This is a genomic window from Latilactobacillus sakei subsp. sakei DSM 20017 = JCM 1157 (genome assembly GCF_002370355.1).
GTDB classification, from domain to species: domain Bacteria; phylum Bacillota; class Bacilli; order Lactobacillales; family Lactobacillaceae; genus Latilactobacillus; species Latilactobacillus sakei.
Genome location: NZ_AP017929.1, coordinates 749,728 through 807,398, shown reverse-complemented (window position 1 = coordinate 807,398; position 57,671 = coordinate 749,728). Strand labels below are relative to the sequence as shown.

The following is a 57,671-nucleotide window of genomic DNA, read 5'->3' as shown; positions in this document are numbered from 1 at the left end:
TTCTTTATCATTTGTATCTTTTTGTTCAACGATTTTTTCAACGATGCCAATATCGTTACGAATAATCCGGCCGTAGCCAGTTGGATCTGGTGCTGTGGCCGTCAAAATAGTTGCTTTAGCGCCCTTGTCATGATGGTAAGCAAATAGCTTTTCAAAAGTGCCAGCTGTTAATAATGGTGTATCACCACTGACCACAATTGTAATACCATCTTGGTCTTTCAATAAATCTTCAGCTTGTAAAACAGCGTGGCCTGTTCCTAGTTGTTCTGCTTGTAGGGCATATTGTGAACGATCACCTAAATAATCTTTCACCTTTTCTGCGCCATGTCCCACAATTGTGACAACTGTTGCAGGTGCTGTTTTTTCGACTTCGGTTAACACGTGGTCCACCATTGGTCGACCGCAAACTTCGTGCAATACCTTGTATAATTTTGACTTCATGCGAGTACCTTTACCCGCTGCTAAAATAATTGCATTTTTATTGACCATCTTAAGCTCCTAATATTCGTGATTACTGGTCTATTTTAGCTTAATCAAGCGATTACCGCAAGCTATCCCTATTTGAAATTGCTCTATGATTCCCGTATAATGATGTTAATTCAGACCGATTGGAGCATTAAAATGAAAAAAAACCTTCACGTCTTTGGTTAACTCTCGGTGGCCTGTTAATCTTATTATTAGTGGTGCTTGGTATTAATTGGTCTACCTCACATCACCAACCGGCTAAACCAACTGCGAGTGTTACTCATTCACAAACAGCACACGTGAAACAAACAACTAAAAAGCAAACTTCTAAAAAAACGCTTGATTGGCACGCCCCTTCTGAAAAGAAACCCTATCCAGATGTTAAGAAATACGCACATTTTTGGATTGATGTTTCAATCAAGAAGCACCGCGTCTACTTAATGGACGATGAAAAGCGGCTCTATACCATGCGTGCTTCAACCGGCACGAGCGATTCTCCTACACCTAAAGGTACTTTCCATATTCAAGAAGAACACGGTGAAGCCTTCTTTAATGGCAATTCTGGTGAAGGGGCTAAATACTGGCGGTCATTTTTAGATCACGGTGTCTACCTTTTCCACAGTGTCCCAACCGATAAAGCAGGGAATTTTCTCCCCGATGAAGCGCAAAAATTAGGCGAAACATCCAATTCTCACGGCTGTATTCGGCTATCGGTCGCTGATGCGAAGTGGTTTTATCAAGCAATCCCAGTCAATACCAAAGTCGTCATTCACTAATGGGCGACTTTTTTTGTAGAAAGAGGCGTTTTGATGTCAGTTACGATTCAAAAAAAGATTGCCACAGCGTTTAAGGCGCTTATGGTTGATACCCCATTTAAGCAAATTAGCGTGACGCTCATTATGACCACGGCTGGCATTCGCCGCCAAACCTTTTATGATTATTTTCCTGATAAATATGCCTTGCTAACTTGGATTTACGATCAAGAAATCGGCGAATACGTTGCTGATCACCTGACTTACCCTCACTGGACCATTATTTTAGAACAACTACTGACTTATTTTGAAGACAACCGCACGTTCTATCAAAATGCGATTACAATTAATGGTCAAAACTCATTTGAAACCCACTTTAACCATCATCTACGGCAACTCGTTCAAATTATTATCAACGATTTGACGCAGCTACACCATTTAACGTTATCCCCAACTTATCAACAATTTCTACTTGATTACCTCTCAGGTGCGATTGTTGCCTATACCGCCAGTTGGTTACGCACAGATCAGCCACAATCAATCCAACAAGTTAGTGCCGCCTTACAAATCACACTAACCGATACCATCAATGGCCTCTTATTACGTACTGGCCACCTCGATACAAAAAAAGAGTATGAAGTCGGCTAATAGCCGTTTCATACTCTTTTTAGTTTAAGAAAGTTGTTCTGCATTCTTCGTTAAATAGTTACCAGCGCTAACACTGAGCGCCTTGTTTTCAATATCCACTTTATCAACCTTCAAAATTGATGTGTAATCTTCAACCATGCGATTACCTTCAAAGACAGATTCAGCAAATACGGAAATGCCAACCATTTCAGAATCGAATTCTTCAATTAAGCTCTTCATCCCGTTGACTGTGCCGCCGCCTTTCATGAAGTCATCGACAATTAGGACTTTTGAGTTTTCTGGTAAACTTCGTTTTGAAAGTTCCATCTTTTCGATTCGTGCTGATGAACCAGAAACGTAGTTCACGCTAACCGTTGAGCCTTCAGTAATCTTAGAGTCCCGACGCACGATAACAAATGGGACGTTTAAGAACATCGCAACGCTTTGGGCGATTGGAATCCCTTTTGTAGCCACTGTCATCACCGCTGTCACTTCTTTGCCAACGTATTGGTTAGCAATTAACCGACCAACTTGGCGAAGAACTTCTGGACGACCTAATAAATCTGATAAATAGACATAGCCCCCTGGCAACAGACGATCGTTTTCAGAAAGACGTTCGGCCATTTCAGCGATAAATCCTTCTGCTTCAGCTTGTTTAATCATTGGCATGTAACGAACACCACCAGCAGCGCCGGGAACTGTTTCTAAAATCCCCGTCCCGCGATTGAAAAAGGTCCGTTTGACGATTGATAAATCTTCACTGATAGATGATTTAGCTGATTCGTAACGATTTGAAAAGAACGTCAATGGAATTAATGTATGTGGTCTTTCCAACAAGTACCGGGTCATATCAATTAAGCGATCACTTCTTCTAACTTTCATTATACTTACTCCCTTTAAAATAATAATTTCTTCCGATAAAACTATCCGCTTTCCAATTATATAGATTTTATTCGCTAAATCCTAGTCTTTTTTTAGAAAAGTTCATTATTGTTCGTTTTTTTATCATTTGTCTTTTTAACCGCTTACCACCAATAGTATTAAAAAAATCGCCCACCACTAGCTATAGGGGGACGAATTGTCTTTAATGATTTTTATTTTTTTAATGGTTGTACTAGATAAACTTCACGACAAAATCCGGACATACTGTTATAAATGCGTTGCGCGCGTGAGTACTGGCGACAAATGCCAAAAACAGTTGGACCACTACCGCTCATCTGCGCTTTTTCCGCACCAAATGCGGTTAAGCGTTGCATTAAATAATCAATTTGCGGATAGCGTTGATTGGTAATCGGCGTTAAGACATTAGCCATTGCGGCTGTCATTTGCTGTGCATCTTGTTGCTGGATCCCCGCTAAGAGTCGATCGGTTTGGGGCCGATCAGTAATCTGATCGCAATTCAAGGCGTGTAAGATGCGCGGTGTTGAGACACTTACTTCAGGTTTAACAACGACCATCCAAAAGTTAGGTAAATCCCCCAACGGTTGGATTTGATCGCCTTTACCCGTTACTAGTGCGGTCTCACTATAAACACAATATGGCACGTCTGAATCAATTGATAAACCGATATGCGCGAGCTCCGCTTTGGTGAGGCCTAAGTGCCACAGTTGATTTAAACCGCGTAAAACTGCAGCGGCATCCGAACTGCCACCACCTAACCCGGCTGCCACGGGAATATGTTTATCGATTTCAATAATCGCACCCGTTTTAATATCAAAACGATGCCGTAATAATTGCGCCGCCTGATACGCTAAGTTCCGTTTGTCCTCCGGTAAATATCCCTTAGAGGTTCTAACCTCAATTTGAGGTGAGTCTTGCAATGTGATTTGGACATAATCCGCCAGATCGATTGACGTCATTATCATCTGCCATTCGAATTCCCCATCAGTATGCTGATAAAGTGCATCTAAACTTAAATTAATCTTCGCAGGTGCCTTTTCAATCAATTGCATATCGTCTCACCATCCACCAACATTCAATTGTTTCATTATACTCATTTATGAACTAAAAACCAAGAGTGCTGTACTAAGCGGGGATACTTCTGAAGCTTAGTGAAATCAGACGAATAAGCGACAAAGTCGATTGTTTGGCTGACAATACTAACTGGAAGAAGTTGCTTAGTACGGCACGTTTCAATTCAAGAGTGCTGTACCACAGAGCCTTCACATAAAAAAGGTCAAGCCTCTCAACTTGACCCACTCTTTTAATTTTCTTCCGCCATGACTTTTTGTCTGAACTCATTCATTAAAAATAACATCTGTTTGGCATTTTCTTTGCCAAAGGCCATCATCCACGATGAAAAACGTTCCTGAACCTTCGGTAATAACTCACTCACTGTTTGTTGACCACTTGGTGTCAGATTTAAAATTAACCGTCTGCGATCACTTGGGTCAGTTGATTGCGAAATATAGTCCAACTTCAAAAGGACCCGAATTTGACGTGAAATCACCCCTCGTGTTACACCACGCTTCTTAGCAATATCAATTAAACTAACCGAGCTATCTTCCGCAATCTCCTTCATAATCAGAAATTGTTCGAAAGATAGCTTGTAAGCCTTAGTTGGTTGCGACACGAGGTCTTCAACATACTTAATGGCAGACATATAAATCTCAACATACTCATCCAATAATTGACTATCTTCCACAATTATTCCCACCCTTGTTCACTTTATTTAACTGTAACATAAATCCGCATAATTGACTATTGACACTATTGACAATCGACAAGTAACGGCTGTTCATAAATTAGTATATGCCATATACAATATCGTGATACGCGCCAAATGTCAACAACAAAAAAGGGCCTCAGACAATCATCCATGTCTCAGTCCCTGCTCGTATTCTTATTCTAAAAACTAAAGTACAATTGGTTCTTCATCAAATTCAATCGCAATCGATTTAGTTAACAAATCAGCATAGCTATATGAAACACGTTCGAACGCATTTTCATCTTGATCCAAATCAACTACAAAAACGGCAGGAAAGGTTTCTCTTAAGATTCCTTTTCGCTTTGTTACTTTCTTGCGCCCAGCTTGAGCGACAACCATTAACTTGTCTCCGATATGCCCATCGAGACCGTTCTTAATATTGGCAAGTGTGGTTGGCATATGCTTCACCTCTTCGAGCAATAGTATAGCATATAAACTGAAAAATTGCAATTATACCATTGTCATCTAGATTTGGCAATTACTTATCCCCTTTTTTTAGCAAAAACTGGTTGTTCGTTCAAGCAATCACTCAATTGTGCGAATTGTTGAATACTCAACTGTTCCGCACGGGTACTTGGGGCAATGTCAGCTTGATCCAATGCAGCGACTAAACCAGCTTTGACTTCTTCTTGTTTTCCAAATTGGTTTTGTAAATTATTCCAGAGTGTTTTACGACGTTGCGCAAAAGCACCGCGAACTAATTGATCAAATAATTGTTGGTTTTGAACAGTGACCAAGGGTTCTTGACGTCCCACAAATTCAACAATCGCTGAATCGACGTTGGGTTGGGGCACAAAGGCTGTCTTAGGAACAATGAAGGCTAATTTAACTTCAGAGTGCAATTGAACAGCGATACTCAATGAACCATAAGCTTTTGAACCAGGGGCAGCATCGATTCGTTCTGCGACTTCTTTTTGCATCATCAAGACCATGCGATCGATTGGTAAACCGGCTTCCAATAAATGTAACATGATTGGTGTTGTGATGTAATAAGGTAAGTTAGCGACAATTTTAAGGTTGTGTTGGCCATCAAAATGCTTGGCAATCAAGGTTGGCAAGTCAGCTTCCAAGATATCTTGGTTTAAAACCGTCACATTATGATAATGATTTAACGTATCCTTTAAAACTGGAATTAAGCGATCATCAATTTCAAAACTCAAAACTTGATGGGCTTTTCTAGCAATTTGCTCCGTTAAAGAACCAATCCCGGGGCCAATTTCGATAACATCATCATCTTTAGTAATCTCACCCGCTTCAACGATTTGTTTTAAAATCGTAATGTTGGTTAAGAAGTTTTGACCTAAACTCTTTTTAAATTTAAAACCGTACCGTTTAAGGATTTTTCTCGTACGCTCTGGGTTTGCAATGTCTTCCATGTTAGTCTCCTAATTCTTCGTTAATTTGTCTTAGTGCTGCGCCAAATTCGGCTTGGCTCACCTGGAACATTTTAAGGCGCTTATACAGTTGTTTACTATTTGTGTAACCAATATGCAAGACTTCCCCTAAACGTTCACGACGGGCCTTGGCAGACGGACCAGCAATCAAGCCGGCCACCAATAAATCAGACTGACTAATTTGTTCGACTGCATCTTCATCTTGCGTCAATAGATTTTCGAGTGCTTGTTTAATCGCCGCGGGTTTAGCATGTTCAATCCCTAAGCTACCACCCATTTTTTCTGGTTTAGCTTCTGAACGGGGTAAAAAGGCATGTTCAACACCCGGCACATTTTGTGAAATAATCTTACGGATTTTTTCACCATGAAAATCGGGATCGGTGAAGACAATCACGCCGCGTTTTTCTTGGGCTAACGCAATTTTTTCAACAATTTCATCATTAATTGCGGAACCGCGGGTTTCAATTGTATCGACATCCGGGAATACTTCTCTTAATCGTTTGGTATCATCGCGGCCTTCAACAACGATGACTTCTTGAATCGTTTTTTTCATATTGCTCCTAACTTAAAAATACGGTGCGCATTTGCATACGTCGCTGCCGCAATTTCTTCTGGTGCGACCTCTCTCAACTTGGCAATTGCTTCAACCACATAGCGCGTATAGCCTGGTTGATTTTGCTTACCACGATAAGGCGTGGGTGTTAAATAAGGTGCATCTGTTTCGACTAACATCACATCTAACGGGCATAGTTTGGCTGCTTCATGTACCTCATGGGCATTCTTGAAACTAACTACCCCACTAAATGAGATTTGCATACCAAGATCCATAAACCGTTTCAGCCATTCAGAATCGCCGTTAAAACTGTGGATAATGCCACCACAATCACGGACATCTGTTTCTTTTAAAATCTTGTAGGTATCTTCCAAAGCATCCCGCGTATGCACTGAAATTGGCATATGGAGGGACTTGGCGATTTCAATTTGGCGTTCAAAAACAGTTCGTTGCACGTCTCTTGGTGACGTGTCCCAGTGATAGTCCAAGCCGATTTCGCCTAGCGCAACTACTTCTGGTAATTGTAATTGTTCAATTAATTGTGCTTCTTGGACCTTCGTATAATCCTTTGCTGATTCTGGATGCCAGCCAATAATAGCCGATAACGCTTTGTATTGTTGTGCTAAACGTAGCGCACCGTCATTTAAGACCGTATCAGAACCCACAATTGCCATCTCCGTAACCCCCAGGTCAGCGGCCTGTTGGATAAAGTCGGCTTCTTGACCAGCATATGGCGTATCGTTTAAATGCGTATGTGAATCAAATATCTGCATTTTAATCTCCTTTTAGGATGCTAATTTTTACAGCCAAAACGTGCTTTTTCAGGCATATTGTTGCGGTTAGCTACGTCTCGCAAACAATCGACTGCGTCGTTTATTCACGCGACTAGGCTAATCTACCACAATATAACCGCCTGAAACGCACTCTTGATTTAAACGTGCTTTTTGAAACTGCTTTCTGCGCCTTGCCAAATCAGTCAAATCACCGACTCTGTCGGTAATTCACCTGATTAAGCAAGTACTCAAAAGCAACCCGTTAATGACGCACTCTTATTTTAAACGTGCTTTTTGAAACTGACTTCTGCGCTTAGCGTCACTCGTCAAACAACTGCTTACAGCAGTTATTCGCCGAGCTATGCTAATGCTCAAAATCAAACCGTTTCAAACGCACTCTAAACGTGCTCTGTAACCCATATCCTTCCGGTTAACCCTGAGCGCCAAACAATCGCCATGCGATTATTCGTCCCTCTGTGTTAATCCTCAGGATATAACCAGGGTTACGACGCACTCTTTTCCATAACAAAGGGCTAAAAGACCTACAGCGTGTAAATGTCTTTTAGCCCTTTTGACGTTTCTGTTATTTTAAATTAACCAATTTGTGAACCATTCACTAAGTTGCTAGGCACAACTACCAATTCAACATCTGAACCGTGTTCTGCTGAAAGCAACATGCCTTGGCTTAATTCGCCACGTAATTTACGTGGTTTTAAGTTAGTAACGGCTAAGACTTTCTTGCCGACTAATTTTTCAAAATCTGGGTAGAATTCTGCAATCCCTGAGATGATTTGGCGATCACCTTGATCACCGGCATCTAGTCGGAATTTCAAGAGTTTATCAGCGCCTTCCACCTTAGAAACAGCTTTGATTTCAGCAACCCGAATTTCTGATTGATCGAAATCTTCAAATTTAATCGCATCTTTTTCACTGACTAATTCAGTGGCCTTAGGATCAAAGTCTGCGACTTCTTCTGCAGCAGCTTGTTTAGCTTTCACTTTTTCGTTCACCAAACCAGCTTTTTGAGCAGCCATCATTTGTTCCTTGATATAAGCCACTTCTTCGTCTAAATCAAGACGAGGGAAGATTGGTGTGCCTTTAGCGATTACTTTAACAGCTTCTGGGAAGTTACCGTAAACCATTTCGCGTTGTGCTTCTTGATCAAAATCAAGGCCTAATTGCGCGAACATTTCACGTGGGGCATGTGTCATGACTGGTTGTAATAAGAGCGCCACAATCCGTAAGCTTTCTGCTAAGTGTGCTAAGACGCTATCAAGTTCAGCCTTGCGACTGTCATCTTTGGCTAAAACCCATGGTTCTGTTTCGTCGATATATTTATTAGCACGACTGATTAATTGCCAGATTGTATCAAGCGCATCTGAGAATTTCAATTGATCCATTAAAGTTGAATATTGGGCAATTGTTTGCGTTGCCGTTGCTTGTAAGTCAGCATCAAAAGCTGTGACGTCAGCTTGATAACTTGGCACGTGACCATCATCGTATTTGTTGATCATTGCGACTGTCCGGTTTAAGAGGTTCCCTAAATCATTGGCTAGGTCGTAATTGATCCGGCTGACGAAATCTTCTGGTGTGAAGACGCCATCGTTACCAAATGGAATGGCACGCATTAAGTAATAACGAAGCGCATCTAAGCCGTAACGTTCAACTAACATTTCAGGGTAAACAACGTTCCCCTTAGATTTAGACATCTTACCGTCTTTCATCAATAACCAACCGTGACCAAAGATTTGTTTTGGTAATGGCAAATCAAGGGCCATCAAGAAGATTGGCCAGTAAATCGCATGGAAACGCACGATTTCTTTACCCACCAAGTGAACATCAGCTGGCCAGTATTTGTTGAATAATTGATCGTCATCTGAACCATAACCAAGGGCTGTGATGTAGTTTGATAAAGCATCTAACCAAACGTAAACAACGTGTTTGGGATTACCTGTGACATGAATTCCCCAATCAAATGAGATCCGTGAAACTGATAAGTCTTCCAAACCAGGTTTGATGAAGTTGTTGATCATTTCGTTTTTACGTGATGATGGTTCGATAAAATCAGCGTGTTCTTCATAGTATGCTAATAAACGATCGGCATACTTGCTCATCTTGAACTTATAAGTTTCTTCGGCAACGCGTTGGACTTCGTGACCTGAAGGGGCCTTACCACCGATGACCTTACCGTTTTCGTCTTTATAGACTTCCGTTAATTGTGATTCCGTGAAGTATTCTTCATCAGAAACAGAATACCAACCTTCGTATTGGCCAAGATAGATATCACCTTGTTCAACTAACCGATCAAAAATCTTTTGAACGGCTTTCACATGGTAATCGTCTGTTGTGCGGATAAATTTATCGTTTGAAATTTCAAGCGTCTTCCATAATGCTTGAATTTCTTCAGCCATCCCGTCCACGTAAGCTTGTGGGGCTAGATTTTTTTCAGCTGCTTTTTGTTCGAGTTTCAAACCATGTTCGTCAGTCCCTGTTAAGAAGAAGACATCAAAACCCATCAAGCGTTTGTAACGTGCAATCACGTCCGCTGCGATGGTCGTGTATGAGTTCCCGATTGTTAATTTACCAGAAGGATAATAGATGGGGGTTGTTACGTAAAAAGTTGGTTTCTTGTCTGCCATTTGATTCGCTCCTTAATTAAAAAAACGAGAATAAAAAGTTATTCTCGACCTTTTTTAATAATCCATATAAGTACTCAAAGTATAGCATAAAATCAAGCCCGCGACAAAAAGTGTTCTGCTTTTAAAGCACTAAAATAACGACGTTTGTTCCGGGCCTTTAGGTGCTAAATTTTCAAACGTAATCCCTAATATTTGTTGTAAGGATAAGGCGTTATCAGCGGCATCCCCACCGGAATTATTATTGAAGATAATAGCGATTTTCTTAGCCTGCTTGGTTAGCTGTTGAACCGTTGCGGCAAACTGCTGCAATTCATCTGCGTTATAGCGATAAAGGGTCCGTTGTTTGCGCCACATTGCGCCAGGATTCTGCCAACCGGCCATATTGCGTCCATGCAACCGGAGCATCGCAAAATCTGGATTCGTCACAACCGGTTCAAACGGGACACTATTGGTGGGCGTCTGCGCTTCGTCAGCAATTACATGTGTCATGTTTAACTGTTTTAAAAAAGCAAACATATTCTTCTTGTAAGCTTCATCGTACCAAGTGCCATTACGGAACTCGACCGCAATCGGCACATCGGGCAACCACGTGCGAATGCGTCTCAAATACTGCACATTTTCCTGATTCAATTGAAAAAACGGCGGGAACTGAAATAGGACCGCCGTTAATTGCCCCGCATCTAAGAGCGGTTGAATCGATTGTTTGTAACGAACAAACAATTCCTTTTCCGTACTAGTGAAGTCCGTGTAATCTTCCTGTTTGGTCATCGCCTTATGAGCTTTGACGATAAATTGAAATTGGTGCGGCACTTGCTGCAGCCACTTAGCGCTAACGGTTGGTGCTTGTAGCGCATAATAAAAACTATCGACCTCGACAATTGGTAAGAATTGCGCGTAATCGTTCAACGTCAACTGCTTTTTCTCCGGCATTAGGGACTGGTGCTCACTCCAAGTCGTTAAACCGATCGTGATCATTTAACCACCACCTAATAGCGTTTAAATTGTTGTACAAGTTGTTTTTCTTGTTCCGTCAAATCTTTTAAAGTCTCGATTAACTGTTGACCGACCTGCTTATAGTTAGTTTGAATTCGCGTTAAGCAAAATTCAATCACTAATAAAAGGACCATCAATTCAATCGCTCGGCCTTCTGTAAAGTTAACGCCCAATAAGTTCACTTGGCTGTCGGCCGTAAAGACTTTAATAATAATATAGAGTGAAAATAACTCTTCAATGACCCTAAAGATTCTGAGGCCTTGTAATTTACGTTTCAATACTTGGAGCACCATCAAAGTTTGTTCTTTCGTCATCATTTAATTCCCCTCCTCAATCGGAAATGCTTCATAGGCAATTAATTGTTCCCCGTGAAAATCGGTGTAGTAACGTTTAACATTTTTGGCGAGCACTTCTGGTAAAATCACTTTCAAATCGGCAACAATACCGTAGTTCTCTTCAGATAAAACCCATTGCTCATCGAATAGTTGTAAGATGCCTTCGCGCGTGCCAACCGGATAGAGCGGTAACTGCACCGATTCCTTAATCTCCGCCAAAAAGACATCAATCCCGGCGATAAACTCACCGTCAATATGCCAGTCCAACCACCCCGTATTATACAAGGTATATTGATTCTGATTGAGACCCGTCTCTTCAAAAATCTCGCGTCGCATACCCATTTCGGCAGTTTCGTCACCCTCGTTCTTGCCGCCAATCCCATTCCAAAGGCCAGCATAGGGCTTTTTAAGTCGGTTTAATAATAGTAATGTACCGCGGTAACGAATCACGGCTAAATTATAGCGTCGTTTAGTCACTGGTTAACATCCTCGTCTTTTTATAATTACCTATATTCTAGCATACTTACCCACTAAAAAATGACGTCAGGTTCCCCTAAACGTCATTTTGGCATTAGGCTTCTGCTTGTTCTTTAAGAGCCTTCATTTTTTTAACTTGATACTGCTTAGCGATTAAAATCATCGTTTGATATAAATCAACAATGTACGGTTCAAACTTCGGTTCTTCAACCGCAGCCAATCGTTGGTCCATTACCGCTTTTTCGCGTTGAATGTTGGTCAAACCGATTTGATTGTCAAATTTGATTTGGGCAATTTCATCAACCACTGCCATCCGTTGTTCAAATAGGGCAGCAAGTTGTTGATCAAGCGCATCAATTTTTTGATATTGTTCTTCTAACATCTTCATTCTCCTCAATTAACGTAGTGAATAAGGCATTTCAATTTCATTTAAGAAATCACGGACTGATAAATCATATAAGCGTTGGAAATATTCGGGTGTTGCTTCTTTATCAGAAACACTCAAGACAAACGCATTTTGTTGATCACTCTTACCAATGCCAACATAGGCCATTTGTTGCGTTTTATTAGCTAACAAGTGGTCTGAATGAAGAATATCATAAACTTGGCGCACATCTAAACGCAATTGGCGTTCGCTCAAAACCGGTGTTAGCGTCAATAATTGTTGTAAGTTAGTGGCCGCAAAACCAAGCGTCTCTAACACGCGGTCAAATGCAACCCACAAGTTAATCACAGCTCGGCGTAATGTGAACGGTGAATCGATTGTTTTCCGTTGTAAAACTTGGTATAAAATTTGGGCTTGTGGATAAGCCACTGGATAATCAGTTGTCCACTGGTTATCCAACTGTTGATTACCGCCATCGAAAAAGACAAGTGCATCCAATAGCGTTAAGACGCGGTAAATCACCCATTGATTTTCTGGATCATCTTTTTCAGGTGTCATATTATCGCGGAAACCTTCTAGATAGGCTTGTTTGGTTTCGGTATCGACAAAACCATGGGCCACTTGTTCTTGTTGAATAATCGTATGCACTGCCGCGTTGTACAATGTCATCCCAGTGGCCATTAATTGTTCATCTAACTGGGCATTTTCAGTCGTCACATCTTCCAACACTTGTGGAAAACCGGTCGATAACAATAATAAATGGAGCAATTCGTGTGATAGTGAATAATCCACAGCTGTCGCATCTGTTAATAAGATTGCCAAACTGCCATCGTCATTCATCACGCGTTGTGCCTGGTCGTGTTTTAACATCCCAGAAGCTTCTTGTGCAACCCGAATCTTAATCGGTTGTGGATAATTAGCCTGTACTTGTGCAACTAAACTTTGAATCTCTGGTGAAAAGTCATTTTCTGTCATGATTACGCTCCCTTAACAACATCTATTCTTATCATAATAAGCTAAATCACGCTAAATTACCAACGGTTCAAACCAGATTAAAGCGCTTTAATTTGGTATACTGTAGGTAACCAAACTAAAAGGATGTGTTGACCATGACAGAACCAGAACACCGCAAAGTGATTTTATATCTCGCGCAAAGTTTAGACGGCTTTATTGCTGAAAAAGATGGCAGTACCGCTTGGCTATCCGCACTTAATTCATCAGAATCCGATGCCGCTATTCAAAGCTTTTACCAAGGTGTCGATACCATTATTATGGGCCGTAAAACTTATGAACAATGTATCAAACTGGCTGGGACCTATCCTTATCAGGAAAAACAAAGTTATGTTTTTTCTAAAACACTCCACGATACCGCCGACCGCACCAATGTGGTCACCGGTAATGTGCCAGAATTCGTCCGCCAATTAAAAGCACAAGATGGTGGCAATATTTGGTTAGTTGGTGGCGCTGAAACGTTCACAATGCTCTTAAAAGCACAACTAGTGGATGAACTAATCATCACTATCGCTCCCGTTTTACTAGGCGACGGTATTTCCCTCATCAGCACCCACTTAACGGACATGCCATTAGAATTAAGTAAAACCCGCCAACTAGGCCAATTCGTAGAACTAACCTATAAAATTAATTATTAAAACGAAGTGCGTTCAAAGTAGACACATGCTGAGGATTAGCTTAGTCTATCAAATAAGTGACCCTGTCACTTATTTGATAGACGGTGCTAAACGCAAGCATGTACATTGAAAAGCACGTTACAATCTGAGTGCGTTCAATGCGGTTATGTTCTGAGCATTAGCATAGATAGGCGAATGACCGATGCAATCGGTTGTTTGACTAGCGGTGCTAAGCACAGGAACATGCATTGAAAAGCACGTTATAAATCTAAGTGCGTTCAAAGGTGGTCAACCTTCGAGCACTAGCTTAACAAGACGGATAATTGCTGAAAGTAATTATTTGGCTTGTGGTTGCTAGGCACAGAAGGTTACCTTTGAAAAGCACGTTACAATCTGAGTGCGTTCAAGTACTAACTTAACCGCCATACGTCCAAGACAATTTGTCTTGGGCGTTTTTTATTTGGCCACTCTCCTCATGTTAATCAGTGTCATTGACAATTACCAAATTGAGAGAACCCAATGTTTTCAATTCCATTACAGAACGTTTACTGAAAACGAGCTGGAGATTTACAAAGTTTCCCTATACTGAATTTGTACTTCAATATTGCAACGACATAAGGAGGCTTTTTCACATGACGGATATTCAATGCGTCATTTTTGATTGGGCAGGGACTATAATCGATTTTGGCAGTTTAGATCCAGTATTAGCATTTCAAAGTGCGTTTAACGCTGCCGGCATCCAAATCGATACCGACAGAATTAGACAGGATATGGGCATCGAAAAACATGAACACATTGCCAAACTCGCTAAAATGCCAGAGGTACAACGTGCTTGGTTTGCAAAATACAAACGCGGGATAACCGATGCCGATCAATTGCAACTCTTTAACTATTTTGAACAATTCTTGCTCAATCGCTTGAGTACAGAAACAACACTGACCCCTGCAGTTCTTCAAGTCCAAACTTATTTAAAAGCACATCATATCCACATCGCGACAACGACCGGCTACACCAAAGCAATGCTCGCAATCGCCGCTAAGCAAGCAGGACTACTTGGTTATCATCCCGAACTGATGGTTTCAAAAGAAGACGTCGCTGCTGGTCGGCCAGCACCCGATATGATTAACCACATCATGACTGCGTTCAATATCACCGACCCGCAAACAGTCGTTAAAGTCGGTGACACCGTTATTGATATGCAAGAAGGCAAAAATGCCGGCGTCTTAACCGTTGGCCTTATCGAAAGTAGTAGCCTCCTCGGATTAAACAAAGCGGAACTCATTGATCTCCCTCAAAAAATACGGCTTGCTAAATTTGCAGAAATTACTAAAACCCTTAAGGAAGCTGGCGCTGACTATGTCATTCATAATCTCAGCGAACTACCGGCCATTCTTGCAAAATACCAAACACCACAAAAGGAGCACGCCTAATCATGAACCAACCGTATTTACTTTTAACCCCTGGCCCCCTCAGCACATCAGCCGCTGTCAAAGAAGCTATGCAAGTCGACCTTAGCACCTGGGATCAAGACTACCTCGCCATCACCGAAGATATCCGTCAACAATTGGTTGCACTCGCCCAAGCCAAGTTAGACACCTACACCGCCGTCTTATTACAAGGCAGTGGCAGCTACGGCGTCGAAGCGGTGCTTAACACGGTGTGATTGCCATCAACGGGGCTTATGGTAAACGAATGGCCGATGAAATAAGCTATAAAAAAAGAACCCCACAAATGTGGAGTTCTTTTAGAAATAAAGGAAATTATTTCAAGTTAACGACAGCGCCAACTTCTTCTAATTTAGCTTTCATTTCTTCTGCTTCGTCTTTAGAAACGTCTTCTTTAAGAGCTGAAGGAGCGTTATCAACTAAGCCCTTAGCATCTTTCAAGCCTAAGCCTGTGATTTCACGAACGGCTTTGATAACTTTAACCTTTTCTTGGCCGATTTCTGATAATTCAACAGTAAAGCTGTCTTTTTCAGCTGCTGCGTCTGCGCCAGCTGCACCTGCTGCTGCTACTGGAGCTGCTGCAGAAACACCGAATTCTTCTTCGATTGCTTTAACTAAGTCGTTTAATTCTAAGATTGATGATTCTTTTAATTGATCAACAATTGCATTTACGTCTAATGCCATTTTTGTTTCCTCCATTTTATGGGTAATATTTTTTTGATAACACTTTTAACTACACAATTTTAAATTATGCAGCTGGTTCGTCTTTACTGTCGGCAACTGCTTTAACAGCATATGCGACATTGCGGACTGGTGCTTGTAATACAGAAAGTAACATTGATAATAAACCGTCGCGACTTGGTAATGTAGCCAAGGCGTTGATTTCATCAAGTGTTGCCACTTTACCTTCGATCATACCACCTTTGATTTCAAGTGCATCAGCACTCTTAGCAAAGTTAGCGATGATCTTAGCTGGTGCAACAACATCTTCGTTAGAAAATGCAACTGCAGTAGGGCCAGAGAATGTTTCATCTAAACCTTCGTAACCAGCTTTGTCTGCTGCACGACGCAAGTAAGTGTTTTTAACAACTTCCATTTGTACGCCAGCTTCACGTAATTGTTTACGTAATTCAGTAACTTGTTCTACTGTTAAGCCACGGTAATCCATAACTACGATAGAAACAGCGTTATTAAATTTTTCAACAACTGTGTCAACAATTTGTGCTTTTTTTGCAATGATTGTTTCGCTCAATTGATTCACCTCCATTAGATTTGTAAAACTTGTGGTCAAGAGTCTCTTATAAAATAAAAAACTCCATGTCCACCAAGACATAGAGAGGGATTTCAACGTATCTTCCTCGGCAGGATATTAAGCCTATTGGCACCTGAGTCTTCGGTAGCATAAATAACCAACTACAAATATAGCATGTAAAAAGCATGCCGTCAATGCTAATTTAACTATAAATATTTATTATAGCAGCATTACCTTATGCTTATTTTATTTTTCTGAAAATAGCGTATAAAATATAGTTATTCAAGAAAATTAAGATAGTAGAGGTGTTTCTTTTTGAACAATATTTTAGTTATCAATGCTGGTAGTTCATCCCTAAAGTGGCAACTATTTCAACAAACCGATTTAAGCTTAGTGGCTAGCGGTTTGATGGAACGGATGAATACCCCCGAAGCGCGCTTTACTTTTAAATTTAACGGCCAAAAAGAACAGGTCGCAATCGCTAATCTAACCTATGAAGATGGCGTTATTCGTTTATTGAAACAATTACAAGACAATGCCATTATCGACTCGCCTAGCGACATTGTCGCAGTTGGTCACCGAGTGGTTGCCGGCGCAACAACGTTTGAAAAATCAACGTTAATCACCGCTGATAATTTGGCAACCCTCAAGGCACTCGATAAATACGCACCATTACACAATCCTGTTCAAGTGGATTGCATTGAAACCTTAACGCATATCTTACCAAATTCAGTGCCCGAAGTCGCTGTCTTCGATAGTCAATTCTATCTAGATATGCCAGATGCAACCAGTTTTTATGGACTTCCTTATGAAGATAGCCAAAAATACCAAATCCGTAAATACGGCGAACACGGTATTAGTCACGGCTATATCTTACAAGAAACAGCTGACTTTTTAAACCAACCAGTCGCAGATTTAAAATTGATCACCCTACATCTTGGTGGTGGTTCTTCAATCACAGCTAGCCAAAATGGCAAACCAGTCGATACATCAATGGGCTTCACCCCACTTGAAGGTCTTCCAATGGGCACTCGTGCTGGTTCGTTAGATGCTGCTATTGTTCCCTTCTTAATGAATGAATTAAATAAGAGTGCCGACGAAATCATCACGCTCTTAAATACAGAATCAGGAATTCTCGGCGTTTCAGGTATTTCTGCTGATATGCGTGATATCCAATCATCATTGGCGACTAATCCTCGTGCCGAATTAGCTTATGATATGTTCATCACTTCTGCTGCTAAATTTATCGGTAGCTACTACGTTGAACTTGGCGGTGCCAATGTCATTACTTTCACAGCCGGAATTGGTGAAAATGATGCTAAAATGCGCGCTGATGTCTGCGACCGCTTAGCCGTTTTAGGCGTTAAGATTGATCCAGAACGGAATGAACAAGGCCATGGTGCGCGTCAAATTAGTACCGACGATTCAGCTATCAAGGTCTTGATGATTCCTACTAATGAAGAATTAGCGATTGCCAAACAAGTTCAAGCACTCGTTTAAATTTAATCGATAAGCATTTAAGGTTTTACACCTTAAATGCTTATTTTTGTACCTAAATAATTCGCTTTTGTATTAATAAACGAACTTTAATTGTATTATTTTTATGATTTTTCGTATTTAGTCTTAAAAAATAAGACCTTTTGGTGTACAATAAGGCAATAGTTCTTATTTCAAATAAATTAAGAGGTGCATTATGGACAAGAGAGTTGATTCTATATCAGAAACACGAACGAATTGGGTAGAACGTCAATTCAAAATTAAGGAAAGTGGTTCAACCCTTAAGACTGAAATCATCGCCGGGATTACAACTTTCATCGCGATGTCATACATCCTATTCGTAAACCCTACAATTTTAGGAGATGCTGGTTTAGATAAAGGCGCCGTCTTTGTCGCCACAGCACTTACCGGTATCGTCGGTTGTTTAGCAATGGCCCTCATTGCCAACTACCCAATCGCAGTTGCCCCCGGACTTGGTAGTAACGCCTTTTTCGCCTACTCTGTTGTTTTAGGCATGGGCATTCCTTGGCAGACAGCTTTAGCCGGTGTTTTTGTTGCTTCCTTACTCTTCATGCTTGTCACTGTTTTAAAAGTTCGTGAAGTGGTGATTAATGCCATTCCCGCCAATCTCAAATCTGCGATGGCTGTTGGTATTGGGTTATTCATCGCTTTTACCGGTTTAAAACAAGGCGGTCTAGTGGTTGCCAGCGCCAAATCTTTCGTTACCATCACTAACTGGTCTAATCCGCATGTTTGGTTAACCGTCTTCGGTCTGATCTTAACAGTCGCTTTACTCGCTCGTAAAATTCCTGGCGCCCTCTTCATTGGGTTAGCCGCTACTGCCATCATGGGTGTCGTTACCGGTTTAATCGCAATGCCAACCGGTGTTGTTTCTTCAATTCCTAGCCTCGCACCAACTTTCGGTGTGTCTCTCATTCATCTTAAGGATGTTTTCTCAGTTCAAATGGCGGTCGTTGTTCTCGTCTTTTTCTTCAGCGTGTTCTTCGACACAACTGGGACCGTGATCGGTTTAGCCCAACAAGCCGGCTTCATCAAAGATAACAAAATGCCTAAAGAAGTCGGTAAAGCCCTCTTCGCAGATTCAACCTCAATGATTGCCGGTTCCGTCTTTGGCTCAACGCCAACTGCTTGTTATATTGAATCTTCAACCGGGATCGCCGTTGGTGGCCGTACCGGTTTTACCGCAGTCGTTGTCGCCATCATGTTCGCTCTTAGTTTATTCTTTTCACCTTTATTAGCAGTTGTAACATCTGAAGTAACTGCTCCCATTTTAATTATCGTTGGCTCCTTCATGATTAAATCAATCGCCAACATTGATTGGTCTGAATTTGAAACAGCATTCCCTGCTTTTATGATCATCCTTTGTGTCCCATTAACCTACAATATCTCATACGGCTTGGCTTTTGGTTTAATCTCATACCCCATCACAATGATTGCGGCTGGTAAGGGTAAAAAAGTGCATCCGATTATGTACGTTGCTGCCCTCTTATTCTTAGTCTTACTCTTTACAATGCACGAATTACCCGGTAAATAAAAAGGAGTTTTTAATATGGATAAATCAACTTTAAAGCAACTCATCGATCAAGCTGCCGGTCGCAAACCAGCCGACACAATCATCAAAAATGCTAAAATTGTCGATGTCTATAACGCCCGGATCATCGAAGGCACTCTCGCTATCGCCGATGGCCGTTTTCTGGGAATTGACGCAGCTTATACAGCCGACAATGTTATTGACGCACACGGTCAATACGTCGTACCCGGTTTGATTGATCCTCATATTCACATCGAATCAGCTAACGTATCACCCGCCGTTTTCGGCTCACTCGTGACACCGCATGGGACGACCACCATTCTCGCCGATCCCCACGAAATCGTCAACGTCGCCGGTATGCGCGGTCTTGAATACATGGTTGCTTCTGCCAAAAATACAGCACTCGACATCAAGTATACGATGCCGTCCTGTGTGCCTGCTGCAAATCCAACCCTCGAAACATCTGGTGCTGTCATTACCGCAGATGAGATTAAACAATCTTACGACCAAGGACTAACTTATGGCCTTGCCGAATTCATGAATTATCCCGGCGTCGTCAATGCCGACGATGGCGTTTTAGATGAATTATTAGTTTCACTTAACGCACATAAAATGATTGATGGCCATTCACCCGCATTACACGGTCAAGGTCTCAATGCTTATGCAGCCGCAGGAGTTCACAACGATCACGAATGCACACAAGTTGATGAAATGCTCGATCGTATCAGTCGTGGTATGTACGTTTACCTCCGTTACGGGACAGTTTCTAAGAATATGCCAACGCTTTTAAAAGGCGTTACGCCTCAAAACGCACGCTTCTGTTGCCTCTGTGGTGACGATTTACAATCTGTTACCCTTCGCGAAACTGGCCACTTGGACGAAAGCATTCGTGTCGCCGTTCAAAACGGAATTGATCCGCTAACCGCCATTCAGATGGCCACCATCAACACAGCTCAATGTACCGGCCTCAGCGATCGTGGTGGTATTGCGCCTGGTCTCAAAGCTGATTTCTTATTGGTCGACGACCTCGAACACTTCAGCGTTAACCAAACCTTTATTGATGGTCAAAAGATTGCTGCAAACGGCGCTTACTTATTAACAACTGATGATTCCGTCGCCGGCTTTTATGATCTTCTAGAAACCGTTCATCTCGACAATTTTTCAGCTGATCAATTAAATCTCAATCTCATCAGCGACAAAGCCCACGTGATTGGCTTACAAAGCATTAGTCGCACTCAAAACCTTGTCTTGCCTGTTACACACGATGCAGATGGTGATTTTCACTACAATCCTAGCGAAGATATCGTTAAAGTTGCCGTGATTGAACGACATCATTTAACCGGCAATGTCGGGGTTGGCCTTTTAAGCGGCTTTGGCCTTCAAAATGGCGCGATTGCTACCAGCATCGGCCATGACAGCCATAACTTAGTCGTTGTCGGCACTAACGACGCGGATATGGTCATGGCCATCGATGCGCTCAAAGCTTGCCAAGGTGGCGGTGTTGCCGTTCAAAATAGTCAGGTAATCGCAACCCTTCCATTTGTAATTGGTGGTTTAATGAGTACTGAATCAATTGATTCACTCATCGCCCATCAAAAAGCATTTAATACCATTTGTCATGAACAACTCAACGTCACTGCCCAATTTGATCCGATTATGAAACTCGGCGCAATGCCACTCGATGTGATTCCAAACTTACGAATTACTGATAAAGGCTTAGTCGATGTGACTAAATTTGAAATTATTGATATCAATGCCTAATCAACGGCACAAAAAAAGCGTTCATCCGAAAGGATGAGCGCTTTTTGCATTACCAACTTAGAAGCTAGCAATATCAACTTTGACACCAGGGCCAAATGTTGAGCTAACTGATAAACTTGTAATGTATTGACCTTTAGCTGAAGCAGGACGAGCTTTGATGATCACGTCTTGCATAGCTTTAAAGTTTTCTACTAATTTAGCAGCATCGAATGATACCTTACCGATTGGTGCGTGAACGATACCAGCTTTATCAACACGGTATGCTACTTGACCAGCTTTAATGTCGTTAACTGCTTTAGTAACGTCCATTGTAACTGTACCAGTCTTAGGATTAGGCATTAAGCCTTTAGGTCCCAAGACACGGCCTAAACGACCTACTTGAGCCATCATTGGTGGTGTAGCAACGGCAACGTCAAAGTCTAACCAGCCGCCTTGGATCTTTTCAACTAAATCTTCTGCACCGACTACGTCAGCACCAGCAGCTTCAGCTTGTTTTGCTTGTTCGCCTTGAGCGAAAACAATAACGCGTTGTGTCTTACCTGTACCATTTGGTAGTACGACAGCACCACGAATTTGTTGATCAGCTTGTTTAGGATCAACGTTTAAACGATATGCAACTTCAAGAGATGCATCGAATTTTGCAAAATCAACTTTCTTTACTAAGTCGATTGCTTCTTCAACAGTGTATGCTTTAGCAGCATCCACTTGTTTTGCAGCTTCTAAATAATTTTTACCTTTTTTAGCCATTAGGGTTTTCCTCCTTGCAATTGTGGTGAACGGTTTTTGACCTCCCACTTGATTTTTCAACTTTCATTGAAAATCCGACTGAAAGTGTCAAGCATGAATTAACCTTCGACAGTGAATCCCATGCTTCTTGCAGTACCTTCAACCATGCGCATAGCAGCTTCAACGTCTGCAGCGTTTAGGTCTTGCATTTTAGTTTCAGCGATTTCTTGCACTTGAGCTTTAGTTACAGTTGCAACCTTCTTAGTGTTTGGTTCGCCAGAACCTTTTTGAACACCTGCAGCTTTCTTTAAAAGAACTGCTGCTGGTGGTGTCTTTGTAACGAAATCGAATGACCGATCCTCGTATACAGTAATGACAACAGGAATCAATAAACCAGCTTGGTCAGCTGTACGTGCATTGAAATCCTTTGTAAAGCCCATGATGTTGATACCAGCTTGACCTAAAGCTGGACCTACTGGTGGTGCTGGAGTTGCTTTACCTGCAGGAATTTGAAGTTTTACGATGTTTGCTACTTTTTTAGCCACGAAACATACCTCCTTAAGTCCGTGATGTGGTTAAGATGGCCATTATATTTGGTCTCCCACTAGTGTATGAAAACATACTCTCATAATATACCAATCAATTCTGAAAAATGCAAGCTCTTTTAAAATTAGTCTTGCCACAAAAAATCACTAATTGCCTGATCGACTAACCGATTTTCGTGCAACATGCTGTGAGCCCCACCGGCACCTCTGACGAGCATTTCTTGATACCGGTCGATTCGCCCCCGCAATAAACTACGCAGCGCAAAACTGCTATCAACGGCCACTGAGCCGTCGTGACGGCTAGTGCCCAACAATTCGCCAGCGACATTCAAAATACTAATTGCCGTTGGAAAATGCGCTACTCGTTTGGCCAAATAATTATAATTGGCCGTTTTTTTGCGTGGTCCCCGTTGCGTTAATTCGCTCCAAAAGACCGTTGCAGTATCCGGCCCAATCGACGGATCATTAACCGGTGCTGCTAGTAATACGACTGCTTTAACTGGCACGGCAGTCGGCTTTAATAAGTAACGTAATACTGTGATGGCCCCCATCGAGTGTCCCACCAAATTAATCGTGGTTACGTCGTAATCTTTTTTCAAGATAGCCACAATTTGGCTGAGCCAGCGAACTTGATCCTGCACATCAGCGTGATTATTTTGAAATAGGACTTGGATCGTCGGATTACTGGCCGTCAATTCTTGTGGGCCTTTAAACGTTAAGGTCCCGTCGGCAGCAACTTTGATAACTAACGCTTTTTTGGCGACCCCCGTTTTTTGCAGACGCATCAATAAATGCCCCATAGAATACCGATTACCCCGATAACCGTGGATAAACAACGTCGGTGCTGTTTCATAATGCGTTAGTCGTGGACACCAGTGATGCTGTACGTGAGCTAATTTATAATAATCGAGCCCAATTAAACTCACTGCTGCCACAACTAAAATAACAATGACTGCTAATAACTGATTAATAATCTGCCACATATTCATCACATCATTCTGTCTAAAATAAGAAGTGCGTTTGAAACGCTTTGACTTTGAGCATTAGCACAGAAGTCAGTTTCAAAAAGCACGTTTCCACTATTAATATTCGACTATCAAATAAGGGACCGCAACAAAAATTACTTTTGTCACGGTCCCTCGATTATTACTTAAACGTGCTTTTACCAGTAGCTTTCTGTGCTTTGCTACACTTATCAAACCGGCGATTGCATCGCCAATTCGCCAAGTTGGCAAATGCTCAAAAGCTAACCACTGGTAATGCACTCTTAATTAAACGTGTTCTATAAGCCATATCCTTGCGGCTAACGCCGAATGCCAAACGATTGCTTGCAGCAATCATTCGCCACTCTCTGTTAGTCCTCAGGATATACCCGGCTTATGGCGCACTCTAAACTAATTCGTCTACTTGATCGTAGTCTAATTCTGTTGCCGTTTCACGGCCGAACATATCGATATTAACTTTTAACTTCATCTTTTCGTCGTCAACTTCTGTAATTTGACCAACTAAACCAGAGAAAGCACCATCAACGATTTTAACAGATTCGCCCACTTTGAATTCAACATCCAAATGACGTGTGCTCATGCCTAATTGACGTAAAATTTGGCTAATTTCATCGTCCAATAATGGGGCTGGTTTACTACCGGCACCGTGAGAACCAACAAAGCCAGTTACACCAGGTGTATTCCGAACAACGAACCAAGCTTCGTCTGACATCACCATTTCAACCAAAACATAGCCAGGGAAAGTTTTCTTCATATCAACTTTATCCTTACCGTTTTTGATTTCATGTTCTTCTTCTTCAGGTACAACAACGCGGAAGACGTTGTTTTCCATTCCCATTGATTGGGCACGAGATTCTAAGTTCGCCTTAACTTTGTTTTCGTAGCCTGAATAAGTGTGTAATACGTACCAGCTTTTTTCGAGTGATTCAACCATGTTTGTTCTCCTTTAAATACCAAAATAAAAAAACTCCGACCACGCGAAGTTTTCTGCTTGCCACAAGTATAGCAAAACCAGCTTCATTAAGCTAGTTTTAAAAAATAAATAGTTCAAGAAGTTTGAGAATTGCTAAGTCAACGACGCCAAAGAAAATTGCGTATAAAACTGATGTCATCACAACAGTTGATGTATCCTTACGCGTTTGTTTGGCATTAGGCCAAGTAACAATTTTCATTTCTTCAACAACGCTTTTTAAAAACTTAATCATCTTCATCCTCCTATGTTAACGTGTTTCTTTATGTTGTGCGTATTGTCCGCAATGTTTACAATATTTGTTTAACTCTAGACGTTCTGTCCGATTCTTGTTTTCAGCAACGTAATAGTTACGTGAACCACAGACAGTACAGGCTAAGGCGACTTTCTTAACACCCATGACTAAAAGCCCCTCTCTAAGTGATGTTTATCCCATTCACTTTATCATGTGCAGGCGAACCTGTCAATCTTAGAATCCATCAACAAAAGCGGTGAACCCGTTTAGTCCGGTCCCACCGCTTTTGGTTAACGATTCTCTTGATAATACCGTTTTAACTTAGTCTGGCACCTTGATTGGCCTCGTTTCAACTGGTCAATCGTACAATCGAGTTGGCAACAAGCTTCATCAATTGAAAGCTGCCCGGTCAGCACCCGAAACGACACTAATTCAAAAGGCGACAGCGTTTCAAGATAACATCTCAATTCAAACTGCGATTGATAGTAAGTCATCGTATCTTCTGAAATCGCGTCGTGTTCCGGCCGCTCCGCAATCAATACTGCCTGACGATCACCTCGCCGTTTTTGTGCGAGTTCTCGTCGTAGTAAATTTAAAATGTGGTTTTTAAACCGTAATTTATAGAAACTCCCAAAACTTTTGCCTTTTTGACAATCGTAACATTGGCAAGTTTCGTAACAAACAATCCGGGCTTCTTGTAACCAATCGTCTTCATCGAATAACCGGATATAATATGGCGCCACGGTGTGATACACCATCGGCAAATACGCCTTGAATAATACATCTAGTGCTTGTGAATCATTCTGAGCCACTGCTGCAATCAGCAGTTCGTCGCGCTTTGTTTGTTCCATTGACCGAAACTCCCTTCACGCAACAACCATACTGTTATTTTAGCAAGAGTTTGCCCAATCTGTAAGCGAACGCCTGTTTAATCAGTCTTTTCGTCACTCAATTGGTCGCGCATCTGCGCTAAACGTTCTAATTGATCGTCATTCCACGGCCGATTACGTTGCATCACCTTACTGTGATAACGTTTAGCGTCATGGTCAATCTCGCGGTGCGTCCGCTTAATCTCGCGATAGAAATCATGCGAAGATACCCGCAAAGCCCCCCGCGAAAAGATTGTCCATTGTTCAGCTTGATCGCTTGAAACGACGGTGACCTGATTAATTGGTGACATCAATTTACCAGCTAAGGCTTCAATATAACTATCAGCGGTTTCATCTTCTTCAGTAAAAACGACCTCAAGATTATATTGCTCATAGCTTTGTTTAATCCCTGGCACATACATCGCATCAAAGACGAGGATAATTTCGATTTCGCGAAACTTCCGGTACTCCGATAATGTTTGCAATAAACTATCACGCGCATCTGCCAAGTGATCATTTTGCTTTAACTTATTTAATTCAGGCCAATTACCAATAATATTATAACCATCTGCAATTAAAATCTGCTTTTTCATAAGCTATACCAAAGGTTGACGGCTATTATAAGCCTGATACATGAGAACCCCCGCAGCAACACTGGCATTTAAACTTTGCACGTGACCCACCATTGGGATTGTCAAAGTTTGATCAACTTCTTTTTTAACGATTGGTGAAAGCCCCTTGCCTTCGTTACCAATGATTAAACCGATTGGGCCCTTAGCATCCCACTTACGATAGTCGGTGCCGGCCATGTCGGTGCCAAAAATCCAGAGACCGCGGTCTTTAAGTTTTTTGATTTCTTGCGTTAAGTTCGTGACGCGCGCAACTGGAATATGTTCGATCGCACCCGTTGACGTTTTAGCAACTGTGGATGTTAATCCAACAGCACGGTGTTTTGGAATGATAATTCCGTGTACACCAACTGCATCAGCTGTCCGCATGATTGAACCCAAGTTATGCGGATCTTCCAAGTTATCCAAGATTAAGATAAAAGGTTCTTCTTCTTGCGCTTTGGCCTTAGCAAAAATATCATCAACACTCGCATATTCAAACGGTGCGATTGCTAAGATAATCCCTTGGTGATTTTGACGATCGCTCAATAAGTCCAACTTGTTCTTAGGCACATTTTGGATGATCAATCGTTTTTCTTTCGCTAATTTAACGACATCGTGTACGAAGTCAGCTTTCAAACCATCTTGAAGGAAGATTTTGTTAATCTTCTTGGCGTCGCTCGTCTTCAATGTTTCTAAAGAAGCATGTTTCCCGATGACGAAATCAGTTTGTTCTTCAACCGCTGCTTCTTCTACAGGTGCTGCTGGTTTCTTGTTAGCTGGGCGCCGTGTTGGCTTAGCAGTATTTTTAGCCGTCCGACGACTATTAAATTCATTATTCTTCTGATTATAAGATTGGTTATTATTTTTTCTCATGGGTCCTCCCAGCGTCGACTTGTTGAATACACCAGTGGGCTAATTCAGCGACGCGCTCTTGTTGTTCAGTTAAGTATAGATAGCCAAAAACCGCTTCAAAGCCAGTTGAGGTCCGATAAGTCGAAACACTCGTATTCTTGGCTTTCGTATAACTTTTGGCATTTCTACCGCGTTTAAAAATATTCATTTCTTCTTCTGCTAAATAGTTATCATCGATCATCAAACCAATCAAAGCAGCTTGCGCTTTAGCAGACACATAGTGTGTTGCGACTTGTTGCAAGCGAGTAGGTTTGGTTAAGCCGAGTTCTAATAAATGGGCCCGCACGTAAACTTCATAGGCTGAATCCCCCATGTAAGCTAAGGCAATCCCGTTTAGTTGTAAAGCATTTTTCATGCGCGTCTCCATCTCATTCCTTGTGGTGTATCTTCCAAAATAATCCCTTGATCCTTCAATTGGTCCCGAATCGCATCACTCTTGGCGAAATCTTTAGCTGCTCGAGCGGCTTGGCGTTCTTCAATTAAACTTTCAACTTCTGTATCCAATAATTGGTCCGCTTTAAACGCAACACCAAAAATGGCTAATAGTCGCGTTAAACGAGTTGCCAATGACGTTAATGTATCGGCTTGAACCGTTGTCTGTTCCAAATATTGGTTACTTAATTTAGCAAGTTCGTACAATTGGGTTAAGCCGTTTTGAACGTTAAAATCATCGTCCATCGCTGTGACAAAAGCTGTTTCCAATTCAGCTGCCTTATCCATCACAATTTGATCTTCGCCTGGTTCAGCCGTTGCTTGACGGAAAGCCAGGTTATCAAGTGTTGTCTTCAAGCGATCCAAATTAGTTTGGGCTTCTGCCAACAATGATTGGCTGTAGCGAATTGGCCGCCGGTATTGCGTACTACTCATCAAGAAACGCAATGCTTGTGGATTAACTTCTTGAATCAAATCGTGAACCGTCACGAAATTGCCAAGTGACTTACTCATCTTTTGATCGTCATCCCCAACCGTTACAAACCCATTGTGTAACCAGTAGTTCACAAAGGTTTTGCCAGTCTTGGCTTCACTTTGGGCAATTTCATTTTCGTGATGGGGGAATTCCAAATCTTGGCCGCCACCATGAATATCGATCGTATCGCCTAAGTATTTAGTCGACATCACGGAACATTCGATGTGCCAGCCAGGTCGGCCCTTGCCCCAAGGTGATTCCCAAGCAATTTCGTTGCCTTTTTCAGCTTTCCATAAGGCAAAATCGATTGGATCTTCCTTACGCAAGGTTTCTTCAGTAGCTGTATGTTCGCTGGCACCTTGTTCGAGTTGATCAAGATCTTGACCAGCAAGATGACCATAAGCCTTAAACTTACGAGCCCGGTAATAAACATCGCCGTCAACAGCATAAGCATAATCTTTAGCAATCAAATCTTGAATAAACGCTATGATTTCTTCAAGATTATCAGTTGCTCGTGGATTAAGCGTTGCTGGTTCAATATTGAGGGCTTTAGTGTCTTCTTTAAAGGCCGCAATGTAGCGGTCCGCTAATTCAGGCACGGTGATGTTTTCCACGTTAGCCGCTTTAATCATCTTATCGTCAACATCCGTAAAGTTTGAAACGTAATCAACTTGATAACCGCGGTATTCGAGATAGCGGCGAATCGTATCAAACGCAATCGCACTACGCGCATTACCGATATGAATATAGTTATACACAGTTGGCCCACAGACATACATCTTAACGCGGCCTTCTTCAAGGGGTTTAAACGTTTCTTTTTGGCGTGTGAGGGTATTATAAACAGTAAGCATCGAATCTTCCTTTCTTAAACGTGCTTTCATTAACAGCTTTTTCCGCTTAGCTATGTATTGCAAACGACCGACTCTGTCGGTCATTCACAACACTGTGCTAATGCTCAAAAGCTACCCGTTAATGACGCACTCTTCTTTTAAACGTGCTTTTTGGTTGCAACAACTTCCGCTTAATCTAAAATTACAAATAATCCTAAAACCGGGATTATTCGTAATTTTTTATTAATACTCAGTTGCTGACCGCATCCAAGAGCACTCTTCTTTTAAACGTGCTCCTGCAGGCATATTTCTGTGCTTAACCAAATTTACCAAACCGGCGATTACATCGCCAATTCGTCAAATCCAGTTAATGCTCGAAATATAAGCGCCCGCTGTTGCACTCTTCTTTTAAACGTGCCTTTTCAGGCATCTCCCTCCGGTTAACCCTGAATGTCAAACGATTACTTACAGCAATCATTCGCCATTCTGTGTTAATCCTCAGGAGATAACCGCCTGAAAAAGCACTCTTCCAAATAAAAAGCGCCCTTTGTTAATTAACAAAAGACGCCGGTTGAGCGTGGTTCCACTTTTCTTCGCAAAAATGCCTCAAGCAGATAACGGTGTCCCGACTAGTAGCCAAAGTCTACTAGCATCTCCAAGGTGCATTTCGATTAACCCAATTACTTCTTCACAGCGCCCAGAAGCTTTCTGAAAATCCGGCTAATCTACTTCTTCTCTTCATCAATTTATACAATTTAGTTAGTCTCAATAATACCGATTATTGGTGACCGTGTAAAGTCATCTGAATGCTTATTTTTCATTCAAGCCTTTTTGTTGATGCGCTGGTTTGGCGAAAATCATCCGCCCAGCAGCAGTTTGTAAGGCACTTGTCACAATCACATCTAATGGTTTATTAAGATAATGTTGGCCATCTTCAACAACAATCATCGTCCCGTCTTCAAGGTAAGCGACCCCTTGTTGACGTTCGGTTCCGGCTTTGACCACTGTGACAGTCATCGCTTCACCAGGTAAGACAGCTGGTTTCAACGTATTGGCCAATTGATTGATATTAAACACAGGAACGTTTTGGAATTCACAGACTTTATTTAAGTTGTAATCATTTGTGACCACAATTCCGTCTAGCAACTTCGCTAACTTGACTAATTTGCCATCGACTTCCGTTAAATCTTCGAAATCACCATCGTACATTTCGACAGATAAACTTTCGTCCTTTTGTAATTCATTCAAGATATCTAAACCACGACGACCACGCGCCCGTTTTAAGTTGTCTGCAGAATCGGAAATTAATTGTAATTCATGTAATACGAAGTTCGGCACCATCAACGTGCCTTCGATAAAGCCGGTCTTAGCAATTTCCTTAATCCGACCATCAATGATGACACTCGTATCCAAAATCTTGTACTTGCGGAAATTGTCGTCTACTTTGCGTTCCAAGACATCGGCATTACGCTTCTTAGGTTGTAAGAACTTACGCCATTCATCTAAGCGGGTCGTCCCCACCTTGAAGCCTAAGTAACCAAGCGCAATCATCAATAGGATTGGCACAACAGTGTTCAGAACAAAAATCGGCATCCGGTATAACGGAATTGAAACAACATTCGCTAATAACAAGCCAATTAATGAAAAAACACTCCCAAATAATAGGAAACTAGGTGATTGTTTAAACAACGCCTTTTCCAATTGACGCATCGCCCGTAACATCGGATTAGCCAACACCAGGAATAAAAGATAAAAAATAATTGCACCTAACACGGCATTGGTAATGCCATTATTGAGATATGTGACTAACTCTAAATGAACAACTCGCCAGAATTCCGGAAAGGCCGTGATCCCTAAAGCACCCCCTAGAATTACAAAGACAATTCCTAACACTCTTCTTTTAGTTAATGGTTTTTGTTGCATCATAAAACCTCCTCTCGCACCAACTTATGCCTAGTTGAATACTTTTTTTAAAGTTTCTGCAATAGTTGTGACCCCAACGACTTGAATATCAGTTGGTGGATCCCAACCTTGCAAATTATTTTTAGGAACATAAATCCGTTTAAAACCTAACTTCGCCGCTTCGCCAACGCGTTGTTCGATCCGGTTGACCCGCCGAATTTCACCCGTCAAGCCAATTTCACCGACAAAACAATCGGTTGGTGGAATTTCTTTATCGCGATAACTGGAAGCAATTGAAACGGCCATCGCCAAATCAATCGCTGGTTCATCTAACTTAACGCCACCGGTTGCTTTAAGATAAGCATCTTGGTTTGAAAGCATCAAACTCGCCCGCTTTTCTAAAACCGCCATAATCAATGACACCCGATTATGATCTAACCCTGAAGAGGTCCGTTTCGCATTCCCGAACAAGGTTGGGGTAATCAAAGTTTGTAACTCAACCAAGATTGGTCTTGTCCCTTCCATTGAAACCACAACTGCTGAGCCAGTCGCACCGGCTAGTCGTTCTTCAAGGAAAATTTCGGATGGATTAGCGACTTCTTGCAAGCCCGCTTCCCGCATTTCGAAAATCCCGATTTCATTGGTTGAACCAAACCGGTTTTTAACAGATCGTAAAATCCGGTAAGTGTGATGGGTGTCACCTTCAAAGTACAACACGGTATCCACCATATGTTCCAAAATCTTAGGGCCGGCAATCGCCCCTTCCTTCGTCACATGTCCCACCACGAAGATGGTAATTTGATTCGTTTTAGCAATCCGCATCAATTCTGCGGTTACTTGGCGAACTTGCGAAACACTCCCGACTGCGGAAGTCACTTCTGGTTCACTCATCGTTTGAATCGAATCAATCACGACGTATTCCGGTTTGAGCGTTTCAATTTGGTGGCGAATATTGCCCATATCCGTTTCGGGATACAGATACAATTGATCGCCATTAACCCCTAATCGATTCGCCCGCATCTTAATTTGTGAGGCACTTTCTTCACCTGAAACGTATAAAATCTTACCCACTTTTTCAAGTTGCCCTGAAACTTGTAGTAACAAGGTTGATTTTCCAATCCCAGGATCCCCACCGATTAAAATCAGTGAACCCGGCACAACGCCGCCACCTAAAACACGATTCAATTCATTTAATTCCGTTTTAACACGGGGTTCTTTTTGGATATTAACGGTGCTAATTTTTTCAGGTTCAGTGGCGCGCCCTGAAATTGTGAAATTTGATTTTGCCGCTGCGGCTGGTTGTTCACGTTCTTCAACCATTTGGTTCCAAGCACCACAATTCGGACAGCGCCCCAAGAATCTGGGGGAACTATAGCCACAATTCTGGCAGACAAACTGCGTTTTAACTTTAGCCACAAGATTCTCCTTTACTACCCTTATTGTCTACTATTTTAGCACATATCGGCGATCGATTGCCGTTAGCACGGACTAGCGACCAGATGAACCAAAGCCACCGGTCCGTTTAGTTGTCACAGCCACTTCATCATCAGCTACAAGATATGGCATAAAAATACCTTGGCCAATTCGTTCACCCTTACGTAAAATAACATCGCGTGGGCTGAAGTTTAACATTTGAATGAAGATTTCACCTTCGTTGGCATCATTGTCATAATAATCTGAATCAATAATCCCGACACCATTGGGAATCACTAACCCTTTTTTCAAGGGATTGCTTGAACGATTGGCAATCATTAAATATTCATCGTCTTGCATATACGCCTTAATCCCAGTTGGTACTAGGAAGGGTTTCAACGTCTTAGAAGCCCGTTCAAAATCATCATCAACTAGTGGTTTGCCGTTTCGAATCATCCGAAATAGACGGACAAAATTATAATGCCAGATGGATGGTAAAACGAAGTCCTCTGCACAAGCAAAATCGTATCCTGCTGAATGAGCAGTCGACCGCACTGGTAAACTTAAGTTTGCTGATTGGTATTTGGTTACTATTTCGAATCCTCGTTTTTTCATCTAAAAAAGCTCCTATATATTAACACCTAATTTGGCGCTATTTTTTACTACTGTATCATACCATGAAAACCAACGGACTTGAATAATCCTTCCGACCGATTTAATAGAAATTTTAGCAAAAAGCGCCCATTTTAAAGCGCTTTTTTACCAGTTATTGCGTATAATAGAACTATTAACAATAGAAGAGGTGTCTTAATGGATAAGAATGCAATGAAAAAAATGGCCGCTGAACGTTCAGTGGACTACGTCGAAGATAATATGATTTTAGGACTCGGGACTGGCTCAACTGTCGTGTACATGGTCGAAGCACTCGCTAAACGTGTGAAAGCCGAAAACCTCCACCTAACTTGCGTCTGCACATCAATCAGAACCGCAGAACAAGCAACATCGCTCGGCATCTCGGTTAAAGCGCTCAACGAAGTCGATCATATCGATTTAACAATTGATGGTGCCGATGAAGTTGATAATAACTTCCAAGGGATTAAAGGCGGTGGTGCTGCCCACTTATTCGAAAAATTAGTGGCAACAACCTCAACTCGCAACATCTGGATTGTTGATGAAGAAAAAGTAGTCGATACAATCGGCCGCTTCCCACTCCCCGTTGAAGTGATTCCTTTTGGCAGTCAACAAGTTTTCAACAAGTTCGTTAAAGAAGGCCTCAACCCAGAATTCAGAACAACCGAAGACGGCCAACGCGTCTTAACAGATTCAAAAAATGAAGTGATTGATCTGCACCTTGAAAAAATCACACATCCCCACTTACTAGCAACTTGGTTAAGCGAACAAGTCGGCGTCGTTGAACACGGCTTATTCTTAGACCTCGTCAACGAAGTCGTAGTAGGCTCACCAGAAGGCGTAAAAATCTTAAAAGCAAGATAAAAAAAGAGTGCTATTGCAAGTGGTCAGATTCTGAGCATTTGCCTAGGCCAGTGAATAAGCGACACAGTCGATTATTTGCGGGACGTAGCAAAGCACAGGAATCTACTTGCAATGGCACGTTTCAACTCAGAGTGTCCTTGAAGCTCGTTTAGATTTTGAACATTAACATAGAGTGGCGAATTAGCGATGCAATCGCTAATTTGACAATTGTCGTTAAGCGCAGAAATCTAGCTTCAAGGGCCCGTTTTGGATAACCTACTCTTCAAGTGACTAGATTATGCCAATCCCCCAATAACCATCATACTCGTTATGATGGTTATTTTTTTATCTTTAACGTCACAAATCAATTCTCATATTAACCGTTTTCTTCCTCATTTTTAACTTTTCAATAATATCATCATCCCATCTATCTCATGTTTACTTCTTCCATTAAATCAACTAGAATTAGGGTATATTGAAATTAAGGAGTGATTAGATGACCCAAGAAATTACACATGCTAATTTAATCAAGATGCGCCAAGCACTCGCCGACATGCCGCAAGCCCAAACACTACGTAATGCCGTCATGAATAACGGGATTAACGCGGTCGCTCAGCGCCCTGATGCTGCCGTAACCCTTGATCCAACCTACTCGATAGACTTGCCAACCGGTGATGTCAGCTTCCAAAAAAAGAGTGGTCGTTGTTGGCTATTTGCCACACTCAATACACTTCGTCATGATTTCGAACAAAAATATAACGTGAAAAACTTTGAACTTTCTCAAAACTACCTCTCATTCTGGGATCGCATTGAAAAAGCCAATCTTTTCTACGAAAAAATCCTAGCAACAGCTACTAAACCCATTACGGATCGCGAAGTCGCCTTCGCACTTGCCGGACCTGATTTTGACGGCGGCCAATGGGACAATGCAGTCGCATTAATTCAAAAATACGGTGCCGTTCCCAAGTCCGTCATGCCTGAAACTTACAACAGTGATTTAACCACTGAATTCAACAGTACCTTAAATCTTAAATTACGGACAGATGCGATTAAGCTCCGCCAATTAGTTGCTGATCAAGCACCTTCTGACAAGATTAGCGAAACTAGAACGGCGATGTTAAGCGAAATCTACCGTCTCAGCGTTTACGCTTTTGGCGAACCCGTTGAAACATTCGACTTCGTCTATCGCGATAATGATCAACAATATCACCTTGACCAAGGCCTCACACCACTGAGCTTCTATCAAAAATATTTGAATCGCAATTTTGATGATTACGTCACAGTTGTCAGCAGCCCACAAGCAAGCAAACAATACAACCAACTTTACAGCTTAGACTCACAAGATACCGTAGTTGAAGGCCATCCAATGCGCCTATTGAACCTCCCACCCGATCGTCTAAAAGCACTCGCCATTCAGTCACTTAAAGCTGGCGAACCAATTTGGTTTGGTAACGACGTGCTCGCCGACTTAGACCGCCAAAAAGGTTGGTTGGACAGTAATCTTTATGACTACTCAAGTCTCTTCAGTATTGATTTAACAATGCCTAAAGACCAACGACTCGATTATCGCCAAGGCGTTGTTTCCCACGCAATGACTTTAACCGGTGTCAACCTAGTTGACGACCAACCCACAAAATGGCAAGTTGAAAACACTTGGAGTGACAAGGTCGGCAATAAGGGCTACTTCAGCATGAGCGACGCTTGGTTTGATGACTATGTATACGAAGTCGTTATCAAAAAAGAATACCTCACAAAAGAAGAACAAGCCTTACTAGACCAAACCCCAATCAAACTAGACCCATGGGACGCACTACAATAAAATGAGTGCGTTCAAGCTTGGTCAACTTTCGAGCATTAGCACAGTGAGGCGAATAAGCGACACAGTCGATTATTTGCCTCACGAAGCTAAGCGCAGAAAGTTAGCTTGAAAAGTACGTTAAAGAAAGAATTGCGTTCAAACCGGTTATATTCCGAGTACTAGCAAAACGAGGCGAATGATTACTGAAAGTAATCGTTTGACTTGTGGCGCTAGACACAGGAATATGGTTTGAAAAGCACATTAATGAATATCCCAATTCTCAAGGAGGTTTTTTCAATGGTTCAATCTATCACACCCGAAAATATCCAACAATTCAAAGCCGACTTCAAGGCAGTTCCACAATCAAACGTCATCAAAAACACAGTGATGAACAATGGCTTTTTAGCCAGCAGTCAAAATACAACTTCAAAGGCTTTAATGGACCCAGTCTTTTCAATCGATTTAGACACTGGTGCCGTTTCAAATCAAAAGCAATCCGGTCGTTGCTGGATGTTTGCCGCATTAAATACGATGCGCCACAGCTTACAAGCACAATTCAAGATTAAAGATTTCGAGCTTTCACAAAATTACACTAACTTCTGGGATAAATTTGAGAAATCAAACTACTTCTACGAAAATGTCTTAAAGACAGCCGATCAACCAATCGGCGATCGCAAAGTCGACTTTTTAATGACTACGCCCCAACAAGACGGCGGTCAATGGGATATGTTATGCGCCCTCATCGAAAAATACGGGATTGTGCCTAAGTCAGTCATGCCCGAAACTTATAACAGTGAAAAATCAAGCGAACTCAACAGTGTCTTGAATCTTAAACTTAGAAAAGATGCCGTCACACTTCGTCAATTGGTTGCCGATGGTGTCAGCGAAGCCGATATCCAAGCAAAGAAAGATACAATGTTGACTGAAGTTTACCGGATGCTCGTTTATGCATTAGGCGAACCACCCGTTGAATTCGACTTCGAATATCGCGATGATGACCACAACTACCACATTGAAAAAGGCCTCACACCACAAACTTTCTATCAAAAATATGTTGGTTGGGACCTCGAAAATTACGTTTCATTAATCAATTCTCCAACAGCGGACAAACCATACAATCACTTATACAGCGTTGAAATGCTCGGCAACGTGGTTGGCGGCCGTGAAGTTCGCCATTTGAATCTTGATATCGATGATTTCAAACAACTCGCCATCAAACAACTCCAAGCTGGCGAATCAGTTTGGTTTGGTAGCGATGTTGGTCAATCATCCGACCGTAAACTTGGTATCATGGATACTGAAATCTATCAAAAAGCAGCATTACTCAACATGGACCTTTCAATTTCTAAAGGCGAACGCCTAGATTACGGCGAAAGTTTAATGACACACGCGATGGTCATTACTGGCGTTGACATCGTTGATGGTCAACCAACGAAATGGAAGGTTGAAAACTCATGGGGCGATAAAGTCGGTACTAAGGGCTACTTCGTCATGAGCGACAGCTGGTTTGACGAATTCGTCTACCAAATCGTTATCAACAAACGCTTCTTAACACCAGAAATGCAACGGATTGAAAAAGAAGAATACGATCACCCAACCGTTCTCGCACCATGGGATCCAATGGGCGCATTAGCAAGTCGCTAAACAAATTAAAAAGGTCAGGACAATTTGTCCTGGCCTTTTTGATTTGTTCTAATCCTGTGTCCCAACAACTAACAAACTATCGTAATAAATTTGCATCATCATTTGCCAATCGCTGAATTGGAGCCATTCATCACCCTTATGCGCGATACCCTTTTGTCCTGGGAAAGAAGGCCCAAACGCGATGATATTCGGCAAAGCGCGGGCGGTTGTCGTCACCGGTGTACCATCTAAACCTGTATCAGCCGCATAAATCGCCGATAACTGTTGAATAAATGGTAATTGTGGATCAGTGACTTGCGATGGATACCGCCGCTTAACCGTCACCGTCATCCCCGGTAACAACGCCGCTTCGATGCCGGCTAACAATTGTTCTTCAGTCACCGAAATCGGATAACGACACGTTAAATGACAACTCAACTGTTGTGCCTCAATTGACAACCCATAAAAGGCTAGCTGCAAAGCACCCGAGGCCGCATCTTCAAAATTAATTCCCAAGTTTTCCCCAGTTGATTGATTACCAATTTTAGCATTGAGCCACTGATAGAATTGGCCGGTCTGGCCCCTCAATTGGCTGGCATCTGCCACTAATTTCGGTAGCACATTATCCGCCATTTCAGGTGCGTTACTTGGCGCCTTTTTGCCTTGATAAGTTTTGACCGTCCCATCCGCTAAAAGTAGGCGAGCGTGATCCGGTAAATAACTTTTGGCAAACTGCCCGTCAATCGCCGTGATTTGGGGCTCAGAGCCATCTGTAATCGGCAACGATAACTGAACGTCTAACAAACCACGTTCCCCGTAAACGGCCGGAAACTTGCAATCTGGCGTAAAACCGGCGTACGGCGCTGCTTCTTGTTGTAGATACACCGGAATATCTTGGCTCCCTGATTCTTCATCCGTGCCAAAAATAATCCGAACCCGGTGCTTAAATGTTATTTTTTGCGTTTTAATCAGATAAAGTGCAAACAATGTGGATAAGAGCGGCCCTTTATTATCCAAAACACCACGTCCATACAAGAAGTTATCCACTTGGGTAAGATCAAACGGTGGATAATGCCAATCATTCTCAACGTCGACCACATCCAAATGGCCCAAGATACCAAAATACGTTGGTGCTTGGCTTTCATCCGGCCCATATTCAGCCCAGCCAACACAATCACCGACTTGCCCTGTTCTGAAGCCCATTCGCGTCGCAATTGACAACACCGTTTCCAATGCTCGTTTAGGCCCAATCCCAAATGGTGCTTGATACGTTTTAACGCCACGAACACTCGGTACCCGCAAAACAGCCTTCAAATCGGCCAAAAATTCTGCTTCATATTGTTCAAATAAAGCTTTAAAATCCGCTCGAATCGCTTTCACAAAAATGGCTTCTTTCTATGGTTTAATACGTCTTTTCTAAAGCTTGACGCGTCGCTTCTTTAAACAGTGCAACGTCAGCCTTCGATAGTGACTGACAAAACGAGGTCAATAACTGAATCGTTTGTTTGTAATCATCTTGATGAACCATCAACCGTGGTGAATGCATATAGCGGGTTGGCATCGAAATCGTCATTGTCACGACACCATCCATCGCCTTATGAATATTACAAGCATCAGTCCCACCAACGGTCATAAAGTCATACCGCACATCTAATTTTAAATCGGCAACAAGACGTTCCATTCGGTACAACAACCCTTTGTTAGCCATCGTTAAAGAATCTAGTACCGCTAAGACAACCCCACCACCTAATCGATTACTGCTTTCATTATCGAGTGGCGTGTCCTTAGCTGTTGTGACATCGAGTGCAATTGCTAAATCTGGTTGAATCTGATGAACCGCTGTCCGTGCACCACGAATCCCTACTTCTTCTTGTGTCGAACCTGTGAAAAAGAGCGTTGCTTCATGCGGCTTTTGCGCTGTCCGTTTCATCACTTCTAATTCCGCACCCAAACTGAAACGGTCATCCCACGCTTTCCCAGCTAAGAAGTTAGGATCATTCATTTGCCTAAACGGAATATACGGTGTAATCATATCTCCAATACGAATTCCTAACGCTTCGATTGCCTGACGATCAGCGACCCCCATATCCAAAAACATCGTCATTGGCGTCATCACCTTATTCTTAACCTCATCAGGTAAACCATGTGGCGCCCGACTGCCCACAATACCAATATATTTTTGACCAGTTGCTGTTGTGACAGTCATTTCTTGAGCAGGCATCACGTGTCCCCACCAACCGCCAACTGGTAATAACTTAAGATAACCCTCTGGTGTAATTTGACGAACCACAAAACCCACTTCGTCCATATGTGCTGACAACATGACTTTAGGGCCTTCATTTACCGTACCATTTTGCTTTAGAATAATTGACCCTAAGTTATCATAACTAATTTCATCTACATATGGTTGGGCGTAGTCATGCACTAGCCGACTCACTTCACGTTCACGACCGCCAATGCCGTCGGCTTCACTGAGCCGGCGTAATAAATCTATATCGATTGTCTCTTCTACCATGTTTTCACCAACTTATCGATTTTCTGCTTTAAACGCTTGAAGACTATCATTATCGATTTGCTTAATAAATTGAATCAATCCCGCCTTAGCAGCTTGATAATCAGCAGCAGCAATTACCGAGCGTGGCGTATTCATATTTCTAACCGGAATATTCACGAAAAGCGTTGGACAACCTGTCCGTAACTTATTCACCCAACCTGCTTCAGAATCGGCCAATGAATAGTAATATTGATAAGGAATTTGATCTTGTTCACAAGTTTCACGGAAAGTTTGGAGTAATAACCGATTAGGTAAAACTGTTTTGTCATAGTAGTTCAATAAAACACCATCCCCTAAAACGCCTATCCGGTCATCAGAATCCGTTTGATAATCAAAAGCGGCATCCGTATCTAACATGATTGCTAAATCAGGCGCTACTTTATTCGTCGCCGTCTGAATTCCTCGTAAACCCACTTGTTCCTGAACTGTGCATCCCACATATAAATCAAATGGTAGTTCAACATTTTGCAAGGCTTGTAATAATTCAATTCCTAGAATAGGTGCATAGCGACCATTCCAATTGCGACTCATCAAAACGCCACTTTCAGTTTGAACAAATGATGTTGCAAAACTGAGCGTATCACCTAACTGCACACCAGCCTTTTCAACTGCTGCTTTACTTAAAAAGCCAAGGTCGACTTGCACTTTATTCGTTTTATCAACAACTTGATTATTTTCCGTTTGTGCTAAAATAGTGCCTTGATAATTTTTCCCAGCAAAATCGCCTTGGACACTGGCGCCTAACAAGCTATTAGTTGACATGTCGCCGAGTAATAAAGCTTGCAATAAGCCATTATCTAACACTTTAGTCACGATTAGACCAACCTCGTCCATATGCCCCGAAACCATTACGTGTGGTGCATTTGGTATTTGACTCTTTTTCACTGCATAAATCGATCCTAAGTTATCGTAAATCACTTCATCTGCTAGTTGCTCATAATCTTGTTTTAAACGCGCCGCCACTAACCGTTCATTGCTAGCAACCCCGTTAATGTCAGTTAGTGACTGCATCAGATTGATTGTTTCTTGATTTAGCATTTCATCACCCACAGTTAATAGATTTTATCGCTCGGAAACTCAGAAATATTACCATGATTAGCTTTTATCCGGCAGAGTGCCAAGATATCCTTCAAGGCATCACTCAAGCCAGTACCACCTTTTTTAGGCATCTTAACGATATCAACACGTTGTCGATATTGATTGATTACTGACTGGCATTCTTTAGACATTGCAGCCACAACTGGAATATCAGTTTTTTCGGTCACTAAGGCCCCAGTTTGGGCACACATTTCAGCGTATTGTTCATAATGAAAAGCTGGCCCACAAATAACAACATCTGGATGCAACTTTTTAATCATCGCTGCCAACTTCAAGCTGACCTCATCTTTATGATCCATGAAATTTTGATCACCACAATATAAGGTCACCGCGATTTTTTCGTCCTTTTCTAAATACTTTTCAAACATATCGGCAGAACCCATCGCCATTTTTTTACCACCCAAGGGTAAATCGCCACGTTCGGTGCCACCTAAACCTGCTTGAATTTGATCTAATAAAATTAAAATTTCCATGACTATTCTCCACCTTTACAAATTCAAGTCTGCTTCCGTTAAATCATCAAATGAAATATCTTCTGCTTTAGCCATCTCTGCGTCTTGTTCTTCTTTGATGTATTGTTTATCCAATGTCTTAATAAATGGGTAGTAAATTAAACAACCTAATGCTAATAATGCGAATTGATAGAGTGAAGCCACAATGCTCCCAGTTGAAAGGTAGCCGGAAAAACCGATTGGTGTTGTCCATGGTAAGGCCACCCCATTGGTATATGGAATTAATCCCCATTTCGTTACCATCGTTGATAGCAAGAGGTTGATAAGTGGTACTAAGTTAAATGGAATGATGAGAATCGGATTCAACACAATTGGCAACCCAAAGATGATTGGTTCGTTAATGCCGAAAATCCCTGGTAAAATAGCCAATTTTCCAAGTTGTTTAATTCGTTGTGAGCGACAGAATAAGAGCATCACGATTAATAGTGATAAGGTACTCCCACCACCACCAAAGTTAGTGAAAAAGTTTGAGAATGGGTCAGTAAAAATGTTAGGCAATGCCTTATGTGCTTGGAAAGCATCCAAGTTTTCCATTGTTAACACTTTAGAAATTGGTGCAAAAACAGAATTAGCAACTGCTGGTCCATTAATGCCAAAGAACCAGAAGATTGTGCAGGCAAATCCGTAGATAATCTGGGCAGTTAAAGTATTGCCGGCCCCTTTTAATGGCACTTGTAAGATTTCAAAGATGAAATTATACAGTGTTTCGTATGGTGTTAACCCAAAAATAATGCGAATTGCGAAAAAGACTAACATGACAACTGCACTTGGAATCAATGCTTCAAATGATTGCGAAACTGCGGGTGGCACGCCATCTGGCATTTTAATTGTCCACCCTTTTTCAGTCACATAACAATAAATGGGTACTGCAACAAGTGCAACAACTAGTCCCAAGAAAATACCATTTGTGCCAAGGTAGTTCATATCTAAAGCCCCATCAACGGGTTCCTTTAGATTTTCAACAACCATTTTAGTTGGTGTTAGGATTAAAAAGGCTACCAAAGCAACTGCGGCTGCTTGGATTGCATCCGTATTTTTTTGTTTGCCGTAAGCGTAAGCCGTACTAAAACAGGTGAAGAAGCCAACTGTATTAAAGACAGCACGCGAAACGTTAGTGAACCAACTTTCCCAACCAGTCCCTAAGAATTGACCCCAGAATTCAGACCAATGTGGAATTGGAAAATTAGCAATTAATAGGAAAATTGAAGCGACAATAATTAAAGGTGTTGTGATTAAAAAGCCATCCCGAATAGCGATTAAAACTTTATTGCTCCCCAGTTTTATCGCTAACGGCATCAAGAATTTTTCTAATTTATCAAACATGTTTAATCCTCCAGATTAAAGTTTTGTCTTACCTGCCTGCTAATGAACAATACCTCCTTCTAACATTAATGTTTACGACTCAAAATATTGTGGAACGTATACTTGTCAGCCCGATAATGGGAATTATCGTAAAAGATTGGGTAGCCATCCATTGAATAGGCGACCGTGTGCGCCAAGAAGGCGGGCTGTCCTGGTGTTGTTTCTAGTAATTCGCTTAACCCCGGTTCTAAGATAACGGCTTCTAATTCTTGTTGCGCATAACCAATTGGCATCTCTTGTTCAATCAAACGGTAGAGAGAGCCTTGCGCTTCGTGGGCCGTCAAGTTGGGGAGTATTCTTTGTTTAAGGTAAATCTGTTCGTGCGTCATTGGTTCGTTATCAGCCATCCGGATGCGTTCAATCTGCCAAACCGGTTCTTGCTCGTTGAGTTGTAATTTAGACGCAACGTAGTCTGGATAGACAATTGCGCGGCGCAAATCTAACACCCGAGTGCTCGCGTCCAAGTGTAATTCCTTGGCGGCTTCGGTAAAACCCACTAAACCGCTGGCCCCACTAGAAATTTTGCCTTCGGTCGCTAAAACATAGGTCCCGCGATTCCGATCACGGACCACAACCTGTTGTTTTTCGAGTAAGTCGATTGCCTTGCGGATTGTTAACCGCGTCGTCGCAAACTGCGCGGCTAAGTCCGTTTCTGACGGTAATTTTTGATGGACACCATAGATTCCCGCCCGGACATCTTCGTTTAACGCTTCTGCAATTTCGACATATAGATACTTCGCCATTTTCTAAATACTCCTTCTAATCAATTGGGGCCTTAATTCGTTTTTCGTAAGCTATTAACCAAGCTTCGGAAATTGGTTCAATAATAGTGGTCTGATCCGGCCCTGGATTAGCCATATAAATTTGCGGTGTCTGTTCATCATTCCCGGCTGCAAAAGTGAATTCAACATTGGTGGCCACGCCCCATTCACCTTGATTATTCAATGCAATCAGTGAGAATTCCCCCACCTTGCCGTAGCGTTTCTTAAGTTTTTCAACAAATGGATAAACGGCTTGATCACAAGCCGCTTGCGGCGATAATCCCGAACCCATCAAGCGGACAATTTCGTAAGAAAGACAGCCCTTCATCAAATCTTCGCCTAAACCCGTTGCGGTGGCGCCACCGATGTCGCTATCCACATAAAAGCCACTGCCGGATAACGCTGAATCGCCTGTGCGCCCTGGTTTTTTCATGAACAAACCAGAAGTCGAAGTTCCTGCTGCCATACCAGCATCTTGATCCAAGCTCACCATGCCAACCGTATCGTGACCGTCATACGGACTAAGATTTTTTTCGTTAATTTCCTGAACGCGTTTGGCCCACAACTTATGCGCGCGCTCTGTTAACATGTTGCGTGCTTCAAAACCGTTGAACATCGCATATTGTGATGCGCCAGCACCTACCAGAAAACTATTAAAATGATCGTTACTCAATTGGCGTGCAACCGAGATGGGATTTTTAACATCGCTAATCCCCGCAACCGCCCCAATCGCAAACGTATTGCCATCCATAAAGGCCGCATCCATTTCAACTAAACCTTGTGCATTCGGTAAACCACCGTAGCCAACCGATTTAAAAAATGGATAATCTTCGACTTCTTTGATAGCGATTTCAATTGCATCCGTACTTTTGCCGCCCGCTTCGAGCGTCGTCATCGCTTTGGATAATCCTTCATAAGCCATTCGCCATGTCCCAATCATTGCATACGTCATAATCGTTCATCTCCAAATTGTAAGCGTTTTAATAATTGTAGTATAAACAAAATTGTATATACAATCAAGCCCTTTTCCAAAATAAAAAAGCGTTGCGACAAAAGATTACTTTTGCGACAACGCCTTTTTCAATCATCAACTATCGATGACTGATAACACCTATTTTTTGTTTATTTCGTTTTTAAATCCTCAATTGAGTTCACGTTAGTCATGTACTTCGGCACAGCTAAGCCAACTTTGGCACCTTCTAAGTTAGGACCTAAGTCTTCAAACTTACCTTGGTAATCCTTGTAGTACAAACCAGATGTCTTTGGTAACCAAGCAGCAACCTGTGCATCGGCCGCTTTAGTTGCGACTGATGCCCACATTGGTTGGATTTCCATTGCCTGAATTGTTGGTTCATAACCTTGTTGACGAAGTACTTCCGCAACAACGTTGGTTGAAGCAATTTCAGAATCCCAAGCGACATAAGTTAACTTAATTTTCGTACCATGAACTTTTTTAACACCCTTGGTCCATTTAGCAACTTGTTTGGGATTAGCTTTAATCCAATCTTTAGCAGCCTTTTCTGGATCGACGCCATCATTAACTTGTAACATCACTTTTGACATTTCCGCTGGTGTCCAGTGGAACCGGTCAAGGATGGTATAAGCTTCTGGCATATCTTTTTTAAGGCCTTTTCGAACAATCGTATCGATATGTTCAGCCTGGCCAAAGACATTTTTAGGATCCTTCAAAAACTTGATTGGATATTTAGTAAACATCCAATGTGGTTGCCAACCAGTAATCACGATTGGACGCTTGTCAGCAATCGCTTTGTCCAAAGTACTGGTCATTGCAGCGGTTGAACTGGTTTGTAACTGCCAGTTTTGACCTTCCAAATGATACGTTGATAAAGCCTTTTGCGTTGAAGCCATAATACCAGCTCCGGCATCAATCCCAGTAATCGTGTAGTTGATTTGTGGGCCTAACTTTTGCTTAGCATCATAAGGCTTAGTTTGTGAGCTACAGGCACTAAGCAACGTTACTAATCCAATTAAGGTGAAAAAAGCTATTAATTTATTCTTCTTAATCACTAAATCCCTCCTTAATGTTGTCGTTGTCTGTTTAGTGCTTGTGTCAAACGATCAATGATAATCGCTAAAATAACGATTGCCAAGCCGGCTGCAAAACCGCCCCCAGCATCGTTCCGACCTACGGCGAAGTAAACCCGGGTTCCAAGACCCATTGCACCGATCATTGAAGCAATAACGACCATTGATAAAGCTAACATCATACTTTGGTTAACCCCGGCCATTAAGGTTGATTTGGCGAGTGGTAATTGCACTTTAATCAATTTCTGCCATTCTGTTGAACCGTAAGAATCTGCGGCTTCAATTAATTCGGTTGGCACTTGGCGAATCCCTAGGTTAGTCATTCGAACCGTTGGTGGCATGGCAAAAATCACTGACGCGAAAACGCCGGGCACCATCCCAATGCCGAAAAAGGCAACCGCTGGAATCAAGTAAACAAAGGCTGGCATGGTCTGCATGAAATCAAGAATTGGTTTAAATATTGCCTGGGCAATATCACTTTTAGCCATCCAAATCCCAAGTGGCACACCAATCACTAATGAGATTAAACTAGACGTCAACACAAGGGTTAACGTTTGTGTCATATCCCGCCAGAAATCTAAGTTCCAGATTAAAAGAAGGCCGGCCACTTCAAAAAGGATTAAGCCCCACTTCTTCGTATCGCGATTGGCGAAGTAAGTGACACCCGCGATAATCACGATAAATAACCAGATCGGAATTAAATCAAAGACCCATTGAAAGCCATTGATAATCCCACCGATAAAGTTTGTTAAACCATTAAAGAAACCTGTAAATTGTGTTAGCCAATCGACAAAACTGTCCATCCAACTAGCAAGTGGTAATTTAGGAATTGTCATTAAATTAAGCAAAATGGTTCACCTCGTTTCCTGCAAGTGCGCCTAAGACGGCACCGCGAATGATGATCCCACGTAATTGTTTTTTCTCATTTAAGACGGCAAATGGAATCCCGGTTTGTGAAATATCATCTAGAATATCCGCAATCGGTGTTTCTTCAGTGGTTGTCGGTACGTTTGCATTAACAACGGACTGAAGATCCCGACTTTCCTTACGAACTAATTCTAAAACATCCCGCGCATCGATAATCCCGACCAATTCACGCTTGTTATTCACAACATAAACGGTTGAAACTTCATTTTCACGCATACGTTTCAAGGCCAAACGTGGGCCATCTTTTTCGATATTAACCGTTGTTGGACGAATCATAACGTTGCCGGCCGTATAAACCTTACTACGATCGACATTTTCGATAAATTTCTCAACATATTCATCAGCTGGACGCGTTAAAATATCTTCCGGCGTTCCAGTTTGAACAATTTCGCCATCCTTCATAATCATGATGTGATCGCCGATTTTGAGGGCTTCGTTTAAATCATGACTAATAAAGATAATTGTTTTGTGCATTGTTTCTTGTAAATCAAGTAATTGATCTTGCATATCTGAACGGTTCAATGGATCTAACGCTGAGAAAGCTTCATCCATTAATAGGATTTCTGGGTCATTGGCTAAAGCACGTGCTAAACCAACCCGTTGTTGCATCCCACCAGATAATTGTGTTGGATATTGTTCCCCATAACCGTTTAAACCAACGAGATCTAACGCTTCATTAGCTTTTTGATCGCGCGTTTGTTTATCAATCCCTTGAATTTCTAATCCATAAGAAGTGTTGTCTAGGATTGTGCGGTTTGGAAAAAGTCCGAAATTCTGAAAGACCATGCTCATTTTCTTGCGCCGGACTTCAAGTAATTCTTTCTTATCAATCTGCATTAAATCCTCGTTATCTATCAACACACTACCTTCAGTTGGTTCGATCAATCGGTTAATCATCCGCACCAATGTTGATTTACCACTACCAGATAGTCCCATAATAACGAATATTTCGCCAGATTCGACTTCAAAGTTAGCCCGGTCGACACCGATTGTCGCACCTGTTTCCTTTAGAATCTCAGCCTTACTCTTACCTTGCTTCAATAGTTCTTTGGCCCGCGGCACCCGCTTACCAAATATCTTCGTTAAATCTTTGACTTGTAATTTGACAGTCATAGAATCCCCCTTTGATATAAATTTTTCTGAAAACTATACCTAAAAAGTATACTAGTTTATTGAACAGGTTGCATATTGTTGGTTAGCTTTCTCATTTTTTTATCATAATTCGCATTAATTAACGTTTTAGCAGACAATCATTAAAATATCTTATTTCCCAATCCATTGCACCCTAGAAAATTTAAATAACACTTATAAAACTTATTTTCAAATTGCAACTATTTTGTTCCTATTATTAAAATGTAATGAGAAATGCAATTATTTTCTCTCTGAATTTAAGTGGCAATCAAAAAAACAGGCCCCTTTGGGAGGACCTGTTTTGGCTAACCTGTTAAGCGACCTTCTTTTGATAACGGTGATAGAGTGCGATCGCCATAATTGCAAAGACGATTGGCCCGATGACCATCCAGAAAGCATCCATATAGCTACCTTCTAGCATCGGTTGCACAATCGTGAAGGCAATCCCGAAGACTAAGACTAAATCGACAACAATTGTCACAGCTTGCACTGATGCTTTAGTCTTGAAGAACTCGTAAGGGCGCTCTAAATCTTTGCGCGCCTTAAAGTAAGGGAAGGCAGTCACTAAGAAGAGATAAGGTAATGATGTTGAAACGTTCGACATCAAGGTTAATACGTTGTAGAATTCGCTGGCAGCTTTACCACCAAATGAGATAACAGCAATTAATAAACAAACCAAAACAGCTTGTGCCCACATTGCCTTTTCAGGCATCCCGTGTTTATTGACTTCAGCAAAGCCTTTTGGCCATAATGCTTTGGGTGTTCCCAGTACGAATGATTTTAATGGTGAATAAATGAGGACGGCAAATGCCCCAAGGTAACTGATAAACATGATTAATCCGGTGATTCGAGCAAATAACGTACCGATACCAACAGCGGCTGTCGTTGACATACCAAACGCATGTCCAAATTGATAACCTAAGTTTTGCATCAAGACGTACGTGATATTCCCCATGTTGGCTTTATCGCCACCTAAAACTTGGTGCCAGTTCGTTGAAATGCCCCACATGAAGATTGCAATGGCGTAGATTAAGGTAATGAAGGCTGTCGCAATCATTAACCCCTTAGGGAAAGTCTTTTCTGGATGATCCATACTATCCGTCACGCCACCCATTGTTTCCATCCCCGCATAAGCGAAGATTGAAAAGACAACGAATGACAACATCCCTATTGGTGATTGATAAGAAGCCATTGGACTCTTAACGAAAGTTGTCACACCGTGAATTGGTTCGGCAAGCTTAAAGCCTGTCTTGAACCAGATTGCAAGACTGATTACTAAGAAAGCTGCGAATAAAAAGGCCACAGCCATCCCACTGAAAGAAGCAAACTTCTGAATCTTATCAATCCCACGGCTTGATAGGAAGGTTAACGCTAAAATCCAAAGCACGCCTAAAACACCGACGACTTGAGTCCCGTTTAACCCGATAAAATGCCAAGTTGTTGTTTGGTCTGATCCTTGTAAGAAAGTTGAAAATGGAATCCACACTTTCGCAGCGGTCGATACCATCCAAACAATCCATGAGGCTAACCAGATGAACGTTCCGATAAAGGCTGCCTTCTTACCAATTGACGCTTCAAGCCATGAATAAAGGCCCCCACGCGCTTCTTTCAATGATGAACCGTATTCGGCAAACATCAATGAGGTTGGTAAAAAGAAAAAGATAGCTGCTAGGATATACCAGATAATACTGGCATAGCCCATTAAATAAAAGGCAATGGTGGTATTCGCAAAGCCAAAAATTGATCCAAAGATCATCAAGATTAAGCCATTGACATTAATCTTCTTTGATTTCTCCATAATATACACAAGTCCTTTTTGTTGGTCTAAGTTAGAATAAATATACAATTCTACCAGTATAATGTCAATCTTATATGAATAAAGAATGCTAAGTAATCGTTTTTATTCATATATTCATTATTTTTATACAGCAACGCCCTTAACCACTATTTAAAAACAAAAAAGATTGGGACAAAAATGAATTTATCCCAATCTCTTTTTCAATACTTTCAGTTAAATGCTGACCATTCTAATCGTCATAATATTCTTATTCATCGAGATGTCTTCCACAATTTCTGAATATTGCATCTCTCGTGGAATTTCGATTCGATAAACGTTGGTGTATATTGTGTCCCGTTCATTTTGGGTCACTGAGAAGTTCACATCCCGAATCTGAATATGGTGTTCTTCAAAATAAGTTTGGATAAATTCCTTGGTCTCTAGTTTGTGTTTGTATTTAATTTCAATTTTCTTCAACGTATTGATATGAATAATTTTCTTTAAAAAGACAATCACAAAAATGACGAAAACGGCACTAATAACGGCAATTTGGTAATAGCCCATCCCAATTGCTAAGCCAATACCAGCTGTCGCCCATAACGAGGCTGCCGTTGTTAGCCCTTGAATCTTATGGCGGGTTACGACAATCGTCCCGGCCCCTAAGAACCCAATTCCACTGACCACTTGCGCAATCAAACGCGCCTGATCAGAACGAATCGTGGTGGCAATCGCTAAATGGTGTAGCGCAAATTGCACATTTTGAGCAGCAATTTCTTGTTGAATCATCGCAATGACACAGGCCCCCAAGCAGACCAAAATATGCGTCCGAATCCCAGCCGGACGATTTTTATACTCCCGATCGGAGCCAATAATCCCAGCGATTACGGTCGCTAGGGTCAACCGAATCATAATATGGACTGTTGTTACTTCAAACAAAATATCATCCCTCCAGAATAATAACTTCTTTCTAGTCTAGCACACCTACTGAACAGCAATCAAAAAAGCGATTAGCTGCCTCTGATATCGGCCAAGCTAATCGCTTATTTCATTAGGCTGCTAGGCCCACTGTTTGTAAGATTAAATAGATATTCAATAATGTTAAGACAATTGTTACGAACCAAGCCGTATATTTCACCCAAGGGCGGTTAACGAATGGTCCCATGATTTTTTCATCACTAGTAAACAATGTCAATGGAATCATTGAAACTGGCAATGCGATACTCAAGAAGACTTGTGAGTAAATCAAAAGGTTTTCAACTTGGGCTTCATTCCCATGGTAATAAACCGTGAAGATGATAACTGGTAAGATTGATAACCCACGTGTAATGACCCGACGTGCCCACAATGGAATCTTCATACGGACGAAACCTTCCATGACAATTTGTCCTGAAAGCGTCCCTGTAATCGTTGAGTTTTGACCTGATGCCAATAAGGCAACAGCAAAAAGTAAACTCAACATTGGGCTAGCAATACTCCCAACAATTTCTTTGTTTTGTAAAGCGTTAAATAAATCAACAAAACGACCTAAATCACTGTTAGTACCATAGAACATTGCTGCACCAAGGATTAATAGTAAACAGTTAACGACAAAAGCGATTGTTAATTGGATGTTTGAATCGATTACTGTAAACTTGATTGCTTTACGTTTTTCAGCAACATCATCACGATCGTATTGACGTGCTTGCGCAATTGAAGAATGTAAGTACAAGTTATGTGGCATAACAGTTGCACCAACAATCCCTAATGCCAAGAACAACATCTTCTTGTCAGTCATAATTCTTGGGCTTGGTACAAATCCACGCACAACATCACCCATGTTAGGTTGTGCCAAGATTACTTCGTATAAGAAGACGAATAAGATAACAGCCACTAAGGTTGCTACAATCGCTTCAATTTTCCGGAAGCCAAGTTTCATCAATAATAATAGGAGCAAGACATCGAATGCGGTGATTAAGACACCCCATAATAATGGAATATTAAAGATTAATTCTAACGCAATGGCGGAACCAATAATTTCTGCAATATCAGTCGCCATAATGGCTAATTCTGTGACAATCCACAGGAAAATCCCCATCTTTTTACCGGTTTTGGCACGCGTCATCTGCGCTAAATCCATCCCGGTAACAATTCCTAAACGTGCCGCCATTGCTTGTAATAGCATGGCAATTAAGTTCGATACTAAAATAACACTGATCAAGGTGTAAGCAAATTGTGCCCCACCGGCAATTGATGTAATCCAGTTACCTGGATCCATGTAACCAACCGCAACTAACGCACCGGGTCCCATGAAAGCCATCAAGGTTTTCCAGAAACCAGCGTTCTTAGGGATCGCAACGGTGTTGTTAATTTCTTCTAGACTACTACCATCAGCATAATGAATAAATTTCTCATGCTTTTGTGAATCTTCTCGCTGTTTCTTATCCATATAAGTACCTCTTTCTCTTCGATTGAGTTATTCAACTATTAGGATTCAATGACTTTGATTTTAGGATGCCCTAACTTTGGTCGTCCCCACTGCTCAAATAATCCTTCATTATTCTATCACATCCGAATTGACTTGTCCCTATCCAAGTTTAAAAAAAACGCCAATTTAGCGGTCTTTTTTTATGAAGCGTTTTCCAAAACTCACTTTAACACGAAAAATGCCCAGATGTCTAAGAACACATCTGGGCATTACTAATAGGAGGAAAATCGTTTAGGTTGATAGCTAACCGGCAACTCTCGTTAACGAAATTCGGCATATTTGCTGTGAATTCACGATAATTTGTTGCATTAATTCATGGACGATGAAACGATCATTCGGCATATAATTCAAAATTAAGACGTGCACAGTCTCTTCGCACTTCTCCAAGACCTTCCCTAAATAAGGTTCCGTCATCATTTCATTGGCTTGGCATCGTACCAAGTCACCTACATTAATCGTCATCTATCATCCACCTCGTTAGCTTATTTGACTACAATTACATTATACCGTAACCGCTTCCTTTTATCAAATATCATCTTATGCTAATGATTAGTTTTGTTAGGAAACTAAATTAGCTTAACGATTAATCTTCTTGTAATTTTCATCGAAGTAACGACCTTCTTGAATATCTTCAATCATCCCTTCATATGGTGCTTGGCTAATAACATCTTCATTGTTTTGACCAGCATCACCCATGTAAGTAATTGTAGCGAATTCAGGTACCAATAACTTAGGATATGTTTCGTATTTTTCACGTGATTCTTCCATCAATGCGATATGGTCGTTTTGATAAGTGACCGTAATTTCTGGATGTTCTTCAACCCATTTAGGGAAGAAGATTGTACCGTGTAACTTGTTTTCGTTAGGCATGAAGTCCAAAGCAACATCTGTCCCAGTTGGTTCAGTCCAAGTAATCTTGAAGACACCGTCCGTTAGTTTAACAATATTGGCTTCTTGATCGCGAACCCAACGCCCTGCAACCATCCCACCATGGATACGGTAGTCAACGGTATGGTCGTTTTTAGTATACCATTCGTACTTCCAACCATTATCATACGTGTAAATAAAGTGTGTGCCTAAAAAGTCTTCTAATTCTTTAAATTGTTTTGTCATTAAAATTACCTCCGCGTTATCATGTAATTAATTACATGTTTTTATCACTACGTAAGTGTACGGCTATTTTTAAAATTTGTCAACAAAAAAAGCATTGGGCTAAAAGTTGCCTTTAGCCCAACGCCTCATTTTATTTTTAAGTTTATTTTGTAAAATCAATCACCATTCGGCCTGAAATCTTACCTTCAGCCATTTCAGTCATAATATCATTGATATCTGCCAAGGGTCTGGTTTGAACAATTGGTGTCACTGCGCCTTCTGCAGCAAACTCAAAAGCTTCCGCTAAATCAGCCCGTGTCCCAACAAGTGAGCCGATGACTTCAATCCCATCTAATACTAATCTTGGAATTGAAAGATCCATCGTTTCAACAGGCAATCCAACAGCCACCACTTTGCCCGTTGCACGCACAGCATCTACAGCTTGGTTGAAAGCGACCTTAGAAACAGCCGTAATCACAGTTGCGTGGGCGCCATCGCCAGTTACTTCTTTAACCCGGGCTACCACATCTTCTTGCTTGCCATTAATGATAACATCAGTACCTAATTCCTTAGCAATTGCTAACTTGTCATCATTAATATCCACTGCAATCACTTTAGCATTGAAGACATTCTTGGCATATTGAAGCGCTAAGTTGCCTAAGCCCCCCATCCCAAAAATAACCAACCATTGACCTGGTTTGATGTCTGAAACCTTAATTGCTTTGTAAGTTGTGACACCAGCACAAGTAATACTGCTGGCCGCAATTGGATCCAAATCTTCAGGGACTTTCACTGCGTAATCAGCGGTGACGATACATTCTTCAGCCATCCCACCATCAACCGTATAGCCTGCATTTTGCGCTTGGCGACAGAATGTTTCTTGACCATTCACACAATAATCACAATGCCCACAGCCTTGGAAGAACCAAGCAACACTGACCCGATCGCCGACTTTTAACGACGTTACCGCTGAGCCAATTTCACTAACAATTCCAACACCCTCATGCCCTAAGACACGGCCAGGTACTTCGCCAAAATCACCATTTTTAACATGCAAGTCGGTGTGACAAACACCGCAGTATTCCATCTTAACGAGCGCTTCATTGGCTTTAATTGGACGTAACTTCTTAATCAATAATATCAACTGTATGTTCTTTGTTTGCGACCGCTGCTTCCATAATGGCACCTCTTTAACCAGTTTTTGAAATCGTTTCCATAACTAATTATAGCGCATTATGATTTTTTTCACAATCTTTTCTTATGCGCTTAGCAGCATTATTTAGTTGCTGCCAATTGTTTCTTGATAGCTGACTTCAAAATAAACGGTGCTAGAATCGTTGTCAAAATAATGACGAAGATAATCGCTGAATAATACATTTCACTCAATAACTTCGCTGTATAACCGATTTGCGCAATAATCAACGCCATCTCTCCCCGCGAAATCATCGCTGCCCCAATTGTGTAGGCACCCGCTTGTGGGACACCCATCATTTTGGCACCCCAGCCACTGCCTAATAATTTTGCCAACACGGCTAAAACGGTTAGTACAATAATGAAGACTAAATGCCGATTTAAATCGGCAAACGTCATCGATAACCCAATGCTAACGAAAAAGACAGGAATGAAGACTGTATAGCCCAGTGGTTCAATATGACGGCTAATTTCAGATTGATATGGTGTTTGCGAAATCGCAATTCCTGCAAAAAAGGCGCCTACAACTGTACTCAAATCAACGGCTTCTGCTAGCCAAACAAAAACAAAACAAATCACTAACGACATAATCGCATTTGCATAAGGCACCAATAACCGCTGACTCAAGCGCATCACACCCGGCACTAACCACTTAACACTGAAGTAAACCACTACGAAAAAGGCAATTTGTAAGGCAAAGGTTAGCCCAAGTCCCATCTGATTAGGCGCAGCGGTGGCTAATTGCGCACCGAAGAGACTTGTTAAGACGCTTAGAATGATTACCGCCAATAAATCATCAACGACTGCAGCCCCTAAAATAATCGTACCTTCGCGACTCTCAAGGACTTTTAATTCTCGCAAAACTTCGACCGAAATCGATACTGAAGTCGCAGCGAAAATAACACCAATAAATAGACTCTCCAATTGATTGATGCCAAACGCTAAACTCATCGCGTAAATTGATCCCACAGGCACAATCACACCCAAAATTGCGACAACTACACTGGGTTTGAAGTACTTCTTCAAAAGCGTTAAGTTACTCTCGAGACCGGCTGTAAACATCAATAAGACGACACCAATCTCTGAAAAGGTATGAATAAAGCTATTCTCATGTAATACACCTAACAATGCCGGACCCAGAATAATCCCGACGAGCAGCTGGCCAATCACCGCCGGCATACCGATTCGTTTACTGAGATGACCGGCTAATAAAGTACTGATTAAGATAATTGCTAATGTTGACATTTTCTAATTTCCTCCATAAAAAAGCGCACTAAAATTCCCTTCTACCACCCTAAAGAAGGAAATCTTGAATGCGCAATGCTTCAACCGAATTTTTTCACTTATACAATTATGCTACCATATCGAATGCACAATTACAAAAGTATTGCTTAGCTATTGCTAATAATTTTTATTAGATTGACACAGCATCAGTTTCTTGATAATTTAAATATAGAGACTATTCAGGAGGTGAACGTTTTTGAAAGATAACCCCGACGCTGCGGCGTGTTATTGCTTAAAAAGCAATCTTTATTGGCGAAAGGAATAATGGCGTTAATTTTAACTATTATGAATTTCAATATAAAGGAGATCAACAATGACAACCCAGATTAACCCTTACAATCAATCGATTGAGGATTTACAGAAAGATTACCCGGGAAATGATTTTGAACAAGGCCTTTCCCAAGTCGAGGCACAAAAACGTTTAGCCACAAACGGCCCTAACAAACTAGAAAGTAAAAAAACACCTAAATGGCAACTCTTCATTCGCCAATTTAATAACCTGATTATCTACATCTTAATTGCAGCTGCGCTACTCACAACTCTGATGGGTCACTATTCTGATGCCATCATTATTGGTTTAGTGGTCATCATCAATGCGATTATCGGTTACTACCAAGAAGCCAACGCCTCAGATGCACTTGAACGCATTAAGGATTTATTGGCGACCGAAGCAACCGTTTATCGCGATGGCCAACGAATCGATATTCCCACCGAAGATTTAGTGGTTGGTGATGTCGTCTTCTTAGAAGCCGGCGATAGCATCCCTGCCGATTTAAGAATTGTCGATACCGATAACTTGCGCCTCGAAGAATCAGCACTGACCGGTGAGGCTGATTCGGTCGATAAACAAGCAGCAGCGCTCACACCAACAACTGTCCCATTAGCGGACCAAATTAACATGGCGTTTGCCTCAACCTCCGTTACAAACGGGAGTGGCTTGGGCGTGGTTGTCGCGACCGCTGAACAAACTGAAATTGGTCAAATTTCAAAAGCAGTTACGCATACACAAAGTCGCCCCACACCGCTGACCCGCGAGATTAATAAGTTAGGGGCCGGTGTTTCTTACGTGATTATTGCCGCTGCCATCTTGTTATTCATCTTAGGTTTCATCAGCGGCCTCTACTCATTACCGGTACTTGCCATCGCTATCGTCACGATGGTTGTTGGTTCAATTCCGGAAGGACTCCCTGCAACAACCTCTGTTATTTTAGCTATGGGTGTTAGTGACATGGCCAAAAATAAACACGCGATCGTTAAAACCTTACCCGCTGTTGAAACATTAGGTTCCGTTGATGTGATTGCAACTGATAAAACTGGGACTTTAACGAAAAATGAAATGACGGTTAAAGATATCATTACCGCCGATCAAATCTACCATGTTTCTGGTAACGGTTATGCACCTGAGGGGCAAATTCAACAAGCTGATCAACCAGCTGTTATCGATGACACTCTCGCCCTATTCTTAGAAGCCGGTTTTGAAGCCAATGACACCACCCTTTTCAAATCAGATGAGGGTTGGGCAATTAACGGTGAACCAACCGATGGTGCCTTTTTAACGGTCTACCACAAAGGTTTCTCGATTGATCAAGTACCGCAAAATACCGAAATTGACATGTTGCCGTTTGATTCTGATTACCGCTATATCGCCAAATTAGTTCAAACAACAACTGGTCAACGCCGCCTCTACATTAAGGGCTCACCAGATAAATTATTCCCGATGGCGCAACAAAAAGACGCTGCCTTCCCACTAGATACTTGGAATCAACACGTTCAACGACTCTCCGAACAAGGTAAACGGGTCGTGGCTGTCGGTTACCTCGACGTACCAGCATCAACAACGACGATTACGCATGAAGGTCTTAACAAAGGGATTACCTTGCTCGGCTTAGCCGGCATTATCGATCCGCCTCGTGACGAAGTGATTCAAGCACTGGCTGAAATGAATGCGGCCGGTGTCGATGTCAAAATGATTACGGGTGATCATCCCTTGACCGCCAAAGCAATTGGTGAAAAGTTAGGTTTGGCCCCAGTCATCAAAACCATTACCGGCCCTGAATGGGATCAATTATCCCCTGAGGATAAAGAAATTGCCGCGGTTGAACATCAGGTTTTCGCTCGAACCACTCCTAGCAACAAACTCGAAATCGTCGAAGCGCTCCAAAAACAACACAAAGTGACGGCAATGACCGGTGACGGTGTCAATGACGCGCCTGCTTTAAAACGTGCTGATATTGGGGTTGCAATGGGGATTAAAGGGACCGATGTTGCTAAGGATTCTGCGGATATGATTTTAACCAACGATAACTTTGCCACCATGTCCGTCGCAATTCAAGAAGGACGGCGTATTTACGATAATATCAAAAAGAGTATTCTCTTCTTATTACCAACGTCATTTGCTGAAGGTTTAATTATCGCCTTC

Annotated in this window: 58 protein-coding genes, 1 pseudogene and 2 other annotated features (2 of these 61 only partly in view); of the genes and pseudogenes, 12 read left to right on the top strand and 47 right to left on the bottom strand. The window is 41.7% G+C overall.

Annotated features, from left to right (window positions below; genetic code table 11):
- On the bottom strand, positions 1-489 hold the beginning of the coding sequence (gene glmU, locus LEUCM_RS04040; RefSeq protein ID WP_016265639.1) for a bifunctional UDP-N-acetylglucosamine diphosphorylase/glucosamine-1-phosphate N-acetyltransferase GlmU. It extends 900 nt beyond the left edge of the window; 489 of the gene's 1,389 nt are visible here — the first part of the coding sequence; it begins with the start codon at positions 487-489; its stop codon lies beyond the left edge, outside the window.
- Positions 490-683: 194 nt separating this feature from the next.
- Here glmU and LEUCM_RS04035 point away from each other — a divergent pair, with 194 nt between their 5' ends.
- A complete protein-coding gene (locus LEUCM_RS04035) occupies positions 684-1,241 on the top strand; it encodes a L,D-transpeptidase (protein WP_235803820.1) in 558 nt (185 codons plus the stop codon).
- Positions 1,242-1,274: 33 nt separating this feature from the next.
- Complete coding sequence (gene dhaS / locus LEUCM_RS04030; RefSeq protein ID WP_016265641.1) at positions 1,275-1,865, top strand: dihydroxyacetone kinase transcriptional activator DhaS; 591 nt, start codon at positions 1,275-1,277, stop codon at positions 1,863-1,865.
- Positions 1,866-1,889: 24 nt separating this feature from the next.
- Here the strand turns inward: dhaS and purR are convergent, their stop codons facing one another.
- From purR to LEUCM_RS03965, 13 genes are all read right to left on the bottom strand, one after another.
- Positions 1,890-2,726 (bottom strand): pur operon repressor, encoded by an 837-nt coding sequence (gene purR / locus LEUCM_RS04025; protein WP_025015959.1) that lies wholly within the window; start codon positions 2,724-2,726, stop codon positions 1,890-1,892.
- 212 nt (positions 2,727-2,938) lie between these two features.
- Positions 2,939-3,796: a 4-(cytidine 5'-diphospho)-2-C-methyl-D-erythritol kinase gene (gene ispE / locus LEUCM_RS04020; RefSeq protein ID WP_016265643.1), complete on the bottom strand. Its 858-nt coding sequence runs from the start codon at positions 3,794-3,796 to the stop codon at positions 2,939-2,941.
- A gap of 251 nt (positions 3,797-4,047) precedes the next feature.
- Positions 4,048-4,488: a MarR family winged helix-turn-helix transcriptional regulator gene (locus LEUCM_RS04015; protein WP_082267688.1), complete on the bottom strand. Its 441-nt coding sequence runs from the start codon at positions 4,486-4,488 to the stop codon at positions 4,048-4,050.
- Positions 4,489-4,698: 210 nt separating this feature from the next.
- On the bottom strand, positions 4,699-4,950 hold the full coding sequence (locus LEUCM_RS04010) for a Veg family protein (RefSeq protein ID WP_011375346.1): 252 nt from the start codon (positions 4,948-4,950) through the stop codon (positions 4,699-4,701).
- Between the two features lie 83 nt (positions 4,951-5,033).
- Positions 5,034-5,927 carry a 16S rRNA (adenine(1518)-N(6)/adenine(1519)-N(6))-dimethyltransferase RsmA gene (rsmA, locus tag LEUCM_RS04005; RefSeq protein WP_016265644.1) on the bottom strand — a complete coding sequence of 298 codons (894 nt, stop codon included), beginning with the start codon at positions 5,925-5,927 and terminating at the stop codon, positions 5,034-5,036.
- Between the two features lies 1 nt (position 5,928).
- Entirely contained in the window at positions 5,929-6,498 is a 570-nt protein-coding gene (gene rnmV / locus LEUCM_RS04000; RefSeq protein WP_025015961.1) for a ribonuclease M5, read from the bottom strand.
- Positions 6,495-7,271, bottom strand: a complete 777-nt coding sequence (locus LEUCM_RS03995; protein WP_025015962.1) for a TatD family hydrolase — start codon at positions 7,269-7,271, stop codon at positions 6,495-6,497. Before LEUCM_RS03995 ends, rnmV begins: the two co-directional genes overlap by 4 nt.
- A gap of 593 nt (positions 7,272-7,864) precedes the next feature.
- Positions 7,865-9,910 carry a methionine--tRNA ligase gene (metG, locus tag LEUCM_RS03990; protein WP_025015963.1) on the bottom strand — a complete coding sequence of 682 codons (2,046 nt, stop codon included), beginning with the start codon at positions 9,908-9,910 and terminating at the stop codon, positions 7,865-7,867.
- Between the two features lie 129 nt (positions 9,911-10,039).
- Positions 10,040-10,885 (bottom strand): DUF72 domain-containing protein, encoded by an 846-nt coding sequence (locus LEUCM_RS03985; RefSeq protein WP_025015964.1) that lies wholly within the window; start codon positions 10,883-10,885, stop codon positions 10,040-10,042.
- Between the two features lie 11 nt (positions 10,886-10,896).
- The gene (locus LEUCM_RS03980) at positions 10,897-11,220 is read right to left on the bottom strand and encodes a hypothetical protein (RefSeq protein ID WP_016265648.1); all 324 of its coding nucleotides are present in this window, start codon (positions 11,218-11,220) and stop codon (positions 10,897-10,899) included.
- Complete coding sequence (locus LEUCM_RS03975; protein ID WP_011375353.1) at positions 11,221-11,715, bottom strand: NUDIX hydrolase; 495 nt, start codon at positions 11,713-11,715, stop codon at positions 11,221-11,223.
- Between the two features lie 94 nt (positions 11,716-11,809).
- On the bottom strand, positions 11,810-12,097 hold the full coding sequence (locus tag LEUCM_RS03970) for a chorismate mutase (RefSeq protein ID WP_016265650.1): 288 nt from the start codon (positions 12,095-12,097) through the stop codon (positions 11,810-11,812).
- Between the two features lie 15 nt (positions 12,098-12,112).
- The gene (locus LEUCM_RS03965; RefSeq protein ID WP_016265651.1) at positions 12,113-13,075 is read right to left on the bottom strand and encodes a hypothetical protein; all 963 of its coding nucleotides are present in this window, start codon (positions 13,073-13,075) and stop codon (positions 12,113-12,115) included.
- A gap of 134 nt (positions 13,076-13,209) precedes the next feature.
- Between LEUCM_RS03965 and LEUCM_RS03960 the strand changes: the two genes are divergently transcribed.
- From LEUCM_RS03960 to LEUCM_RS03950, 3 genes are all read left to right on the top strand, one after another.
- Positions 13,210-13,749 carry a dihydrofolate reductase family protein gene (locus LEUCM_RS03960; protein ID WP_011375356.1) on the top strand — a complete coding sequence of 180 codons (540 nt, stop codon included), beginning with the start codon at positions 13,210-13,212 and terminating at the stop codon, positions 13,747-13,749.
- Between the two features lie 611 nt (positions 13,750-14,360).
- Entirely contained in the window at positions 14,361-15,158 is a 798-nt protein-coding gene (phnX, locus tag LEUCM_RS03955) for a phosphonoacetaldehyde hydrolase (RefSeq protein ID WP_025015965.1), read from the top strand.
- A gap of 2 nt (positions 15,159-15,160) precedes the next feature.
- The gene (locus LEUCM_RS03950; RefSeq protein ID WP_025015966.1) at positions 15,161-15,391 is read left to right on the top strand and encodes a hypothetical protein; all 231 of its coding nucleotides are present in this window, start codon (positions 15,161-15,163) and stop codon (positions 15,389-15,391) included.
- Positions 15,392-15,488: 97 nt separating this feature from the next.
- Here LEUCM_RS03950 and rplL read toward each other — a convergent pair whose 3' ends face one another.
- Both rplL and rplJ read right to left on the bottom strand, forming a co-directional pair.
- Positions 15,489-15,857 (bottom strand): 50S ribosomal protein L7/L12, encoded by a 369-nt coding sequence (rplL, locus tag LEUCM_RS03945; protein WP_011375358.1) that lies wholly within the window; start codon positions 15,855-15,857, stop codon positions 15,489-15,491.
- 64 nt (positions 15,858-15,921) lie between these two features.
- Positions 15,922-16,425, bottom strand: a complete 504-nt coding sequence (gene rplJ / locus LEUCM_RS03940) for a 50S ribosomal protein L10 (protein WP_016265659.1) — start codon at positions 16,423-16,425, stop codon at positions 15,922-15,924.
- Between the two features lie 45 nt (positions 16,426-16,470).
- Positions 16,471-16,588, bottom strand: a sequence feature (ribosomal protein L10 leader region).
- A 152-nt stretch (positions 16,589-16,740) separates the two neighbouring features.
- Here rplJ and LEUCM_RS03935 point away from each other — a divergent pair.
- The 3 genes from LEUCM_RS03935 (at position 16,741) to ade (ending at position 21,235) form a co-directional block, all read left to right on the top strand.
- Complete coding sequence (locus LEUCM_RS03935; RefSeq protein ID WP_016265660.1) at positions 16,741-17,925, top strand: acetate/propionate family kinase; 1,185 nt, start codon at positions 16,741-16,743, stop codon at positions 17,923-17,925.
- Positions 17,926-18,118: 193 nt separating this feature from the next.
- On the top strand, positions 18,119-19,477 hold the full coding sequence (locus tag LEUCM_RS03930; RefSeq protein WP_016265661.1) for an NCS2 family permease: 1,359 nt from the start codon (positions 18,119-18,121) through the stop codon (positions 19,475-19,477).
- A 15-nt stretch (positions 19,478-19,492) separates the two neighbouring features.
- Positions 19,493-21,235 (top strand): adenine deaminase, encoded by a 1,743-nt coding sequence (gene ade, locus LEUCM_RS03925; protein WP_035145685.1) that lies wholly within the window; start codon positions 19,493-19,495, stop codon positions 21,233-21,235.
- 57 nt (positions 21,236-21,292) lie between these two features.
- Here ade and rplA read toward each other — a convergent pair whose 3' ends face one another.
- From rplA to LEUCM_RS03855, 14 genes are all read right to left on the bottom strand, one after another.
- A complete protein-coding gene (rplA, locus tag LEUCM_RS03920) occupies positions 21,293-21,982 on the bottom strand; it encodes a 50S ribosomal protein L1 (RefSeq protein ID WP_016265663.1) in 690 nt (229 codons plus the stop codon).
- A 98-nt stretch (positions 21,983-22,080) separates the two neighbouring features.
- Entirely contained in the window at positions 22,081-22,506 is a 426-nt protein-coding gene (gene rplK / locus LEUCM_RS03915) for a 50S ribosomal protein L11 (RefSeq protein WP_004270859.1), read from the bottom strand.
- 125 nt (positions 22,507-22,631) lie between these two features.
- Entirely contained in the window at positions 22,632-23,489 is an 858-nt protein-coding gene (locus LEUCM_RS03910) for an alpha/beta fold hydrolase (protein ID WP_016265664.1), read from the bottom strand.
- Positions 23,490-23,895: 406 nt separating this feature from the next.
- Positions 23,896-24,444 (bottom strand): transcription termination/antitermination protein NusG, encoded by a 549-nt coding sequence (gene nusG / locus LEUCM_RS03905; protein ID WP_011375364.1) that lies wholly within the window; start codon positions 24,442-24,444, stop codon positions 23,896-23,898.
- A 97-nt stretch (positions 24,445-24,541) separates the two neighbouring features.
- On the bottom strand, positions 24,542-24,721 hold the full coding sequence (gene secE, locus LEUCM_RS03900) for a preprotein translocase subunit SecE (RefSeq protein WP_011375365.1): 180 nt from the start codon (positions 24,719-24,721) through the stop codon (positions 24,542-24,544).
- 9 nt (positions 24,722-24,730) lie between these two features.
- Positions 24,731-24,880 carry a 50S ribosomal protein L33 gene (gene rpmG / locus LEUCM_RS03895; protein WP_011375366.1) on the bottom strand — a complete coding sequence of 50 codons (150 nt, stop codon included), beginning with the start codon at positions 24,878-24,880 and terminating at the stop codon, positions 24,731-24,733.
- A gap of 125 nt (positions 24,881-25,005) precedes the next feature.
- On the bottom strand, positions 25,006-25,566 hold the full coding sequence (locus LEUCM_RS03890; protein WP_016265666.1) for a sigma-70 family RNA polymerase sigma factor: 561 nt from the start codon (positions 25,564-25,566) through the stop codon (positions 25,006-25,008).
- Positions 25,567-25,643: 77 nt separating this feature from the next.
- Positions 25,644-26,177: an NYN domain-containing protein gene (locus LEUCM_RS03885; protein ID WP_016265667.1), complete on the bottom strand. Its 534-nt coding sequence runs from the start codon at positions 26,175-26,177 to the stop codon at positions 25,644-25,646.
- A 3-nt stretch (positions 26,178-26,180) separates the two neighbouring features.
- Positions 26,181-27,068 (bottom strand): 23S rRNA (guanosine(2251)-2'-O)-methyltransferase RlmB, encoded by an 888-nt coding sequence (rlmB, locus tag LEUCM_RS03880; protein ID WP_011375369.1) that lies wholly within the window; start codon positions 27,066-27,068, stop codon positions 26,181-26,183.
- On the bottom strand, positions 27,055-27,462 hold the full coding sequence (locus LEUCM_RS03875; protein WP_025015968.1) for a Mini-ribonuclease 3: 408 nt from the start codon (positions 27,460-27,462) through the stop codon (positions 27,055-27,057). Before LEUCM_RS03875 ends, rlmB begins: the two co-directional genes overlap by 14 nt.
- Positions 27,459-28,865, bottom strand: a complete 1,407-nt coding sequence (cysS, locus tag LEUCM_RS03870; RefSeq protein ID WP_016265668.1) for a cysteine--tRNA ligase — start codon at positions 28,863-28,865, stop codon at positions 27,459-27,461. The genes LEUCM_RS03875 and cysS overlap by 4 nt, the downstream gene beginning before the upstream one ends.
- A 536-nt stretch (positions 28,866-29,401) precedes the next feature.
- Positions 29,402-29,595 (bottom strand) — a binding site (T-box leader).
- Positions 29,596-29,654: 59 nt separating this feature from the next.
- Positions 29,655-30,767 (bottom strand): PIN/TRAM domain-containing protein, encoded by a 1,113-nt coding sequence (locus LEUCM_RS03865; RefSeq protein WP_025015969.1) that lies wholly within the window; start codon positions 30,765-30,767, stop codon positions 29,655-29,657.
- A 30-nt stretch (positions 30,768-30,797) separates the two neighbouring features.
- Positions 30,798-32,162 (bottom strand): DNA repair protein RadA, encoded by a 1,365-nt coding sequence (gene radA / locus LEUCM_RS03860; protein WP_011375373.1) that lies wholly within the window; start codon positions 32,160-32,162, stop codon positions 30,798-30,800.
- 72 nt (positions 32,163-32,234) lie between these two features.
- Entirely contained in the window at positions 32,235-32,774 is a 540-nt protein-coding gene (locus LEUCM_RS03855; protein ID WP_016265670.1) for a dCTP deaminase/dUTPase family protein, read from the bottom strand.
- A gap of 195 nt (positions 32,775-32,969) precedes the next feature.
- Between LEUCM_RS03855 and rpiA the strand changes: the two genes are divergently transcribed.
- The 3 genes from rpiA (at position 32,970) to LEUCM_RS03840 (ending at position 37,074) form a co-directional block, all read left to right on the top strand.
- On the top strand, positions 32,970-33,653 hold the full coding sequence (gene rpiA, locus LEUCM_RS03850) for a ribose-5-phosphate isomerase RpiA (protein WP_016265671.1): 684 nt from the start codon (positions 32,970-32,972) through the stop codon (positions 33,651-33,653).
- A gap of 475 nt (positions 33,654-34,128) precedes the next feature.
- Positions 34,129-35,451, top strand: coding sequence for a C1 family peptidase (locus tag LEUCM_RS03845; protein WP_016265672.1), 1,323 nt, complete (start codon positions 34,129-34,131; stop codon positions 35,449-35,451).
- 276 nt (positions 35,452-35,727) lie between these two features.
- Positions 35,728-37,074, top strand: a complete 1,347-nt coding sequence (locus tag LEUCM_RS03840; protein WP_035146635.1) for a C1 family peptidase — start codon at positions 35,728-35,730, stop codon at positions 37,072-37,074.
- A gap of 48 nt (positions 37,075-37,122) precedes the next feature.
- On the opposite strand, the gene LEUCM_RS03835 is transcribed toward LEUCM_RS03840, so the two are convergent.
- From LEUCM_RS03835 to LEUCM_RS03755, 17 genes and pseudogenes are all read right to left on the bottom strand, one after another.
- Complete coding sequence (locus tag LEUCM_RS03835) at positions 37,123-38,433, bottom strand: Sapep family Mn(2+)-dependent dipeptidase (RefSeq protein ID WP_056936450.1); 1,311 nt, start codon at positions 38,431-38,433, stop codon at positions 37,123-37,125.
- A gap of 22 nt (positions 38,434-38,455) precedes the next feature.
- A complete protein-coding gene (locus LEUCM_RS03830; protein WP_025015970.1) occupies positions 38,456-39,568 on the bottom strand; it encodes a M42 family metallopeptidase in 1,113 nt (370 codons plus the stop codon).
- 12 nt (positions 39,569-39,580) lie between these two features.
- Positions 39,581-40,645, bottom strand: coding sequence for a M42 family metallopeptidase (locus tag LEUCM_RS03825; RefSeq protein ID WP_025015971.1), 1,065 nt, complete (start codon positions 40,643-40,645; stop codon positions 39,581-39,583).
- A gap of 14 nt (positions 40,646-40,659) precedes the next feature.
- On the bottom strand, positions 40,660-41,178 hold the full coding sequence (locus LEUCM_RS03820) for a GrdB-related putative oxidoreductase (RefSeq protein WP_025015972.1): 519 nt from the start codon (positions 41,176-41,178) through the stop codon (positions 40,660-40,662).
- A gap of 15 nt (positions 41,179-41,193) precedes the next feature.
- The gene (locus tag LEUCM_RS03815; RefSeq protein WP_025015973.1) at positions 41,194-42,540 is read right to left on the bottom strand and encodes a PTS sugar transporter subunit IIC; all 1,347 of its coding nucleotides are present in this window, start codon (positions 42,538-42,540) and stop codon (positions 41,194-41,196) included.
- Between the two features lie 65 nt (positions 42,541-42,605).
- Entirely contained in the window at positions 42,606-43,322 is a 717-nt protein-coding gene (locus LEUCM_RS03810; protein ID WP_025015974.1) for a GntR family transcriptional regulator, LSA1692 subfamily, read from the bottom strand.
- Positions 43,323-43,338: 16 nt separating this feature from the next.
- Positions 43,339-44,292: a glycosylasparaginase gene (locus LEUCM_RS03805; RefSeq protein WP_011375383.1), complete on the bottom strand. Its 954-nt coding sequence runs from the start codon at positions 44,290-44,292 to the stop codon at positions 43,339-43,341.
- 170 nt (positions 44,293-44,462) lie between these two features.
- Positions 44,463-45,368, bottom strand: a complete 906-nt coding sequence (locus LEUCM_RS03800; RefSeq protein ID WP_025015975.1) for a glycine betaine ABC transporter substrate-binding protein — start codon at positions 45,366-45,368, stop codon at positions 44,463-44,465.
- 11 nt (positions 45,369-45,379) lie between these two features.
- Positions 45,380-46,222 (bottom strand): ABC transporter permease, encoded by an 843-nt coding sequence (locus tag LEUCM_RS03795; protein WP_025015976.1) that lies wholly within the window; start codon positions 46,220-46,222, stop codon positions 45,380-45,382.
- 4 nt (positions 46,223-46,226) lie between these two features.
- Entirely contained in the window at positions 46,227-47,426 is a 1,200-nt protein-coding gene (locus LEUCM_RS03790; RefSeq protein ID WP_011375386.1) for a quaternary amine ABC transporter ATP-binding protein, read from the bottom strand.
- A gap of 331 nt (positions 47,427-47,757) precedes the next feature.
- On the bottom strand, positions 47,758-49,242 hold the full coding sequence (gene yjeM / locus LEUCM_RS03785; RefSeq protein WP_011375387.1) for a glutamate/gamma-aminobutyrate family transporter YjeM: 1,485 nt from the start codon (positions 49,240-49,242) through the stop codon (positions 47,758-47,760).
- Positions 49,243-49,455: 213 nt separating this feature from the next.
- The gene (locus tag LEUCM_RS03780) at positions 49,456-50,130 is read right to left on the bottom strand and encodes an MgtC/SapB family protein (RefSeq protein ID WP_035145195.1); all 675 of its coding nucleotides are present in this window, start codon (positions 50,128-50,130) and stop codon (positions 49,456-49,458) included.
- A gap of 139 nt (positions 50,131-50,269) precedes the next feature.
- Positions 50,270-51,646, bottom strand: a complete 1,377-nt coding sequence (locus tag LEUCM_RS03775; protein ID WP_011375389.1) for an Nramp family divalent metal transporter — start codon at positions 51,644-51,646, stop codon at positions 50,270-50,272.
- Positions 51,647-51,928: 282 nt separating this feature from the next.
- Entirely contained in the window at positions 51,929-52,147 is a 219-nt protein-coding gene (locus tag LEUCM_RS03770) for a hypothetical protein (RefSeq protein WP_011375390.1), read from the bottom strand.
- Positions 52,148-52,261: 114 nt separating this feature from the next.
- Complete coding sequence (locus LEUCM_RS03765; protein ID WP_056936451.1) at positions 52,262-52,798, bottom strand: phenolic acid decarboxylase; 537 nt, start codon at positions 52,796-52,798, stop codon at positions 52,262-52,264.
- 142 nt (positions 52,799-52,940) lie between these two features.
- A pseudogene (gene adhP, locus LEUCM_RS03760) lies at positions 52,941-53,955 on the bottom strand (alcohol dehydrogenase AdhP).
- 97 nt (positions 53,956-54,052) lie between these two features.
- Positions 54,053-55,213 (bottom strand): cation:proton antiporter, encoded by a 1,161-nt coding sequence (locus LEUCM_RS03755; protein WP_011375393.1) that lies wholly within the window; start codon positions 55,211-55,213, stop codon positions 54,053-54,055.
- A 352-nt stretch (positions 55,214-55,565) separates the two neighbouring features.
- Here LEUCM_RS03755 and LEUCM_RS03750 point away from each other — a divergent pair, with 352 nt between their 5' ends.
- Positions 55,566-57,671 carry the 5' portion of an HAD-IC family P-type ATPase gene (locus LEUCM_RS03750; RefSeq protein ID WP_011375394.1) on the top strand. The gene runs 555 nt beyond the window's last position, so 2,106 of the gene's 2,661 nt are visible here — the first part of the coding sequence; its start codon is at positions 55,566-55,568; its stop codon lies beyond the right edge, outside the window.

Bases quoted from the DNA above. Each gene is read 5' to 3' on its own strand.
- dhaS (WP_016265641.1), top strand. From the start codon at position 1,275: ATGTCAGTTACGATTCAAAAAAAGATTGCCACAGCGTTTAAGGCGCTT.
- purR (WP_025015959.1), bottom strand. From the start codon at position 2,726: ATGAAAGTTAGAAGAAGTGATCGCTTAATTGATATGACCCGGTACTTG.
- ispE (WP_016265643.1), bottom strand. From the start codon at position 3,796: ATGCAATTGATTGAAAAGGCACCTGCGAAGATTAATTTAAGTTTAGAT.
- LEUCM_RS04010 (WP_011375346.1), bottom strand. From the start codon at position 4,950: ATGCCAACCACACTTGCCAATATTAAGAACGGTCTCGATGGGCATATC.
- rsmA (WP_016265644.1), bottom strand. From the start codon at position 5,927: ATGGAAGACATTGCAAACCCAGAGCGTACGAGAAAAATCCTTAAACGG.
- rnmV (WP_025015961.1), bottom strand. From the start codon at position 6,498: ATGAAAAAAACGATTCAAGAAGTCATCGTTGTTGAAGGCCGCGATGAT.
- LEUCM_RS03995 (WP_025015962.1), bottom strand. From the start codon at position 7,271: ATGCAGATATTTGATTCACATACGCATTTAAACGATACGCCATATGCT.
- metG (WP_025015963.1), bottom strand. From the start codon at position 9,910: ATGGCAGACAAGAAACCAACTTTTTACGTAACAACCCCCATCTATTAT.
- LEUCM_RS03985 (WP_025015964.1), bottom strand. From the start codon at position 10,885: ATGATCACGATCGGTTTAACGACTTGGAGTGAGCACCAGTCCCTAATG.
- LEUCM_RS03980 (WP_016265648.1), bottom strand. From the start codon at position 11,220: ATGATGACGAAAGAACAAACTTTGATGGTGCTCCAAGTATTGAAACGT.
- LEUCM_RS03970 (WP_016265650.1), bottom strand. From the start codon at position 12,097: ATGTTAGAAGAACAATATCAAAAAATTGATGCGCTTGATCAACAACTT.
- LEUCM_RS03965 (WP_016265651.1), bottom strand. From the start codon at position 13,075: ATGACAGAAAATGACTTTTCACCAGAGATTCAAAGTTTAGTTGCACAA.
- LEUCM_RS03960 (WP_011375356.1), top strand. From the start codon at position 13,210: ATGACAGAACCAGAACACCGCAAAGTGATTTTATATCTCGCGCAAAGT.
- phnX (WP_025015965.1), top strand. From the start codon at position 14,361: ATGACGGATATTCAATGCGTCATTTTTGATTGGGCAGGGACTATAATC.
- LEUCM_RS03950 (WP_025015966.1), top strand. From the start codon at position 15,161: ATGAACCAACCGTATTTACTTTTAACCCCTGGCCCCCTCAGCACATCA.
- rplL (WP_011375358.1), bottom strand. From the start codon at position 15,857: ATGGCATTAGACGTAAATGCAATTGTTGATCAATTAAAAGAATCATCA.
- LEUCM_RS03930 (WP_016265661.1), top strand. From the start codon at position 18,119: ATGGACAAGAGAGTTGATTCTATATCAGAAACACGAACGAATTGGGTA.
- ade (WP_035145685.1), top strand. From the start codon at position 19,493: ATGGATAAATCAACTTTAAAGCAACTCATCGATCAAGCTGCCGGTCGC.
- rplA (WP_016265663.1), bottom strand. From the start codon at position 21,982: ATGGCTAAAAAAGGTAAAAATTATTTAGAAGCTGCAAAACAAGTGGAT.
- LEUCM_RS03910 (WP_016265664.1), bottom strand. From the start codon at position 23,489: ATGTGGCAGATTATTAATCAGTTATTAGCAGTCATTGTTATTTTAGTT.
- nusG (WP_011375364.1), bottom strand. From the start codon at position 24,444: ATGGTTGAATCACTCGAAAAAAGCTGGTACGTATTACACACTTATTCA.
- secE (WP_011375365.1), bottom strand. From the start codon at position 24,721: ATGAAGATGATTAAGTTTTTAAAAAGCGTTGTTGAAGAAATGAAAATT.
- rpmG (WP_011375366.1), bottom strand. From the start codon at position 24,880: ATGGGTGTTAAGAAAGTCGCCTTAGCCTGTACTGTCTGTGGTTCACGT.
- LEUCM_RS03890 (WP_016265666.1), bottom strand. From the start codon at position 25,566: ATGGAACAAACAAAGCGCGACGAACTGCTGATTGCAGCAGTGGCTCAG.
- LEUCM_RS03885 (WP_016265667.1), bottom strand. From the start codon at position 26,177: ATGAAAAAGCAGATTTTAATTGCAGATGGTTATAATATTATTGGTAAT.
- rlmB (WP_011375369.1), bottom strand. From the start codon at position 27,068: ATGAGAAAAAATAATAACCAATCTTATAATCAGAAGAATAATGAATTT.
- LEUCM_RS03875 (WP_025015968.1), bottom strand. From the start codon at position 27,462: ATGAAAAATGCTTTACAACTAAACGGGATTGCCTTAGCTTACATGGGG.
- cysS (WP_016265668.1), bottom strand. From the start codon at position 28,865: ATGCTTACTGTTTATAATACCCTCACACGCCAAAAAGAAACGTTTAAA.
- LEUCM_RS03865 (WP_025015969.1), bottom strand. From the start codon at position 30,767: ATGCAACAAAAACCATTAACTAAAAGAAGAGTGTTAGGAATTGTCTTT.
- LEUCM_RS03855 (WP_016265670.1), bottom strand. From the start codon at position 32,774: ATGAAAAAACGAGGATTCGAAATAGTAACCAAATACCAATCAGCAAAC.
- rpiA (WP_016265671.1), top strand. From the start codon at position 32,970: ATGGATAAGAATGCAATGAAAAAAATGGCCGCTGAACGTTCAGTGGAC.
- LEUCM_RS03845 (WP_016265672.1), top strand. From the start codon at position 34,129: ATGACCCAAGAAATTACACATGCTAATTTAATCAAGATGCGCCAAGCA.
- LEUCM_RS03840 (WP_035146635.1), top strand. From the start codon at position 35,728: ATGGTTCAATCTATCACACCCGAAAATATCCAACAATTCAAAGCCGAC.
- LEUCM_RS03830 (WP_025015970.1), bottom strand. From the start codon at position 39,568: ATGGTAGAAGAGACAATCGATATAGATTTATTACGCCGGCTCAGTGAA.
- LEUCM_RS03825 (WP_025015971.1), bottom strand. From the start codon at position 40,645: ATGCTAAATCAAGAAACAATCAATCTGATGCAGTCACTAACTGACATT.
- LEUCM_RS03820 (WP_025015972.1), bottom strand. From the start codon at position 41,178: ATGGAAATTTTAATTTTATTAGATCAAATTCAAGCAGGTTTAGGTGGC.
- LEUCM_RS03815 (WP_025015973.1), bottom strand. From the start codon at position 42,540: ATGTTTGATAAATTAGAAAAATTCTTGATGCCGTTAGCGATAAAACTG.
- LEUCM_RS03810 (WP_025015974.1), bottom strand. From the start codon at position 43,322: ATGGCGAAGTATCTATATGTCGAAATTGCAGAAGCGTTAAACGAAGAT.
- LEUCM_RS03805 (WP_011375383.1), bottom strand. From the start codon at position 44,292: ATGACGTATGCAATGATTGGGACATGGCGAATGGCTTATGAAGGATTA.
- LEUCM_RS03795 (WP_025015976.1), bottom strand. From the start codon at position 46,222: ATGACAATTCCTAAATTACCACTTGCTAGTTGGATGGACAGTTTTGTC.
- LEUCM_RS03790 (WP_011375386.1), bottom strand. From the start codon at position 47,426: ATGACTGTCAAATTACAAGTCAAAGATTTAACGAAGATATTTGGTAAG.
- yjeM (WP_011375387.1), bottom strand. From the start codon at position 49,242: ATGGAGAAATCAAAGAAGATTAATGTCAATGGCTTAATCTTGATGATC.
- LEUCM_RS03780 (WP_035145195.1), bottom strand. From the start codon at position 50,130: ATGATTCGGTTGACCCTAGCGACCGTAATCGCTGGGATTATTGGCTCC.
- LEUCM_RS03775 (WP_011375389.1), bottom strand. From the start codon at position 51,646: ATGGATAAGAAACAGCGAGAAGATTCACAAAAGCATGAGAAATTTATT.
- LEUCM_RS03770 (WP_011375390.1), bottom strand. From the start codon at position 52,147: ATGACGATTAATGTAGGTGACTTGGTACGATGCCAAGCCAATGAAATG.
- LEUCM_RS03765 (WP_056936451.1), bottom strand. From the start codon at position 52,798: ATGACAAAACAATTTAAAGAATTAGAAGACTTTTTAGGCACACACTTT.
- LEUCM_RS03755 (WP_011375393.1), bottom strand. From the start codon at position 55,213: ATGTCAACATTAGCAATTATCTTAATCAGTACTTTATTAGCCGGTCAT.